This window comes from Sphingobacterium sp. N143 (assembly GCF_030325625.1).
Classification (GTDB): Bacteria; Bacteroidota; Bacteroidia; order Sphingobacteriales; family Sphingobacteriaceae; genus Sphingobacterium.
This window is the reverse complement of record NZ_JACAIS010000001.1, coordinates 173,015-230,685: the sequence shown is the minus strand read 5'-3', so window position 1 is coordinate 230,685 and position 57,671 is coordinate 173,015. Positions and strand designations below refer to the sequence as shown.

The following is a 57,671-nucleotide window of genomic DNA, read 5'->3' as shown; positions in this document are numbered from 1 at the left end:
TATTGGAAAAGGCCAACATGGCTTGTTCTGCAAGCAACAGTTTTTCAGAAAATTCGGCCCGCTCGGCAAACAGTTCATCAAACACCGCATCCTTATCCGGATAAATCCCAATGGAACCCAAAAAGAGTTGTTTTGTCCACTTCAACCTTTCCAGAAACAGACTAATATTCGAAAAACGGTTTTCAAGCACAGAAACACTATTTTTCTGTGTCGCTGATATACTATTCAAGATAAAGTCGAATTGATCCGGTATCTTCATGTTTGGAAAATTTTCCCGATCAAAATCAATAATAAATGAAAAAATACCATCAGCTTTAAGCCGATGGTATTTTTCATATTGTGTCGTACTTGCCCAGACCTCATGTCCCTGACCTGTCATGGCTACTGCAAAAGATTCTGCCAGCCAGCCACATCCCAAAATGAGTATCCGCATAAACAAATCGATTAATAAGCTTTTGCAAACAATACCCGTTTATTGGAAGGCTTTCCGGTAAAGATACATACGCCGGCTTCCTCCTTCGCATCCAAAGGAATACAACGAATCGTTGCCTTTGTCTCCTCTTTCACACGTTTTTCCGTCTCTACTGTGCCATCCCAATGGCAGGAGATAAAACCACCCTTACCTTCCAAAACTTCCTTAAATTCATCATAGGAATTTACTTCAGTGATATGTGAAGCCCGGTAGTCCAGAGCTTTTTGGTAAATATTGTCCTGAATGCTGTCTAACAATTGTGCGATATGGTCAGCCAGTCCTTCCTGTGCAATGGTTTCCTTCGTTTGTGTATCCCGACGGGCCAACTCAACTGTTCCATTCTGCATATCTCTTGCCCCGACTGCTACACGCAAAGGGACTCCTTTCAGTTCCCACTCGGCAAATTTAAAGCCGGGACGTTGGGTATCACGGTCATCATATTTGACCGAAATATCTTTTACCTTCAATTCGTCCGTTAATTGGTTCACAAAACTGTCAATGTGCATTTTCTCATCTTCAGTTTTGAAAATTGGAACAATTACGACCTGAATAGGTGCCAATTTCGGTGGTAATACCAGTCCCTGATCGTCCGAATGGGCCATGATCAATGCGCCCATCAGACGGGTTGAAACGCCCCATGAGGTCGCCCAGACATGCTCCTGTTTACCTTCTTTCGAGGTGAACTTCACATCGAATGCCTTGGCAAAGTTCTGCCCCAAGAAATGGGAAGTTCCGGCCTGTAAAGCTTTGCCATCTTGCATCAATGCTTCAATACAATAGGTATCCAATGCGCCTGCAAAACGTTCGTTTTCTGTTTTCCGGCCCCTTATCACGGGTACGGCCAAGATTTTTTCCGCAAATGTCGCATACACTTCTAGCATACGTTCGGTTTCTTCAATAGCTTCCTCTTGCGTGGCATGCGCGGTATGCCCCTCCTGCCATAAAAACTCCGCCGTCCGCAGAAAAAGACGGGTACGCATTTCCCAGCGTACCACATTGGCCCATTGGTTGACCAGAATTGGCAAATCACGGTACGATTCGATCCAGCCGCGATAGGTATTCCATATAATGGTTTCGGAGGTAGGACGCACAATCAGTTCTTCTTCCAACTTAGCATCCTCATCCACGACAATCTTACCTGTGCCATCATTTTTCAATCTATAATGTGTGACAACCGCACATTCCGTTGCGAAGCCTTCTACGTGTGCAGCCTCTTTTGAAAAGAACGATTTGGGGATGAATAACGGAAAATAAGCATTGCTATGACCTGTCTCCTTAAATCTTTTGTCCAAGATTGCCTGCATTCTTTCCCAGATCGCGTATCCGTATGGTTTGATCACCATACATCCCCGTACAGCAGAATATTCAGCAAGATCGGCTTTGATCACCAGATCATTATACCATTGCGAATAATCGTCTGCACGGCTTGTAATTCCTTTACTCATATGAAATTGATAAATTATTGTAACATTATTACATTAAATTTCGTCTGTATTTGGTGTACGAAAAGCGTTCAATAAAAAATATTTGTATTTTTGATTACTTCGATTAAACCCCGCCACGAAATTTGCGTCTAAGATACTAAATAAGGCTGTATAATCGAAAATAACGATTTAGGATATTATGAAAAAAAATAGATTATTTATCGGAGCACTTGCCATTACAGGAGCATTTATGTTAGGTTCCTGCGGAACGAGCAGGCAAATCTATGGCGACGATGTCTATGGCAATAATGGGCAGGCTAGACAAAAAGTCTACCAAAGCCCAGATTACTATTATACTGATGTGGACCAGGTTCAACCCAATGAACAAGCACAGGGGGGATATTATGATGATGAATATTCTGATCAGGAATACAATGAGGATTCCTACCAAGACCTAGAATATGCCAATCGTATCAACCGCTTCTATTATGCTACTCCTGGGATGACCTATTTTGACCCATTCTTTGATCCATGGTATGGCTATGGTTTTGGAGGTTGGTACGGTTATGGTCCATCCTTCGGCATGGGCTGGGGCTGGGGTTCCGGATGGGGATCTTCCTGGTCCATTGGTCTAGGTTGGGGCTGGGGATCTGGCTGGGGCTGGGGTTCACCTTGGTATGGCTATAGACCATGGGGCGGCTATTGGGGTGCTGGTTGGTATGGTCCTGGTTACTGGGGTGGTGGCTATTGGGGCGGCGGCTATTGGGGAAATACAAGACCTCGCTATGCTTCTGCACGTTCATCCTATAGAGACAACTACAATGTACGTACTTCGTCGGCACGGACAAGAACCTCTGGCGGCTACGACCGCACAGGTGTAGCCCGTGATTCCAGAGGACGTATTACTTCTGTTGCCAGTGGAAGAACAAGAACATCCGACAGGTCCGTTACCCGCGGTGGCAGCAGCTACGACCGGTCCGGTAGAACAAGATCTTCAGGCACCATTTCAAATCGTGCTTCCAACGGTTCTAGAACCAGATCTGGAAACGCTTACCCAAGCTCACGAAGCTCTAGCGGTTACTATAATGGCAGCAGTTCCAGAACCCGGACAAATCCTGGTGTGTCACGTCCTATGGGGCGTTCGATGGAAACAAGAACACGCTCGAGCAATCCAGGTTCTACTTCAAGACCATATAGCCCACCTACACGGAACTATAATAGTGGATCGTCTCGCTCTTCTGGAAGCAGCATGAGTGGCGGTGGTTTCTCAAGAGGTAGCTCTGGCGGTGGTTTCTCCGGAGGAGGAAGTGCACGATCAAGTGGAGGACGTACACGATAGTTAAAAAGAGTATAAAGTCATAGCATGCATAAAACTGCATGCTATGTCATGATATATAGACGACACTTAACAATATGACAATCAAAAAATTACTTTTTGGAACTGCATTTTTATTTGGTGCAACAGGGATAGCACAAGCGCAATACTCAAAAGATGTCCTATTATTTTCTCAAGGGGATAATGGTGGAACGGCTCGTTTCAAGGCCATGGGAAATGCCTCTACCGCATTAGGGGGAGACATTAGCTCCATTACAAGCAACCCTGCCGGTCTGGGATATTTTAATCAATCGGATATATCCGTGACAGGAAGATACCTCAACAATAAGAACAAAACGGATTACTTTGGACAAAATTCAAATAGCAGTAAAAACAATTTCAATTTAGATAATGCAGGAATCGTTTTTCACTTGCCAACCTACCGCAATGGCGGGAATCTAGAAAAGGGCTGGTTAAATTTTAATGTCGGTATTGCATACAACCGAAATTACGTCTATAATAATCTATTAGAATACCGAGGTGTCAACAATACGAGTTCGATTACCGATGCCTATTCTGATCAGATCTCTAGTCCTAATGGCATGAATGGCTGGGGGCAGGAAATTTACAATAATTCATTGCTTTTTGATGTAGACCCGAAAAATGCGGGCGCCTATATCCCCATCACAGGCAGAAAAGATGGTTTTGATCAGGTGAATTCCATTCTAGAAAAAGGAAGCAAATCAGAATCAGTGCTGTCATTTGGAGCCAACTATAGCAACAAATTATACCTAGGGGCCTCTTTAGGCTTTACAGCATTCACCTATGATAATTCGAGCTGGTATACTGAATACGGTAGGACCATGAACGCCAACGAATTGAAACAAGTCAATCCAGAATCTGAATTTTTGAATCCGAAAAATGTCAAAAAACATGAAATGTTGGATAAGGACTATGAGCTCTTCGACGATTATGTTCAAGCGACAGATGGTACCGGGGTAGATTTCAAATTGGGTATGATCTACAAGTTTACGCCAACCTTCAGTATGGGTTTTACCGCCAAATCGCCCACTTTTATGAGTATCCGCGACGAGTCTTACAGTAATGCAGAGTTTCGTTATTTTAGACCTGACGAGGACAAGTCTTTTAAAGAATACCGTACGAGCGATGACGCAGGACATAGTTACCTGGAGTATAATATGAATACTCCCTATAGATTATCTCTTGGTGCCAGTCAAGTATTCTCCAAAGGCTTGATCACAGCCGACGTTGAATGGGTGGATTACGGAGCCATGCGCTTTAAGGATGTAGGCAATTATAGCAAAACGTTGGAGCAGAACATGAATCAGAATATCAAAGATACCTACCAAGGAGCTTTCAATGCCCGGATCGGTGGAGAGCTGTTGTTCGACAATGTTTTCAGTGGAAGAGCTGGTTTTAACTACAGTGGTAATCCATATAAAAATGCTGATTATACAAACTATACGGCTTCTTTGGGTGTAGGTGCAAAACTTAGTCGCGGCCTATATATAGATCTGACCGGCGCTTATAATGCAATCAATTATAAGGAAAGCCCCTATGTTATTGACGAGCAATATTGGAACACCGCAAGTCCGGTAGCTGATATAAAAAATCAACGTACCAGTGTTATGCTGACCATTGGTTCAAAATTCTAAAGTAATTTTTACATGAGCTTCAAAAAACGTCCAGAGAACCTGGACGTTTTTTTATGTTTGCCCTGCCCCCTATCTTTACCTGTATTTTTTCTGAAAGTGTTTGTTTTCAAAGGCCAGAAAGAACCTGCAGTCCGCTTTCATTACTGTTGGCGACCTGTGAAATCATGAAGGTTTTTTTAACCTGTCTGACAGTCTTTTCAGCTGGAAAAATCTTTCATCAAAGAGAAATAGACAACAAACTCTTTTGGATACCTCAACTTCGATTTGTATATAAAAGCAAGTTTATCTAAGTTTGTCATCTGGGTGGAAAATCACATGGCAAATCAAACAATCTCAAAAGCATTCGGTATTCTTTTTACTTATCCCATTTGGCGCATAGAAGTCGATGCCGAAAACAGTTTGATCGCCATAGAAACCAGAAATCCCGATGACACCTTTCCCTATTTCAATGTCATCACCTTTGGTGGTGATTTTATCGTCCAGGATTTTAAGGGAATTTCCAAAGAATGGATACTGGCCGGGATACAGTGCCAAAAATTAATTTTAAAAAAAATTTCAGACAGCTCCCCTATTGATGCCGGTGTTCATGTGATCGACTGTTATGATCCGGAAAAACAGGAAACCTGGTTCAATTACCTCTTTCTCAACCTAGTAGACAAAGGCCTGCTCCTGCGGCCCAAGATGATCGAACAGGGGCTAGAATTGTTTTTGAACCTCAGTACGATGACAATGGGGGACAAAAAAACCGCAGCTATTAAACCTTACGAAAGCAAGATAGTCTATCCAGTAATCTACAAGGGTGAAATACCCCATTTTTTGACAGACTTCATCATACATGATGACCTTTGGATAAATGCTTTGAATGACTATTTTATTTGGGCTTTCTATGAAAAAAATAAAGATAATCACTATCAAATCCGGATAGTTCGATCAACAAAAGACACCATGCTTGACTCCTTAGTTGCGGTTTCCCAATTGCAATTAAAGTTTTTCAACATCCATTTCCTCGTGAACAAACAAATATTTCTTTTGACAGATAATAAACGGGAGTTTGTTTCGTATTTAGTATAATTGCAAAATATATGAAAGTTTTATTCGAATTAAATACATATAAAAAGATAGCTCTTTTATCGATCGCGATGCTATCTATTCAACAGGTTGAAGCTAAAATTTCGGTTTCATATCCCCTGTATGCTGTTCCAGATTCTGTGGGAACGGAAATGATCAATGGAGAAGAATACGTTCTTTTTAAAATTGAAAAAGGAGATAATTATTATCAATTAAGTAAAAAATACAAAACCACGGTAGGACAATTGACCAAAATAAATGGCAATGGTACCTTAAGTCTTGGCCGGATCGTCAAGGTACCGACAGGCCGCAAAGCCAAGCCGGTCAACAACAATATCTCAAGTAACAACGGTCCGCAAAATCCCCGCAATCCACAACAGGGTTATACAGCCTATATTGTGGGAGAGAAAGAAACACTCTACGCCATATCCAAGCGATTCAGTATCTCAGTAGAAGACATCAAAAGGGCCAATAATCTCAGCAATAACAACATTAGCGGTGGTATGAAATTAATGATTCCAAACAAACCTTTACCACCGGAAAGGCCTAAATTAGTCGAACCAACGGGAATAGAAGTCATTACTGATTCGACTCAAGATGATGATAAAGAAGCCCATCAAATTTCTACCAATCGCTATGGTATACGTGAAAAATCGGAACGTGGTATCGGTGTTTGGATGGATGGATTGTCTTCACAAGGAACAAGCAATCTGGCTCTTCATAAAAGTGCGCCAGTGGGTACCATCCTTAAGATCACCAATCCAATGACCAAAAGTGTCACTTATGCAAAAGTAGTCGGTAAGTTCAATGACAATGCAGAAAACCAAAACGCCATTGTCGTGTTATCAAAGTCTGCAGCAGCGAGTATTGGAGCGCTGGACAAACGCTTTCAGGTAGAAATTGCCTACGGACTGCCTTTAGAAAATTAATCGAAATAAAATAGCGCTTACCGCATAAGATAAGAATGAACAACAAACCATATGTTATAGGGATTGCCGGAAGTAGTGGTTCTGGGAAAACATTTTTTTTAAATAGTTTTCTGAAACATTTTAAAAAAGAAGAGGTTACTTTAATTTCCCAAGATGATTATTATATTCCTGCCAATACAAAAACACAGGAAGAAAACAGGCTTTATAATTTTGATATCCCAACATCCATAGACCGGGCGGCTTTTTATAAGGATATTAAAGCCCTTTTTAATGGAGAAACCATATTTAAAGAGGAATATACGTTCAACAACCCCGCTTTAACGCCAAAAATATTAGAAATAAAGCCAGCTCCTATATTGATTATTGAAGGCTTATTCATTTTTTATTATACAGAGGTCAATGATCTCATCGACCACAAAATATTTTTAAGTGCCAATCAGGACATTGCTTTAAGACGGAGGCTACATCGCGATTTAGTAGAACGGGGTTATTTTGAAGACGATGTCATGTATAAATGGGAAAATCATGTTCTTCCATCTTATAAAGAATATTTATTACCTTTCCAGGACTCCTGCGATCAGGTCATCTTTAACAATACAGACGAACCCGAACCTATTTGGGACATTACCAATCAGATTTCTGAAGAGCTAAAAGCAAAGCTCAATTTATCCTAGGGCTAGCGCTGCTATAAAAGTTAAACAGGGGGCAAGGTCCCCCTCACTTGCTTAACTTTCATCATCTGTATCACTTATTTATTGACATCTAGACTTTAAATCCTTATCTTTGCGCCACGAAACAAATCCATCATAATGAACCATCCTGTAAAGATCAAAAATGCATTGGTTTCAGTCTATTATAAAGACGGCCTGGCTCCTTTAGTTCAATTATTAAACAAGTACGGTGTCACGTTCTATTCTACGGGTGGAACAGAAACATTTATCAAAGATTTAGGTATAGATGTAGTTCCCGTTGAAGACCTGACAAGCTATCCTTCGATTTTGGGGGGGCGTGTGAAAACGCTACATCCGAAAGTATTCGGAGGGATTTTGGCCCGTCGTCCACTGGAATCAGATCAACAGCAACTTGCTCAATATGAAATACCTGAAATTGATTTGGTTATTGTGGATTTGTATCCATTTGAGGAAACAGTTGCTTCAGGAGCCGCTGAACAAGATATTATTGAGAAGATTGATATCGGTGGAATTTCATTAATACGTGCTGCCGCCAAAAATTTCAACGATGTGGTCATTATCTCCTCTAAAAATGACTATCAAGAACTGGAAGAAATTTTGGCAAGCCAAGAAGGTAATACTTCTTTGGAGCAGCGTAAAGAGTTTGCTAAACGTGCGTTCAATACTTCATCCCATTACGATACTGCAATTTTCAATTATTTTAATCAAGAAAATCCAATTGAAGTATTCAAACAGTCAGAACAAAAAGCTCAAGTTTTGCGATATGGAGAAAATCCACACCAAAAAGGTGTTTTCTTCGGCGATTTGGACAATATGTTTGACAAGTTAAATGGCAAGGAATTATCATACAATAATCTGGTCGATGTGGATGCTGCCGTCGCCTTGATCGATGAATTTGCAGAACCTACATTCGCAATTTTAAAACATACCAATGCCTGTGGTGTTGCGTCGAGATCAACGATCAAACAAGCTTGGATCGATGCTTTGGCCTGTGATCCTGTATCTGCATTTGGTGGTGTTTTGATTACGAATGGTGAAGTTGATGCAGCAACAGCTACGGAGATCAATAAATTATTTTTCGAGGTATTGATCGCGCCTTCTTATACGCAAGAAGCTATCGACATCCTTACTGCAAAGAAAAATAGAATCATCCTGGTTCGCAAGGACGTAAAATTACCCGCTCAACAGTTCAAGACTTTGTTGAATGGAGTCATTCTCCAAGACAAGGACAATACGGTTGAAGGTCCTGAACAAATGGTTGCCGTGACAGCAGTAACGCCTACAGCGGAGCAACTGGAAGACTTATATTTTGCCAATAAAATTGTAAAACACACCAAGTCCAACACAATCGTATTTGCTAAAAATGGCACATTATTAGCATCAGGTGTGGGACAGACCTCTCGTGTTGATGCCTTAAAACAAGCGATTGAAAAAGCCGTATCTTTTGGCTTTGATCTTCAAGGATGCGCTATGGCATCGGATGCTTTCTTCCCTTTCCCTGATTGTGTTGAAATCGCTTCCGAAGCTGGTATCGCTGCTGTATTACAGCCTGGTGGTTCAATTAAAGATCAGCTATCCATTGATATGGCCAATGAAAAAGGTATTGCCATGGTGACCACTGGAGTCAGACATTTCAAACATTAAAATAATTTGACCTCTTCATAAAAAAAGCTACTTGAAAGTAGCTTTTTTTATATCCAACGGGGCAACATCTATTTTTAGTCCCTAGTTTCGTAGTTTAATTTTTCAACCTTGTACCTTTCTATTTCTTCAGCAAGTTTCCGGATGGCATATGCAACGACAGCAACATCATCTATCCAGCCGCTAACGATAATAAAATCCGGAATAGCATCTACCGGGGAAACCACATAGATAATTGTTGCGATGATGATGGAAAGATTCCAGCTGTTCATCTTGTATTTTCCAGTGATGGCATCCCGGCACATCGCGATCAGTAATTTAAAGTCCCCGACATAGCCACCTAGATTCTTTGCTTTAGACTCCGCCTGGACGAGCTCAGCTTCAGTAATCTTACGATGCCTAAATTGTTCAAACATCCCCTTGACAATCTTTTTAATTCTACTGTTCATAGCTCAAAATTATGATTATTTTTCTATTAACAAAGCCTATGCCCTTTTTACAGGATAGCGCTAAACGCGACGCAAAATCCCCAATAAACCCCGGCTCAACTCCGGACCTGGCTCAAAGAATTGCCGAAAAAATAGCAAAGTAAGTAAAAGGCAGCCTGCCAAATCCCTGACCTTATCAATTAACGCGTTGAAAAATATTCAGAAGATCGGTACTATGAATAAGAGTAAACCACAATTTTATTATTTTTATGCTTACTTGTAGCAAAGTGTGTGTCATCTCCGTATAATAGACAACACAAGCGCAATATGTGTCACACAGAAAATAGATTTTAATATTACACGGTTATGAAAAACTATAGATTATTTAATTTTATTGCTATTATCGCAACAACATTCTTTCTATCCAGTTGTCTAAAAGATAATGACGACCAACGAATTCCTGGAGCATTATTTACAATGGTCAACGGATATAATGATGCGAATGCGGTAGTTTATTACGCCGATGGGGGGGCTTTGCAAAACCCGTATTACCCCTTGGAATTTAAAAGTTATGCACAAGTTGGCTTATTCACCGGGGCACGAAAAATAGCCATCTCTGCAGAATACAACGAAGTTTTGCTAGACACCACAGTTACCGTCAAGGATAGTACCATTTATACCTCTTTTGTATATGGTACAAAAACCAAACCGGTACAAGTCATCACGACCGACCGGATCAATAAAGACATCAAGGAAAGCGAATCAGGTTTACGTTTCTTTAACTTTGCTGAGGGCACTGATCAGGTAACCCTGAAAATAGCTGATCAGCCTTCACCTGAGGAATGGAAAGACAGGGCACAGGAAACTCAAAATTCGGCAACAGCACACGAAGGATTTATCGCCCAGAAGAGTGGAACCTACACCGTCACAGCGAAAGACAAAGCAGGGAAAACGATTGCCAGCCGTAGTGGCATCAAATTGGCCGAAGGTTATTACTATTCGCTGATCTTGATCGGCAAACCCAATGATGAGAAAAGACCTCTTTATCTTGGCCTGGTAGCACAAGCTGCTAATTAAAATATCCCATATTTCTATATACAATACAAGAACGGCCGTCATGTCAATATGATGGCCGTTCTGTTGTATGAATCCGGGGATTCCTGCAAATATTATTCATCAGCATCTATAATCTATGGATTCTCTTTAGGAGCTACCTTGGAGATGACATAGATATCCTCATTCTCTTTCTTCATTTTATATTTTTCTCTTGCGATACGTTGTACCTCTTGAGGATTTGATCTGATGTCATTGATTGTTTTTATAATGGCTGCATTCTCCTTCAAATAAAAAGAACGCTCACTTTCCAAATTAGCTTTCTGCTTCTGATAACTATATTGTGTGGCAAAGTCATTTCTATCAAAAAATAACATCCATACCAAGAAAGCCAAGGTGGCTAACAAATACTTATTTCTTACTAAAGACCATAATCGTTGCATAGGACAAAAATATTAATTAGCTGTTGTATTCAGGCTATTTCTTCCAAAGTTAAACATCTTCGATAAAGATATGGAATAATGCGTTCAAATTCATCATATCCCTAGAATAATCTTATCTTTAACAGTTCAAAAAATTATTTCATGAAATACTATCTTATTGCTGGTGAAACTTCAGGAGATTTACATGGTGCAAATTTAATCAAAGCTTTAAAAAGAGAGGATCCCGATGCGACATTCAACATTGTGGGTGGCGACCAGATGGAGGCAGAAGCTGGGGCTAAAGCACTGATACATACTTCAGAGATGGCTTTTATGGGTTTTGTTGAGGTTGTGAAAAACCTGGGCAAAATCTCCAGAAATCTTAAGATTGTAAAAAATGACCTTTTGAAAGAGCGGCCAGATACCGTTATCTTAATTGATTTCCCTGGTTTCAATTTAAAAATAGCCGATTTTGCAAAAAAAAATGGGATCAAAACCTGCTATTATATTTCGCCTAAAGTGTGGGCCTGGAACCAAAGCCGGGTCAAAAAAATCAAACGGGTTGTTGACCATATGTTCTGTATATTGCCCTTTGAAGTAGATTTTTACAAAAAATGGCGGATGCCGGTCGATTATGTGGGCAACCCCTTGCTGGATGCTATTTCAGCTTATAAATTCAACCCACAGTTCAGGGAAGAAAATGGTTTTACAGACAAACCCCTGATTGCATTGTTACCGGGCAGCAGGGAAATGGAGATTTCGAGACTTCTCCCTATCATGGCGGAGCTACCTTATTTTTTCCCTGTTCATCAGTTTGTTATCGCCGGTGCCCCAAATTTTGACGAATCCTATTACAAACAATTCTTCAAAGGCATTGACATTCCGGTCCTCTTCAATCAAACATACGATATCCTTAACAATGCTGAGGCTGCCGTAGTGACCAGTGGCACAGCAACACTGGAGACCGGTATTTTAAAGGTCCCCCAGGTCGTCGTATACAAAGCAAATGCATTATCGATATGGATAGCTAAGCTGGTTATCAAAGTCAAGTTTATCTCCTTGGTCAATCTGATCAACAACTTTTTATCCGTTCGGGAACTCATTCAGGAAGACTGTACAGCCTATGATGTATCCTATGAAGTCGGTGAGCTGATCAATAACAAGTCACATCGTGCAAGTGTTATGGAAAATTATGATATACTGGCCGAGAAATTAGGAACACCAGGAGCTTCAGAAAAAACAGCAAAATTAATTGTAAAATATCTTGCTAAAAATTAAACTCTTTTGTTTCTTATTTGTCAAACTACTAGTTAGTTACAGTTAATTGTTTTTTTTATGAAAGCGAAATTCATATTAAGTCTTTTTCTCAGCTTTGCTCTCGCCATTGCAGGAAAAGCTCAGGAAACACAACATATCTCCAAACTTGAGATTGGAAAAAAGGCGAAGAAAAATATTGACAGTAAAGATTCTACTGTTGTCATTCACATTGATACTTTAATCATGAAGGATAAATCCACTTTATCTTTCTATGGTAAAAAAAATGTGAAGCTTACAATTGGCTATGCTGAAATTGGCAATAAAGCAACTTTCTACGGCACAGATGGCAAAAATAACGGTGCGAATTTTGACATCAACGCCAACTTTCAGGCCTTAGGCTCGCTCTATATTATTGCCAAAGGTGATGATGCCTTTAATGGTACGAAAACTTTTCCAAATGGAAATGGAGGGAAAGTGAAAGTTACATTAGCTACAGGGAGTATAAAGCCTCAGGTTACGGACAAAAAGGCGACAAATTATATCTATGGTGATGTTGCCGCAGGCGGTAAAGCTGTCAATGCGAACACAGACCTAAGAAATATTTATGACCGCATCAAAACTGCTCCAACAGGGCTCCGGGGTTTGCCTCAAGGGCAGATTTATTCAGGAAGTCCCGGCAACGAAGGTACATTTGAATTGATATCCACCTTATAACGATAAAGGCAATGCTGAGCAAAAGCAGCTGCATAACCTGATTGCTGCTGCTTTTTTGCATGGTATTTACTTAATTGCAGCCTCTCTTTTTAAGCTCATAGGCCAACACCAGGCGTGTCATCCGGTCGTATCTGGCCATCCCCTCTTTCTGATTATTATGGGTCAAATATTGATTATAGAACAAGCCCATCAGCTCATTGATCCAGCCCGTATAACGGCTCCAGTATAAGCGTTCTTCACTGATATCTGCCCGAACCAGCGCACTCAGTCGTGTGTGATAACTTTTTGCCAGGTCGGGATACATCCCTTGCAGTTCATGAAGCATATAAAGCGTGGTCTGCAAATAAGCTGAATAACGATAAAAAGCTTGCGGATGATACTGTAAGCGTACAAAAGCAACAAAATTGGCTTCGTCTTCAAATCCCAGCCCTTGTTGATGTGCCAGCTCATGGACATAAGTAAATGGGAAAGAAAAAACGGGCATAGCGCTGTTAACCTGTGCTTCATGGGTAAAGGGATTAAAATATCCGGACACTCCAAAATAGGAAACCATGGTACTGCTTAATGGTGATTTTGCCCTCACCTGGCTATTGGACAGAAATGAAGAAAATGTACTGTCCTTCAGAACCCATTTCGCCAGATCCTTTTGAATGATATCTTTCTTTTGGTTCCATTGTGCAGGGTCTACCTGTCCGCGCAATAGATTCGTGGTATCCAGATACTCTTCCAACACCATCAAGTAATCTGCCAAACGCAGGCTATCGACCTTTAAAGATGCATTCTCACTGATCGGTTTTCGGTAATAATTAAGTCCCCAGGAAATATAAAAGAAGATGTATAGTCCAAGCAACAGATTGATCGCAAACAAAAAAGTAGAGAAAGCTTTGCCCCAGTTCTTACGCCATAAGGTCAGTAACACCTGCCCTCCTAAGTAAAACAGGAAAATGACAACAGAAACATAAAATATATCACCAAAACTAAATGGGATATACCCCAAAATATAACTGGGGATATAGCCATAAAATCTGTAAAAATGTCGTGCATACCTCTCTTCTACCCATAAACTATTGTCTTCTATAGAGGATAATAGCAATAGGAGTCCCAGGAGCAATACTAAAATAAAAACCGCTATTTTACTGCGTTTTGCCATGACTGATCAGCTTTCATTTTCGAAATAGACCTTATAATAATTCATGCCTTTTTCCTCATCAAATCCTTTTTCCAGATACTCGCGCTTTCCATGGACATAGATATGAAAATTCTTATCCAGTTTCAGTACCGATTTGTAAGAGGATTCCATCTTTTTCACGGCTTTATCCGCAATTTCAAAGCTCGCCTGAAAAGGGGAATCAAATTCATCTTCAAAGCCAGCCCTAAAATCCTGGAACAGGGCAATCGCCTGCGGATTACCCAGCACTTCCTCTTCGAATTCCTCTTGTACGAAGGTCTCTTTTTCTTTAAAATAATTCATGCTCTTGTTCATGAGGTCGATCTTATCTGCCTTTTCCAACTCGAAGGTCTCTTCCAGTTTCTCTTGAACAAAATTTTTATAAACTTTTAAATAGTTTCCTGTCTGATTAAAATGATCATTTCGTACACGTACCTGCAGAAACTCATCCTTCCAGTATACGGCCTCCTGCTGCCGGTTGGTCTGATCCAGTACAAGAACCTTATATCCTTCCTCTTCCTCCACATTGACAATAATACAGCCTTTGTCCAGCTTGTTAATATTGATCGCTTCCTGTTCATATTCCAGCATAAAAGCCCCCTGCTCGGGGTACACTTTCAGATAAGTCTCTTTATTCTCGGACTTAAATATTCCGATGGCATCGTGCTCCTCCCCTTCAATCTGCACATTTTTCAGCGCAACAACATACACTTCCCCTGCTTTGATCTTCGGGTGGTTGGATACCTCATAAAGATGTTTGGAAATCTGCTGGGAGAAATCATGAAACGGAAGTTGTTCCTTGAAATATTGACGGACAAAATAAAACACCTCGTTCAAGTCCAGTTCTTCATTCGGGTGATACAGACGATATACTTCGTTGACTTTCGCAAAAGGGCTCATAAAATATTGCATCAAAAGTCCTGGAAGGACTTCATCCCCTTCAAGAGGTACAGGGGCATCCGACAATATATAAAATTCATCCTGTGCTTTGTTTCCGACTCGGTGGATGGATAATGCTTCAAATGTTGCGTCTTGGTGAAAAAACATATTCTTATTTTATAAATTATATAAATCTATTGCTATTTTAAATGTCTGGCAATGGGCATTGACAATATCTTTGATCTGCGGTGAATATCCTCCTCCCATACTAACCTGAACTGGAACATGGTAATGACGACAGGTGCTGAACACCAATTCGTCCCGAATGCCACAGGTTCTGGGGCTCAGGTTCAGTTTTCCTAATTTATCCGTGGCCAAGATATCTACACCAGCCTGATAGAACACAAAATCAGGTCTGATATGACTGAACAAAACCACCAGGTTCTCTTCCAAGATCCTTAGGTAATCCACATCTGCAATGTGATCAGCAAGACCAATATCCAGGTAGGAGCGCTGCTTGATAAAAGGATAATTTTTCTCCCCATGCATAGAAAATGTAAATACCTGTGGATGTCCTTTAAAGATATGTGCCGTGCCGTTCCCCTGGTGTACATCTAGATCGATGATCAAAATACGCTGAGCCAACTTCTGCTCCAACAAATAGCCCGCAGCAGTAGCCTGGTCATTCATCAGACAAAATCCTTCACCAAAGTCATAACCCGCATGATGTGTTCCTCCGGCAATCGTAAATGCCACCCCATATTGCTGTGCATATCTCGCTGCTTGGATCGTTCCATCCAAAATATAGCGTTCTCGGTCAACGAGGCTCTTGCTCAATGGAAAACCTATTCTCCGTACCATTTTGGCATCTAAAGTCAGATCGAAAAGCTGTTCTATATAATGTGGATCATGTACCAGGCAACAGGTCTCAAAACTTGCCAGTTCTGGACTAAAAAAATTACGATCATTGGCTATCCCTTCATGTTTCAGCTGTAAAGGGATCAACTCATATTTCAGCATCGGAAAACGATGCCCTTCTTTGACCGGATGAATAAATTCTGGGCGAAAAGCTATTTTGAGCACCTTGATATCTTATTTTAATTCATGCGAAGATAAGAAAAAGATATTTTGGAGTTGTATCGGAAAAAGGGCATCTTTGAATAACAGACCTGCAGGTCCCTGTTAACGGAAACATGGCATCAAGCCGATATTCAATCATAGATTTATATTCTTGAACAATCAAATGGAAACTATTAATTTGCCTCAACTGTCTGCCATGGAACAACGTGTCCTTGGATCACTTATCGAAAAATCAAAGGTAACGCCAGAATATTACCCCATGACAATCAACAGTTTGCAGGCCGCGTGTAACCAAAAAACTTCCCGGAAGCCGGTTGTTCAATATACCGATGAGGACATTGTGAATACCTTGGACATACTAAAGAAAAAGGGACTCATTTCAACTGTTGTCGGTGGTGGCTCCCGTGTGACAAAATATAAGCACAATGTTGCGATACAATTTCCACTCGTCCCATCAGAACTGACAATTATCTGCCTATTGCTCCTCCGTGGCCCCATGACTGCGGGTGAGATCAATTCAAACTCCGGACGGCTTTATGAATTTGAATCATTGCAGGATATCAATGATCAATTGGAAAAACTAGTGCAGGAAGGTTATCTGGCTGTGCTCCCAAAACAAGCAGGACATAAAGAGGTACGTTATATTCATTTACTTGGCGAAGTCAATCTGGAAACGTTTGAAAACACCGCTACGGCCCAGCCATCAGCCAACGATCAGGCGCTTCTGGAACGCATTGGACAATTAGAGCATGAAGTTGCGGAATTAAAACAAAAACTGCAAGAATTGTGGGACGAACTACATTAATTATATGATTCAAACAACAGGTTCAGAAAACAGATTATCCAATGCCACATTGTGGCTCATGACCATCGCAACGGGCTTGGTCGTCGCCAATAATTATTACAACCAACCCCTGCTTGGCCTAATTGCCAAAGATCTCGATGTAGATGAAGCTACCGTCAGCAATTCAGCCATGCTGACCCAAATCGGATATGCCTGTGGATTGCTGCTGATCGTTCCTTTGGGCGACATGTTTAGCAGGAAGAGTATGATTCTGATCGATTTCGTATTCATTATTCTTTCTTTGGCAGGAATGGCTTTGTCTACTTCCATTACGGCTATCCTGATCTTCAGTTTTTTGATTGGGTTCACCTCTGTTATTCCCCAGATTTTCGTGCCCATGGCTGCTGAGCTGGCCTCAAAAGAAAAACAAGGATCAGCCATCGGCATGGTGATGTCAGGACTGTTGATAGGAATATTACTTTCCAGGGTAGTCAGTGGATTTGTGGGCTCTTACTTGGGTTGGCGTGAGATGTATTGGATCGCAACAGCAATTATGCTTGTCACAGCAATTGCCATTGCAGTGAAACTCCCGGAAGTCCTACCTAACTTTAAAGGTACCTACCAACAGCTCATGCGATCTGTATGGAACTTTGCTAAAAGCCAGCCCGTACTTCAACTGGCCTCATTTCGTGGCGCCATGGGATTTGGAGCTTTTTCAGCATTTTTCACGACGCTGGTATTTCACCTTGAAGGTCCTCCTTTTTTCGCTGGTGCAGCCACAGCCGGGGCATTTGGCCTTGTCGGTGCCTGCGGCGCTTTGGCAGCAGCTTTCGTCAATAGAATGACCGTTTACATAAACAAAGCAAAAATCATCTTATACGCCATCTTATTGATACTGCTGAGCTGGTTCCTGTTCGCCATTTTCGGCAATTATTATTGGGGACTGATTCTGGGCGTCATCCTGATTGACCTGGGGCTGCAGTCCATGCATATCTTGAACCAAAGTGATTTTTACGCTTTAAATCTGGGTGCCAACAATCGCTTAAACACGGTATATATGGTCAGTTATTTTATTGGGGGCTCAACAGGCACTTTTTTTGCGGCTCAAGCGTGGCAGCATTTCCAATGGCCTGGTGTGATCGCCGTAGGTACCGGCTATACACTATTGGCTTTGTTGTCACATCTGTTATTTGATCATAAATTAAGAAAGAAATGATATGAAATTTGGCCAAGTAGACCATCCCGAAGAAATTGACTTTACCCTTCCCCCCACAGCAGCTGAAACATTAGGGTTACTACAACATTTCAAAAATAATCAGCCCTTCGAAGTATATGTGGGCTGTGCTAAGTGGAATAAACAGGATTTAAAAGGCTTCTATCCCAGGGGGACGAAAGATGAGCTGGTATACTATTCCACTCAATTCAACAGCATCGAACTGAATGCAACCTTCTACAATTCCCCGAGCTTGGAACAAGTAGAAACCTGGAAGAAAAAGACTCCGGATGATTTCAAGTTTTTCCCAAAAGTCCCACAGTCGATCAGCCATTTCAGCAGGTTGCTCAACACGGCAGATAAGGTAAAATTATTTACGGATGCCATCCGCCGATTTGACGAAAAACTAGGCATGGTTTTTCTGCAGATGCACGACAACTACAGTCCCAAGGATATGGCCCGCTTGAAATTATTTTTGCATGACTGGCCAAAAGAGGTCCCACTAGCCTTGGAGGTAAGAAACCGCGACTGGTTTTCGAAACCGGAGGTAACGAAAGAGCTCTATGCGTTGCTGGAAGAAACCCAAGTTACCAATGTACTGGTTGACACGGCCGGCAGAAGGGATATGCTCCACATGCGTTTGACCAGCCCCATCGCTTTTGTTCGTTATGTGGGAGCCAACCATCCTTCGGATTATGAGCGCCTGGATCAGTGGATCGACCTGTTAAAGCTTTGGCGTGACAATGGGCTACAGAAATTATATTTCTTTATCCATCAAAATATCGAGGTTGAATCACCTTTACTTGCGGCTCATTTTATCAAAAAAATGAACGCTACGTTTGGCCTGAATTTAAAGTATCCCAATAAAAATGGAAGCCAAAACAGCTTATTTTAATACTGGGAATCATCTGGATATATTGACAACATAAAAAAGGTCGAAGTATAAACTTCGACCTTTTTCATTTGCTGTAATCCGCAGCTTATTTTTTTGCGTATTTAAAATCTTTACCGATAAAACGGGCATTGCCACCCAATTCTTCTTCGATGCGCAACAATTGATTGTATTTAGCCATACGGTCAGAACGAGATGCAGAACCTGTTTTGATCTGGCCACAATTCAATGCAACAGCCAAATCAGCGATTGTAGCATCTTCAGTTTCACCGGAACGGTGCGACATCACTGAAGTATATCCAGAATTCTGAGCTAAAGTCACTGCATTGATTGTTTCTGTCAACGAACCAATTTGGTTTACTTTTACCAAAATAGAGTTTGCTGTATCTGTATCGATTCCCTGTTGAAGGCGTTTCGTATTTGTTACAAAAAGATCGTCCCCCACAAGTTGTACATGGTCACCGATTTTCTCAGTCAATGTTTTCCAGCCAGCCCAATCATCTTCAGCCATACCATCTTCGATCGAGATAATTGGGTATTTAGCCGTTAACTCTGCTAAATAGCCTGCTTGTTCTTCGCTTGTACGTACAGCACCCTTATCACCTTCAAACTTCGTGTAATCATATTTACCATCTTTGTAGAACTCAGATGACGCACAATCCAAGGCCAAACAGATATCCTGTCCTGGTTTGTAACCTGCAGTTTCAATTGCTTTCAATACAGTTTCGATCGCATCTTCTGTACCTTCAAAAGTCGGTGCAAACCCACCTTCATCACCTACAGCAGTAGAAAGATTTCTATCGTGCAAGATTTTCTTCAAGGTATGGAAAACCTCAGCTCCCCAGCGCAGTGCTTCTGAGAAAGAAGGGGCACCTACTGGCATAATCATGAATTCCTGGAATGCGATAGGCGCATCAGAGTGAGATCCACCGTTGATGATATTCATCATTGGAATAGGCAGGGTATTGGCGTTCACACCACCGATGTAACGATACAAAGGTTGACGAGACTCTTGAGCAGCTGCTTTTGCCACCGCCAAAGAAACGCCTAAAATAGCATTTGCACCTAAATTCCCTTTATTTTCACTACCGTCTAAATCAATCATGATCTTATCAATGGCATTTTGTTCGAAAACATCCACACCTTCCAAAGCTTTCGCAATTTTGGTATTCACATTTTCAACTGCTTTCAAGACACCCTTACCCAAGTAGGTTGACTTGTCGCCATCGCGCAATTCTACTGCTTCGTGAACACCTGTTGAAGCACCTGAAGGAACAGCTGCACGACCAACAAAACCATTTTGTGTAGTAACATCTACTTCGATCGTAGGGTTACCGCGCGAATCCAAAATTTGACGCGCATGAACATCGATAATTAAACTCATCTCTTTATTAGACTATAATTTATTTTCATTACTTAGTGTAAATAAGACACACTCTTATCTACAGCCATATTTCACAATCAAATATAACAAAAAATGTATTTATATCGTCATTTATTATGAATAAAATATACCCGATATAAATAATTGTTACTATACCTACGATAAAAAAACCTCCATTGAGTGGAGGTTTTTTTATCGTTATGACTGTACTTAGTTTTTAATCATGGCAATAAAATCATCAAACAGGTAACGGGAATCATGTGGACCAGGTGAAGACTCTGGGTGATATTGTACCGAGAACGCTTTCTTTCCTTTGATACGGATTCCCTCGATCGATTGATCGTTCAGATTGACGTGGGTTACTTCCACATTTTCTGAATTTCGGATATCGTCTGCAACAACTCCAAAACCATGATTTTGGGAGGTAATTTCACATCGGTTGGCAATGATGTTCTTAACGGGGTGATTGATACCACGGTGCCCATTATGCATCTTACTGGTACGAATACCATTTGCCAAAGCTAAGATCTGATGTCCCAGACATATACCAAACATTGGCTTTTGTGCATTCAAAATAGATTTTACGGTTTCAACAGCATAGTCCATTGGCGCAGGATCACCAGGGCCATTCGAAATAAAGTAACCGTCTGGATTCCATTTTTCCATTTCCTCAAATGTAGTCTTTGCCGGGAACACTTTTGTATAGACATCGCGTGCTTCAAAATTACGCAGGATGTTTTTCTTGATCCCCAGATCCAATACCGCAACACGTAATGAAGCATTTTCATTACCAAAGAAATAGGGTTCTGACGTCGTTACTTTCGAAGACAGTTCAAGACCGTCCATTGAAGGGACTTTTGCCAGTTGATTTTTTAACTCCTCCACATCAAGTGTTTCTGAAGAAATTATAGCATTCATCGCTCCTTTATCACGAATATGTCTCACTAAAGAACGCGTATCCACATCTGAAATACCGACTAAGTTTCCTGCTTCAAAATAGTTCTGAATAGATTCATCTGCCATTTTACGGCTATAGTTGATGTTGTAGTTTTTACAAACCAATCCTGCGATCTGAATTTGATTCGACTCGGTATCATCCTCATCAATACCATAGTTACCAATATGTGCATTGGTGGTTACCATGATTTGTCCAAAATAAGATGGATCTGTAAAAATCTCTTGATAACCGGTTGTACCTGTATTGAAACAGATCTCACCAGTAGTCGTACCAATTTTACCAGCGGCTTTACCGTGATAAACTGTACCATCTTCTAAAACTAAAATTGCAGGCAATTTGCTGTAGTTGGTCATTATCGATGTAATATTATAAAATGTGTATCTTTTTTGATCTGCTGAATCCTAAAGCCTTCTTCATTGGATATAAAAAAAGCCCTCAAATGGGCTAAAATATCAATTAACAATGCATCATTCACGATTGACAAACCGTTTCCTAAGGCACCTACCAATAAAGACTCTACTTTAATTTTCACGGGAGACAAAGTTACAAGATATCCCTGAAAAGTGAAAAACATTTTTTAATTATTTTATTGATGGATCATCTGAGCGGCTCTAAACCGTCCAAAATCCCTTAAAATCAATAAAATAATAGCAGGCACAAGAATATAAATCAATGGATTTGCGGCCCAGGCCCTTTGCCAGTCCAACTGCAATAAGGCCATAAAAGCCGTGGTCAGGCCACAACCCGGACATTCGTATCCGCTTATGCTTTTCCAAAGGCAAGGCACCAAGATATGTATATCCAAAAACAGATAGAGCAAAATAGAAATACCAAAATACCCCAATATCATGGAATAAATCCAATGTACACGAAGGTATTTTAGTATATGGGAAGTCATTAATTATTGTTTATCGGACTTTTAATATACTGTCCATCCGCATCCTTATACTTACCAACAATAATCATAATCAGGTCGATCAGGCACCATATCCCACAGCCACCTAAAGTCACCAATTGGATAATTGCAGTACCGATCTGCCCCAAATAGAATCGGTGTGCCCCAAATGGGCCAAGGAAAAAACAAAATAATAAAGCGGGCAACCATCGATCATCCTGAGTTTTACCAGCCTGTTGTTGAAAAGGCTGATTGGCATAGAATACAGGTTGTCTGACCCCACAAAATGGGCAAACCTCAGCCTTGACATTAATCACCTGGCCACATTCTACACAATATTTTTCGTCTTCTGTTTTCATTTAGATTTAATTTGGCGTGTAACTAAAAACCACTCGTCTATCAGTGCGTAAATAATAGATTGAAATTAATAAAAAAAACTTAAAAACATACTTTTTTTTGGACACTATGCGACGCCTTAGCTCATCTTATTTCCAAAATGCACTCTTGCCGTATAACAGCAATCTTTTTGTTACGTTAGCGTAGCTCCATCCTTTTTTCTTTTAATTTTTAGTTGCAGCAAATTAGGATCAACCAGTGGTCAAATTAGGCTTTTTGACAATGCTTGTTCAGTGATTGTTCAGTGCTTGTTCAGTAATCACTCAGTGTGAACTGAATAAATAATGACTAATTATTGTCTAAAAAGTGATTAAAAATTGGCATTAGGCTTAAGATGATACCTACATAAACAAAGAAAGGCACCTCTTCCGAAGCGCCTTTCCTGTTTATTTTGTCAACTGTTAGGAGTTTATTGCTTTCCAGATCATATCCTTCAATGGCAATATATTCTTGCCTGTCACTGAAGAAATGAAAATATAAGGTACAGCTTCTGGTAGTTCTTGCTCCATTTCTTTTTCCAACTCTTCGTCTAGCATATCAGACTTCGTAATAGCCAACAATTTGGGTTTATCCGCCAGTTCAGGATTATAAGCCGTCAATTCATTTAATAAAATGGCATATTCTTCACGGATTGTCCGGTCCGTATCAGCAGGCACCATAAACAATAACACAGAATTCCGTTCAATATGTCTTAAGAAACGATAGCCTAATCCTTTCCCTTCAGAAGCACCTTCAATTATCCCCGGGATATCTGCCATGACAAAAGACCGGTTATCACGGTAGCTGACCATACCAAGGTTAGGGACCAATGTTGTAAAAGGGTAATTGGCGATCTCGGGTTTTGCGGCTGAGACAACGGATAACAAGGTCGATTTACCAGCATTTGGAAAACCTACTAGACCAACATCCGCCAGCACCTTCAGTTCGAGAACCATCCATTGCTCTTTACCTGGCATTCCAGGCTGTGAAAATCGGGGTGTTTGCTGGGTGGGTGACTTGAAATGCCAATTACCTAAACCACCTTTTCCGCCGGGAACCAAGATTTTTGTTTCGCCGTCTTCTGTGATATCAAATAGCACCTCCCCGGTCTCGGCATCTTTTGCGATAGTGCCCAAAGGCACCTCCAGTATCTCATCACGACCGGTAGCACCAGTTCGCAAAGAACTACCACCGGACTCACCATTGGAAGCGATGATATGTTTACGATATTTCAGATGGAGCAAAGTCCAAAGATTAGAGGTCCCTTTTAGAATGATGTGACCACCGCGGCCACCATCACCACCATCCGGACCACCCGTAGCGGTATGCTTGTCACGGTGCAAATGAGCCGAACCTGCCCCACCATGTCCCGAACGACAACACACTTTCACATAATCAACAAAATTCGATCCTTGCGCCATTACAATATATTACAGTCTAAAAAAGTCGCTATTCAATTAATAATTATCAATAATATCGGTCAGGTTTTTGAAGATTGAATCGATCTCACCGATACCATCAACCTTAGACAACTTACCTTGTGCTTCGTAATAAGGCAACACATGCACTGTCTTTGTAAAGTATTCATCAATACGTTTCACCAATTTATCCGCATCATCATCCGAACGGCCAGAGATTTCTTTACGTTTAGCGATACGTTCTTTCAATTCGTCCTCATTCACATCCAGTGCGATTACAACAGAGATGGAGGTATTAATACCTTTTAAGAACGCATCCAATGCCTCAGCTTGAGCAACGGTACGAGGAAATCCATCAAAAATAAATCCTTTCGCATCGGGATTCTTTTTCACTTCCTCTTCCAGCATGGCAATTGTAATCGAATCTGGCACTAAATTTCCCTCAGCAATAATCTGGCTTACTTGTTGACCAAGTGGCGTTTGACCTTTAATATGTGCTCTAAAAATATCACCTGTTGAAATATGAACCAATTGATATTTTTCAATAAGCTTTGCAGATTGGGTTCCCTTACCTGCGCCCGGAGGGCCAAATATTACAAGGTTTAGCATAGTTTTATTTAAGAAATTAAAACGAGTTAAAAAATAAAAGCCTAATCACAGATGATGACTAGGCTTTTCAGTCGTGCGCTCCAAGGGAGTCGAACCCCTAACCTTCTGATCCGTAGTCAGATGCTCTATCCAATTGAGCTAGGAGCGCAGTAAACCATTACGTTTAGAACTCTGTCCCATTTGTTTTGGTGACGCAAATATAGTCAGAATTCGTTTTTTTACAAATTTTTTTTCAAAAAGACCTTCTCCCTACCGCAGCAAACTGGGCAATCTTCTTGTAAAAAAAGCCAATCAAAATGACTGGCTTTCTTGTGCACTCCAAGGGAGTCGAACCCCTAACCTTCTGATCCGTAGTCAGATGCTCTATCCAATTGAGCTAGGAGTGCTTTAAACACTCAAATAGAATTTGATATTGTGCGCTCAAAGGGAGTCGAACCCCTAACCTCCTGATCCGTAGTCAGGTGCTCTATCCAATTAAGCTATGAGCGCTGGGCAGCCAAAACCAAGCCATGTGCCTTTCTGTTTTGGTGACGCAAATATCGGTATATTTATCAATTTAACAAACATTTTTTCTGTTTTTTAAACTTTATAAAACAAGATTTTATTTATCTCGTTGATAATATTATATTTAAAACATCAACTTTTTTTTTCAGACACTGACAAATGTTATTATTCATGAGCAAAAGAGATTTAAAACTCAGCAAAATCCGCATTGGAGATATCAGTATCTCCTATTATATCCGCCCCAGCAAATCATATCCTGCATCTAAAACCATCCTATTTATCCACGGATTTCCATTCAATAAGAACACCTGGAAACAACAGCTTTTGGAACTTAATGAAGATTATACCGGTATTGCCATCGACGTTCGGGGGCATGGCCTGACCACCAATGGACATGGTTTTTTCTCTGTTGATGTATTTGCAAAAGATCTTGTTGAGTTTATTCGTAAACTGGACTTAAACCATGTCGTTTTATGTGGAATTTCAATGGGGGGATATATCGCACTACGCACTTATGAATTGATCGGTCAACAACTTCTGGGGCTCGTTTTATGTGATACAAACTCGCTTGCTGACGACAATACAGGCAAGCAAAAGCGGTTTGATTCCATACAGGCCCTACTTAAATATGGACGAAGACCATTCGCAATCGGTTTTACGCAAAATGTATTTTATGAAAAAACGATCCAGGAAAATCCAGAAGCCGTTGAACTTATCAAGAGCTGTATTCGCAGAAATGAACTTTCCAGCATATGTGCCACACAGCTGGCGCTGGCTTCCCGTACAGATACGACCCATTCTTTAAAGACGATTATTATCCCAACACTGGTCATTAAAGGGAAACACGACAAACTGATGAGCGAGGAGCAAACCAATGTGCTGATCGAAAATATTCCCGATGTAAGGTTCATGGAATTTGAGGAGTCCGGACATTTACCCAATCTTGAAGAACCGGACAAGTTCAATGCTGTCTTGAATGATTTTTTGACTAGTTTATAAGGCCGCTACAGTTCCTTCAGACTAGGAAATAGACTACATAAAAAAAGCCACTGATGTGGCTTTATTTCTTTTTTTCATTGATATTTCATTCCATTTAGCATTAGAACGAAAAATCGTCTTTTGAACGACTGCTAGCTTCCTCAGCATAAGCATCGTCAAAATTAGGCTCATAACGCTTTTCGATTACTTCTTGATTGGACTTAATGTAATTAACCACATCTGTCAAACCCTCAGCAAACTTCTCAAAATCTTCTTTGTATAAGAAAATCTTATGCTTAATAAACTGGCCATCCTCAAAGCGCTTCTTGCTTTCTGTGATAGTAATGTAGTAATCGTTCGATCGAGTTGCTTTTACATCAAAAAAATAAGTACGCTTGCCTGCTCTCACCTTTTTTGAAAAAACTTCTTCACGCTCTTTGTTTTCAAAATCTCCCATTGGTTGTTATTTAAGTTTAAAGTAATCTTAATCTTTGATAAATATATAATAATTCATTTTAATACACCAAATAATATTAAAAAAAAAGACAATAATCCGTAAAATTGATAGATTCATCCTATTCGAAAGGGGGATAAAAATTCAACTTCCAGATTTTTTACCGACGAAATCATTACATTTACCGAAAATATAAGTTGTATTACCTAAAGCTAATGTACAGTATTTATTGGTGTCTCTATCTTTGAGTCATAAATATTAAAAACATTATGGAAAAAGAACCTATCATACCAAACAGCAATAATAGCCGCAATATTGTGGGGGCGATTGTTATCATTGTGGGCTTGTTCTTACTATTGAATAACCTGAACCTGGGGAGTTGGTTTCCAGATTGGTTATTCGGCTGGCCAACAATATTGATCATCATCGGTCTTGTCATTGGGGTAAACTCTCAGTTTCAAAAGAAATCAGCCATTATCCTATTGATCATAGGTGGTGCTAGTCTCATTTCGAGAATGATGCGTTCAGATTTTGGTTCGGTGACTGTGCCTATCATCATCATCTCTCTCGGGATTTACTTTATCATGAGCAAAAGAAAACCACCGATGGTGCCTCCTTCCGACCCCATACCACCTCATACCCCCTATGATTGGGACAAACGGGTCAATATTCCAACCGAGAATTCGACGGATGTACCAACCAGTGATCCAGCGTCAAAGCCTTTTAATGAGCATTATAGTTCTAGCCAACAAGCCTCGCCTGACCCGCAGGCTTTTGGCGACAAGGAGCATCGCTCATTTCATCAATCGTTTGAGGATAGCCTCAACCTGAATTCCATCTTTGCCAGCCAAAAGAAGGTAATCTATTCTAAGCATTTTCGGGGCGGCAATTTAACAAATGTGTTTGGGAGTATTGAACTTGACCTAACAAAAGCGGATATTCAGCAGGCCATTGTCATCGATACCTTTCAGCTGTTTGGCAGCGCACGTATTATTATTCCGCCGCACTGGACAGTCTATAGTAATGTTGCCTCGATATTGGGGTCTGTCGACGACCGGAGATTTCAGACCATCTATAATCCGGATGCCGATAAAAAGATCTACATCACGGGAACATGTATCTTGGGTAATTTAACGATAAAAAATGCTTAATCAATGAAGAACAGGCTGTTTCACAGTGTAAAAAGTAGATTAATAAGTATAATCTGCATATCCGTATTTTTCGGATATTTTGCGTTACAGTACTTATTGATGCTTCGTTCGGGTTTTGATCAGCAGCTTGCATTAAAGGACTCATCCATCAATAGCCTTGTGATGATGTTTTGTTGTTACGGGATGTCCACTGCACTGAATTTCTACACACCTCAACCCAGGGAAATCTGGAAGGTGCTTATTATTGGCTTGATCATGGCTGGCATAAGTACCGTATTGAGCCGCTTTTTAATGAGTTACTTTATCCAGCCCAGTTTCATTGATTTGTTGGACCTGACCCTACCGTATCGCGGTATTGTCAACTTTCTTATCCTGACCTCTGTTGCAATCATCAATATTGTCTGGAACATTCAAGAGGATAATATCAATAATATCAAACGGAAACAGGAATCCGAGAACTTGCTGCGTGAGGCTGAGCTCTATAACTTAAGACAACAATTGCAGCCTCATTTTTTGTTCAACAGCTTAAATTCGATCATCGCATTGATTGGCACCAATCCCGATGAAGCCCGCAATATGACCTTCCAGCTGTCTGACTTTTTACGCGGCACACTCCGAAAAGAGAACAATCAGATTATCACGCTTGAGGAAGAGCTGGATCATCTTCAACTTTATCTGGACATTGAAAAAGTTCGTTTTGGTCATCGCTTGAATACGTCTATTTCCGCCGCTGAAGAAATATTCAACACCAAGTTACCTGCAATGATTATTCAGCCTTTGGTTGAAAATGCCATTAAGCATGGACTTTACAATGTAACAGACCAAGTAGAAATACGAATTAAATGTACCGTTGCTGAAGGTCAACTGCTGATTCAGATCACCAATCCATTTGATACTGAGGAACAGTCAAAACCAAAAAAAGGCACAGGTTTTGGGCTTTCCAGCATTCAGCGTAGGTTATACCTTTTATATGGAAGAAATGATTTGCTTGAAACCCAAATTATAGATAATATATTTATAAGCACCTTAAAAATACCTCAATATGATTAAAGTCGTTATCATTGATGATGAGCCATTGGCACGCTCCATTATTGCGGGCTATCTAAAGAATGAAGCAGATATCTCCGTCATGGCCGAATGTGGAGACGGTTTTGAAGGCGTCAAAGCTATTCAAACCCATGAGCCGGACTTGGTCTTTTTGGATGTACAAATGCCCAAGCTAACCGGATTTGAGATGTTAGAATTGATCGATCACCCACCCGCTATTATTTTCACCACGGCCTTTGATGAATACGCATTAAAAGCATTTGAAAAAAATGCCCTGGATTACCTACTCAAACCTGTTTCCCCTGCCCGATTCAAAAAAGCACTGGAAAAATTCAGAGCCAGCTTTTCAGCACCGGAGAAAAAGCCACAGCCCAACTATGAGGTCCTCACCGCTCAGGACGAAACAAAAATTGACCGCATCGTCGTAAAAACTGGAACCCAGATAAAAATCATACCAATAGATACGGTCAAATACCTGGAATCCTACGATGACTATGTTAAGATCCATACAAAGGATGGTATGTATCTTAAGAACAAAACCATGGCATTTTTCGAAAAATCATTGGATCAAAACCAGTTTGTCCGCATCCACCGCTCTTACATTATCAAGGTGGATCAGTTGGCCAAATTGGAACCCTACGAAAAGGACTCTTATATTGCTGCATTGCTGTCTGGAGAGAAGCTCAACATCAGTAAATCAGGCTATGCCCGATTAAAACAATTGATTGGGATTTAAACATTCCGTAGCTTTGTGGTTATCAACAGATATGAAACATTTAATTACAACAATATTGTTGGGCATCACATCATACACCTTTGCCCAAACAAAACCCCAGGAACAGATCAACAGAGCAGTTTATAACAGATTGGAGTTTTTTATTAATTCTCAATTAACAGACTCTGCGTATAATTTAGCGAGTGATTCTTTCAAAACGCAGTATAATCTTCCCAGATTCACCCAAATGCTCGAAGAGATCTATCCCCTTGGAAGGGTGAAGAGTTCGGATATCCTCTCTTTCGAAAAAGGCTTGGCAACCTATAGAATGGATTTTGACAATCAGTCCTATGAAGTAAAATTTGCAGCGGACTCGACCCTAAAATTCAGCACACTGCACTTTAGTCCGATGGACACAGCTGTTGCGGAGCAGCCCCTTATAGCGGAAAAAACTGAAGCTCCTGTTACATCAAGAGCGATGGACAAAGATGACTTTTTGATCGATTCGATTGCCAATTCTTATTTGAAACAGGCAAATACACAATCCCTTGCAATTGGTGTCGTTAAAAATGGTCAGGTCAAAACGTATTTTTATGGAGAGACTGCCCAAGGTAACCAAACCACACCGACCAATACCTCCATCTATGAAGTTGGTTCCCTGAGTAAAGTTTTCACAGCAATTTTATTGTCAAATCTGGTCGAACAAGGCACCATAACATTGGATCAACCAATCGCATTGTTTCTGCCGGATACACTCAAAAAGAATGAAGATTTATCAAAAATAACCTTCAAGATGCTGGCCAACCATACTTCAGGATTCCCTGGACTCCCTGATAATCTGGAGAAAACTAACGCGTACAACCCGAATGATCCTTATAAAAGCTATGATAAAAAGATGCTATACAACTATTTATCTGGCTTTAAAAACAAAAAAGTACCTGGGGAAGAATATGAATACAGTGATCTGGGCTATGCCATCCTAGGGGATATTATCAGTGACATTTATAAGAAGCCTTACGATCAGGCGGTTCGTGAAATCATCTGTAAACCGCTTGACATGAACAATACCTTTGAGGTATTAGACCCCAAGAAAAAAGATACCTTAAAGGTATACAACAAAGATGGGCAGGAAGTAACACCTTTGTCTTATCATATTTTCAGCAGCGCTAGCGGACTCAAATCAACCTTGGAGGACCTATTAAAGTTTACCAGTGCGCAGTTTAAAATGCCACAGACGGCATTGGAAAATGCCATGGCCAATACCCGATTATTCACCTTTTTCCTCCCCCCCGACACGGATATCGGACTTGCGTGGCATATGAACCTGTTGGATGACCTTACCATTTATTGGCACAATGGCCGTACCGCTGGAAGCAGCTCATACCTAGCTTTATCTCCTGATAAAAAAAGTGCGGTTGTTGTACTTTCCAATTCGGCACTTCCAGTAGACGAAAAAGGTAAAATGATATTGGACCACTTACTCCATGCGAAATAAAAAATATGAACAGCTAGTTGACCGCAAAAAAAGCTATATCCAAACAAGGGTATAGCTTTTTTTGTTATTATTGGCATGAGCAACGATTAATTTGCACGAAAACATCGGAATCCGTTTTATCAGTTGATCCTGCTACACGACAAATACATGCACATGAAAATTTTTATTACAAGAAGAATTCCACAGAAAGGTATTGATCTATTAACATCTGCCGGCCATGATATCCGCATCCACGATTCGGATATGCCCTTAACGGCGATTGAACTTATCCAAGCCTCCCAGCAGGTGGACTATGTTTTAAATGGTGGCATGCAAAAATTTGATGCACATTTTTTCCAGCATTGTCCCAACCTCAAGGCTTTATCATTAATGAGTGTAGGTTATGATAACGTCGATATCCCCGCAGCCACCCGCTATGGGATCCCTGTTAGCAATACACCTGGCATACTATCTGGCGCAACAGCGGACGTTGCTTTTCTGCTCATGCTGGCCGTATCCAGAAAAGCATTCTTTAACCACAAACGTATTCTGCATGGCGAATGGAAAGGTTTTGATCCTACAGCACATTTAGGGATAGAACTCAACAATAAAACCCTTGGCATCTATGGGTTGGGAAGAATTGGTTTTGAATTTGCCCGCAAAGCCAGAGCAGCTTACAATATGGAGATCATTTATTACAACAGGAGCCGCAATGAGGAGGCTGAGCGGGTTTTGGGAGCCCGGTATGTCAATTTTGATGATCTTCTCACGCAGAGTGATGTTCTTTCTATTCACGCTGCACTAACCGCAGCGACAGCCGGCAGATTCAACCGGGATACCTTTACCCGCATGAAAAATTCTGCTATCTTAATCAATACTGCCCGTGGAAGATTAATCAACGAGAGCGATTTAACCCAAGCCCTTCAGAACGGACAGTTATGGGGCGCGGGACTAGATGTGACAGATCCAGAACCGATGGATCCAAACAATCCTTTGTTAAATCTTGAAAACGTCTGTGTTCTACCTCACATCGGATCTGCGACAACAGAAACCAGGGATAATATGGCGATCATGGCCGCCAGTAATTTAATCGCTGCCAGCCGAGGAGAACAAATGCCACAAACGATCAATAAAGAAATATATACATGAAAAGACAGTTTTTTCAGTTTTTAAACAGGTTAAATAAGGCCGTATTGCCGAAATACGGAAAAAAGGACCCCACGAAATTAAAAAAGTACCAACAGGCCATTATAGCCTATCGGTACTTTATTCTTATCCATGCCTTAGCAGATGATTAAACCTATACTTTGGACTGCCCTTGATCATTTGCATTGGAAACGATGCTAATCTGTGTCGGATTGGAGGACAGGCTAAGATCATTTCGTTCCAATTCTAGCATAATTTTTTCCTGCATGGAGTTGCGTGTCGGCCAATAGTGCTCCCGCTTGGTCCATGCCCGTACAGTCAATATCATGGAATTATCGCCCAATTCTTTGACAAATACTGTCGGTTCAGGACTTGTCAGCACATGTTCATTGGAACGCAGCACCCGTAGGATAATATCCTTTGCATCTTTTACATTTTTGTCATAAGTCATACTGATGGTATATTCAAACATCCGTTGGACAATTTTTGTGTAGTTCTTGATAACAGAATTGGCCAAAGGTCCATTGGGACTGAAAATACGCACACCATCATCGCCAATCAATGTGGAATATAAAATATCAATCCGCTCCACGGTTCCAGAAGTTCCATTTGCACTGGAAATGTAATCCCCCACTTCAAATGGTCTGAACATCAGAATCAATACACCACCCGCAAAATTACTTAAACTCCCCTGAAGTGCCATACCGACCGCCAAACCAAAAGCTGATAATGCCGCAATAAATGAGGTGGTCTGAATACCGATCTGACTCGCCACTGTCAATATTAACATGACCCACATGACAATTTTTGCTATACTGGAGATAAAAGCACGAATGGAGGGATCGACATTTCTTTTTTCAAAGCGTTTGTGCAACAACTTATTGACCAAATTGATCACATATTTGCCAATAACCAATAAGATAATGCCCCCGATGATTCCCGGTACGGCATCAATCACGATATCGATCAATCTTCCAAATCTGATTTCCAAACTATTCAAATTACTTTCCATTTTCATTAAATATATATCGCCTTTTTCGATCAAGGATTGTTCCAATATCGGATTTTTCCTTCAAAACACCAAAATCGTTGAAAAATACCATAAAACAACAAATTAACACCATCATAAGAACAATAATTAGTTTAAATTTGCATAATGAGTAGCAAAAATACCATTCCAATCATTGATAGTTGTAGTCTTGACCTCAACAATAAAACAACTATTCATATTGATGATCTGAAAGATTATGTTATCAAACATCATGATATGGTATTTCCGCATAAGCACAATTTTTTTCATTTTGTATTATTCACCAAAGGATCAGGTTCACACATCATTGATTTCAACAATTATGAAATCATTCCCTACCAGATCTACTTCATGGCTCCTGGACAGGTACATACCTGGAACTTCGCCGGAGATGAGGAAGGCTATGTTGTCAACTTTTCGGCAGATTATTTTCAGTCCTTCCTCTTACGTACGGATTATCTAGATCGCTTTAGTTATTTACAGGGAAAAATTGAACACTTAATCTTCCAGCTGGCCGAACAGGCCCGAAATCAGGCAACAAGTATTCTAGATCAGATCTTATCCGCCAAAGCAGGCAAGCTTTCTGAAGATTATATTCGCGCATTGCTCTTACAATTTTTATTGTATATTGAAATCTGGTCCGAAAAAGAACAACAAGAAGGCAGCAATCCTTATAATCATAAAATATTCAATAGTTTCCAACAATTGGTGGAACAACAATTTAAATCCACCAGGTTACCGAGTGTCTATGCGGACCAGCTCTTCATTACCCCCAATCATCTTAATGCAATTTGCAAATCTTATATTGGGCAGTCTGCCGGTGAAATTATCCGCAACCGTATTATACTGGAAGCTAAAAGATTATTGATCAACAAGAATTTAAACATTACTGAAATTGCAAATGAGCTGCAATTTAAGGACAATTCCTATTTTACTAAATTTTTTAAAAAATCCACTGGTCTCACACCAGAAGAGTTCAGAAAACAGCTATAACTATGGAAGAAGTTAAACACGAATTATCCGAGTTCAAAGCCGCATGGCATGCAAAATGTCCAAGATGCAGAATTGGTCACGTCTATAAAGGTCCAGCATATGGTCTGAAGGTTCAAAAAATGAACAGTCACTGCGAATATTGTGGGCTTCGTTATGAGCGTGAGCCCGGTTATTTTTATGGTGCGATGTATGTAACCTATGCATTTGCCATCGCCGAAATGGTGGCCTCGTGCATGGCTACTTATTTCCTTACCGGAAATGATTCTTCTTTTGTGCTTTATGCCACAGTCGCGATACTGAGTGTGGTATTGATGTCTCCTTTTAACTACCGTTATTCGCGAATTATCTTGATGTATTGGTTAACACCAGGATTGAGATTCGATCCCAATGTCAAGAAAAAGGAAGTTGATATGAAGGCTTCGGCATAAACTTCATAATGCTTATCTTTATCCAAATGAAGAATATGATTTATCTGGATAACAATGCAACCACTCGAATTTTGGATGAAGTGTGGGAGGAAATGACCCCTTACTTCATCCAGAATTATGCAAATGCTTCCAGTATGTACCATTCCATGGGACGAGAAGCTAATGCTGCGATTCAGCGGGCCCGGGCTCAGGTGGCAGCAGCCTTACAGTGCTCACCTAAAGAGATCTTCTTCAATTCTGGAGCCACAGAATCTATCAATACAGTCCTTCAAGGAGCCTTTAGCCGGTATCGTTCCAAGGGAAATCATATCATCACCGCTATGACCGAGCATAAAGCTGTGTTAAGCTGTTGTGAACAGCTCGAAAAACAGGGTGCCCGGATCACTTATCTTCCCGTTGATAACCAAGGAAATATCACGATTACGGATCTGGAGAATGCCATTGCTCCAGATACCATAATGGTTTGTCTCATGGCGGCCAACAATGAAACAGGTGTACTCATGGCAACGGAGCAAATCGCAGACCTCTGCCACGAAAGAGACATTCTATTTTTCTGCGATGCCACACAGGCAATCGGCAAAATCACACTTGACCTCCAGCAAGTTAAGATTGACATTTTATGCTTGAGTGCACATAAAATCCATGGTCCCAAGGGTATTGGCGCACTCTATATCAGGCGACGATCAAAACCTATCCAGCTTAGCCCATTAATCCTAGGGGGCGGACAGGAAAATGGATTTCGAGGCGGGACATATAATGTTCCGGCTATTGTGGGGCTTGGAAAAGCCATATCCATTGTAGATCCCCAAAATTATCAGCTTGTCCAGCAACACCGCGATTTGCTGGAGGCTGAATTGGCCGATATCCCAGAAATTATGGTCCATGGGCAGGGTACTTCCCGACTACCAAACACCAGTTATATCAGTTTTAAACATGTGCTTGCCAGTGAAATTATGACGGCATGCCCTACACTCGCCCTATCCTCAGGTTCGGCCTGCGTGACGGGATCCAGAGAACCTTCGCATGTACTGCTGGCCATGGGCGTACCGAAGGAACATGCGCTCTCCGCCATTCGATTCAGCTTGAGCCTACTAACAAGCCGTGAAGATATTCTCCAATGCGCAGGGATCATTAAAGAAACGGTCAATAAAATCAGAAGCCAATCTCCCCTATGGCAGCTGCACTGTTCGGGCCTGCTCGATTAATTTATGACATTCTAAAAACTTTACAACGGTAACATTATATCAGGATTCTGTGTATCTTTGTGCTAGACAAAGTATATAACTATGATTACAGTTACTGACAAAGCAAAGACTCGTATCGAGGAAATCATGAAAAATGAGCAATATGACGGCAATTACTTTGTACGCGTTGCTGTAGAAAGTGGTGGTTGCTCAGGCTTAAGCTATAAATTGAATTTCGATAATGAAGAAAAAAAGGGCGATCAGTTTTTTGAAGATAAAGGAGTAAAGATCTGCCTGGATATTAAATCTTTTCTATATTTAGCGGGTACTGAACTCGATTATTCTGACGGATTGAATGGAAAAGGATTTGAATTCCATAATCCAAATGCAAGCCGTACATGTGCATGTGGGGAGAGTTTTTCCGTATAAACCTGGCGATCAAAGATATTAAAAAGAGCCCTGAAATAATTTCAGGGCTCTTTTTGTAGGTACTCTATTTTTATGATCATGGCCGGAAATTGATAGTTTTACAAATAAATCTTAGCCCAATCGCTTTTTGTTGAGATATTCATATTTTTTCAACATTTTAATATATAAATATCAAAAATAACAACTAAACACGTTAACTAATGATATTTTCATATTTTTGTATGAAATAACTGAAAATAAAAAATGAAGCTATGTACTCTGATCCATACATGGCTTTTCAATTAACTCATATGGAGGGAAGAAAACTTTTAAATACCGAAGTTGCTATCAGCTTTGTTAAAGATACATTTGTCCAAGAATTAAAAAAAACCTTAAATCTGATTCCAATTTCATCACCTTTGGTGGTATTGGACGGCACAGGGTTAAATGATGATTTAAATGGAATCGAACGTCCGGTTTCATTTCCGATCAAGTCCTTGAATGAGAAAAGAGCTGTCGTGGTGCATTCTTTAGCCAAATGGAAAAGAGTACGCTTAAAAGAACTTGAAATGCTGCCTGGCGAAGGTATTGTGACAGATATGAAAGCTTTACGTCCAGATGAGGACTATACACCTATACATTCGATCTATGTTGATCAATGGGATTGGGAAAAAGTAATCGGGAAAGACCAACGTAATTTGACTGTCCTAAAAAATACGGTATTAAAAATATATGATGCTCTTCGCTTTACCGAATTACAGGTTGCGGACAAATATCCTCAGCTAAAAGCAATCCTTCCGGAGACAATTGCATTTATCTCCTCAGAGGAACTTTTACAAAAATACCCTGACTTAAGTGCCAAAGAGCGTGAAAATGCGATCACAAAAGAATATGGTGCTGTATTTTTGTACGGAATTGGTGCTGCGCTCAGCAACGGCGTAGCTCATGATGGCCGTGCTGCGGATTACGATGACTGGAGTACAGAAAATGAAGCTGGTTTTCAAGGCTTAAATGGAGATATCCTTGTCTGGAACCCCATCTTAAATTCCGCTTTCGAGCTTTCATCCATGGGTATCCGTGTAGACAAAACGGCATTGGCGCATCAAATGGCAATCCGTAATTGTTCAGAAAAATCTAAATTGACCTTCCATAGTATGCTTCTTAATGATGAACTACCTGAATCAATGGGTGGGGGTATTGGCCAATCTCGTGTCTGTATGTTTATGCTCAAAAAACAGCATATTGGAGAAGTACAGGTGAGTATCTGGGAAGAGGACAAAAAAGAGCTATTAAGACAAGAAGGTATCGATATATTATAGATCGATACCTTCTAAGAATTATTTTTTTATAATTTACAACACTTCATATCCCGTATTTCGGGACATAAATAAACAGCAGGTAATTCACCTTTGTACAGGTGGATTACCTTTTGTTTTTAATTAGTACTTTTGTCCCATGCAGCTAGAAGCTATTTTAAACAAATTAGGCATCTCCTCCCTGAATGAGATGCAACAAAAAGTACTTGATTCTTATCAAAAGGACAGCGACTTCATCTTACTTTCACCTACAGGATCGGGAAAAACATTAGCGTTTTCATTAGTTTTATTGCAACAGTTAAGAGATCGTTCTCCTGAGGTCCAGGCGCTTATTTTAGTCCCGACACGCGAATTGGCCTTACAGATTGAACAAGTGCTTCGAAAACTAGCAACAGGCCATAAAGTGACTTGTGCCTATGGTGGTCATCGTACACGTATAGAGAAAAATGCATTCAGAGACGCGCCGTCCATCCTCATCGGAACTCCGGGCAGAATAAAACAACACCTGGAAGAAGGAAATTTTGACCCGACACATATCCATACCTTGATACTTGATGAATTTGATAAATCGCTGGAACTGGGCTTTCACCATCAGATGGATTTTATTATCCGTCATATGCCCCAACTTGGATCCCGCATACTGACATCAGCCACCATGATGGAAACGCTGCCTCCATTTACCCAGATCCAGGCTCCTATAGTGGTAGACTTCTTGAAAGATTCGCACAACAGGCCCCGGATTACAATAAGAAAGGTTATCGCTCCCAGCTCAAAAAAATTAGAGGCGTTATTAAAACTGATCTGCAAGATCGGCACAAAAAAGATAATTATCTTTTGCAACCATCGGGATGCCGTGGACCATATCAGTGAATTATTGGACAACCGAAATATCATTCATGATACTTTCCATGGAGGCTTGGAACAACAGGACCGTGAGCTTGCACTTTTAAAATTCCGAAATCACTCCACCTCTATTTTGATAACAACGGATCTTGCTGCCCGGGGATTGGATATCCCCGAGGTGGATGCCATTATACATTACCAGCTTCCTCATAAAGAGGATGCCTTTATTCATCGCAACGGACGTACAGCACGCATGCAAGCCACTGGGGATGTGTATGTGATCCTCAAACCTGAGGAAACTTATCCTTATATCCCCCCGGCCATCGCTGAAGAAGAATTCCCAGCTTTCTATGAGCTGCCTGAAAATTCGCCGTTTGCCACACTTTATATCAATGCAGGAAGAAAGGACAAGGTCAACAAAATCGATATTGTGGGTTTTCTGCTCCATTTGGAGGGTATTGAGAAGAATGACATTGGCCTAATTGAAGTAAAGGATAAAACTGCCTATGTGGCCGTAAAGCGCAAGCTGGCTCCACAAATCATCAATGCCGCAAATGGACAAAAAATAAAAGGAAGAAAAATTAAAATCGGAAGGACATAAAAAAAGAGGTTTTTCAACCTCTTTTTTTATCCAATGATTCACTACCTTCAATTACAGTCATCAGGTCAATGCATTATTTGTTGCCTTCTTTCAAACAGCATTATCCATATTTTTCAAGATAAATCCTTAGTCCAATTCTTTTAAATAATCAAGATATAATCTGACGGCTTCACGTTTCCGATCTGTCAGATGAAAATCGAGATGTTGGGTTAGATAGCGTGTGTAATCAAAACCCTCAAATTGGGGAAGCCCCGCAATAACATCTGTTGCGTGCTCGACTCCATAGGCTAATGCCGTATTGAATTGTTCGATAAAAGATTCCGGTAATTTCTTATTGCTTACCCAAAGCGCAAATGCAAAAGGTAATCCTGTGAAATTAAACCATTCTTTACCTAAGTCATAACTATACGGAACTGACTGCTTTTTACCAAAGGTGCGATCTCCAATAAGGACATAGGCATCTGGTTCGATGCTTTCGTCCGTTACTAACTTAACTTCTTTCTTCCAGTAATTCTTAATCAGTACCCGTGCCAGGCCATTGGAGGTTCGGGATTGTTTGTCCAATCTTAAAGTCCGCACTTCTTCAATGGGCTTATTGGCAAAAATAAAGACCGAATCGACAGCTCCTTCGGTGCCAATACAATAATCGGTATTGATATAGTATTCAGGAAGACTCAACAAGGCAGCGGTGGGTATTATTCCGATATCGGCTTCGTCATCAATCACTTTTTGTGCACATGCACTCGGATTATCAACACTCAGATCAATCTGATCTATCACTTTTGATTTACGTATTCCATTCAAGAACGGATAGGTATTGGTATACGATACGGCTGAAACTCTAATTTTATTCATTTATCAATGCTTCTAAGTGTGCGGTATTGTAATGGTCCACAATTTCAAATCGACCATTGTCATACAGCAATTTATATAAAGCAGTATTGGTATGTGGAAAGTCGTCCATATAACGGGCATCGATACCGGTCATCAGGCAGAGCATAACACGCAATGCGCGACCATGCATACAGACAAGGATATTCTTTTCGTCGGGCCGGGCCAGCATATGGTCCAAAGCTTCTTGCTGACGCGCCATCAATGCGTTGGGAGATTCTCCATTTTCAATACTGACATCCAGTTCTCCATTGCGCCAGGCTGCAACTAATTTTTCAAAACCAGCCAATAACTCTGTTGTTTGTTCTTTTCCTTCATATATCCCCCAACTGATCTCATCGAGGCCCACAAGCTGTTCCCAAGGCAAGTTCATATCAATAAACCCTTGTACTGTCTGGTGAGTTCGTCGTAATGTTGAGGTATATATTTTATCAAAGGGCACTGTATTGTACCGTTCAAAGAAAGCCTGAGCTTGGGCTATTCCAGTTTTATTAAGTGGAGAATTGACTCCTCTTCCCTGCACAATGCCCTTCAGATTTAGATCAGTCTGTCCGTGTCGTATAAAATAAAATGTCTTTTTCAAAATAAAGGATTATTAGTTTAGGGATTTACAACAGGTAAAGCGTAATAATTTTTCTTTTGGGAATCGGGTTCAAAGACAACGTCATTATAATCGGTCACGACATGATAAAGCGTATCCCGCTCAATCGGGTGACGTCCCACATTTTTAATCAATTCCACCACTTCTTGCGTAGTCATACCCGGTTTTTGCTCTTCAGCACCGGCCATACTATATATTTTCGTGGTATCATCTAATGTCCCATCGATATCATCTACCCCAAAAGCCAGTGCCAGCTGCGCAGTATCTCTGGATATCATTGCCCAATATGCTTTTATATGATCAAAATTATCCATATAGATACGTGCAATGGCGTAATTTCTCAAATCTTCAATAACGGAAACCTCTGGGATATGGGACATCTGGTTCTCCTTATTTCTGAATTTCAAAGGGATAAAGGTCTGAAAGCCTCCGGTTTTATCCTGAAGCTGTCTAAGACGTTCCATGTGATCCACCCGATGCCAAAACTTTTCGATATGACCATACAACATCGTTGCATTGGTATGCATACCAAGCTTATGCGCCTGTTCGTGAATGTCCAGCCACTGTTCGGCAGTACATTTATCATGAGCAATCTGCTCCCTTACTTCAGGATGAAAAATCTCCGCCCCTCCCCCTGGCATAGAATCCAGACCACAGGACTGCAAATATTTAAGCCCTTCATAGTGGCTCAGTTTAGCTTTCTTGAAAATGTAATAATATTCTACCGGGGTAAGTCCCTTGATATGTAATTCAGGACGGTGGGCCTTACATCTTCTAAAGAAGTCGGCGTAGAACTCGAGATTTTGCTTAGGGACAACTCCACCAGTAATATGCACTTCGGTAACAGCTTCATTATCATACTTTTTCACAATATCCATCATGCCATCTACTTCCATCTCCCAGCCATCGGCACGTTCCTTGATCATTCTGGAGTACGAACAAAACTTACAGTCATATACACAAACATTGGTTGGTTCGATATGAAAGTTCCGGTTAAAAAAGGTGTGATCACCATGGCGCTTTTCACGGATATAATTTGCTAAAGCTCCTAAATATCCCAACTCGCCTTTTTCATATAAAAGAACTCCTTCATCAAAAGTGATACGCTCCTCTCGCAAAACTTTTTCCGCTATATCTCTTAATTCAACGGCTAAATTTTTATCGTTGATCAAGAAATTCAATTTATCAATTGCGTTCATTAAATGTATCTCCTATCTAAAACAAATGTACCGAAAAGGCAACAAAAGTTATAATAAAAAATCTGTTAACAACTCCACTGAGCGAGCAAACAACGTCAGAGTTTAATCTGTAAACTGTTGCATTTCGATCAATTTCTTATAGAGGCCATCTTGTTGCAAGAGCTCGCTGTGACTTCCCGCCTCGACAATCTTACCGGCCTCAACCACGACAATCTTATCAGCATTTTGAATCGTGCTCAACCTATGTGCAATAACCACTGTAGTCCGGTTGTCCATTAATTTATAAAGCGAGTCCTGTACTAATTTTTCAGATTCTGTATCCAAGGCAGAGGTTGCTTCATCAAGCAGCATAATCGGTGGATTTTTCAGTACCGCACGCGCGATACAGATACGCTGCCGTTGCCCTCCGGACAGCTTGCCGCCCCGATCACCGATATTCGTTTGATACCCTTGATCTGTTTTTAAAATAAACTCATGGGCATTGGCTATTTTGGCTGCTGCTTCGACTTCTTCTTGGCTTGCATCAAGATTGGCAAAAGCAATATTGTTAAAAATGGTATCGTTAAATAAAATAGATTCCTGATTAACGACACCGATCATATTCCGTAAAGAATCCTGGTTAAGCTCCCGCAGATCCACCCCATCAAATAGAATCTGTCCATCCGTGACATCCATAAACCGCGGAATTAGATCCACCAAAGTGGACTTTCCACCTCCAGAGGGGCCAACCAATGCAACAATTTTTCCTTTTTCAATCGTCAGATCAATGCCCTGTAAAATCTTCCTGTCGGGTGTATAAGCAAAGTCCACTTGCTTAAATGTAATTTCCTTTTCAAAACCGTTCACAACTTGCGCATTCGGTTTGTCCTGTACATTACTTCTCTCATCAACCAGTTCCAGCACACGTTCACCTGCTGCTAAGCCATTATGGATCCCGCTAAACGCATCTGTCAATGCTTTTGCCGGACGCATAACCTGGGAAAAAATGGCAATATAAGCGATAAATTCAGGCGCAGTCAGGCTTTTATCACCAGAAAGCACCAAATGACCACCATACAATAAGATGACGGCAACCATCATGACACCCAATAGTTCGGAAACTGGGGAACTCAGTTGCTGCCTTTTGGCCATCGCACGACCAATATTGGCATAGCGCTCATTCTCGTTATGAAACCTGTTTTTAATAAATGAGACAGCATTAAAAGCCTTGATGATCTTGATCCCGGATAGCGCTTCATCAAGATAGGAAATCATATTGCCATAAGATTCCTGTGCAGACCGTGCTTGGCTTTTGAGATTTTTCACAATCCGAGCGATAAAAAACGCTGAAATAGGGATAACCAACAAAGAAAAGAAGGTCAGCTTTGCAGAAATATTAAACAGCATGACTATATAGGCAATCAATTGCAAAGGTTCTTTGAATACAACTTGCAGGGTTCCGGTAACTGAGTATTGTACGACCTGAACATCTGAGGCGACCTTGGATACGATATCGCCCTTCCGCTGCCCTGTAAAATATCCAACATGCAGATCCATGACATTATCAAATACAGCTCTACGAAGTTTTAATAACGTATGAATACGGAAATTTTCCATAATCCGCTGACAGAAATAGCGAAAAAGATTGCTGATAAAAACGGAAATAACAATAACAATACAAACATATTTCAAGGCACCATAGGCACCAAACTGATCATTTGCGAGGGTAGCATAATAATTAAACCATGCAAGGATGTCGGTGTATGTATCGGGTTTCACTGCTTCGACAGCTTCTTTGCCTGTATTAAACAGCGTGTGAAGCAATGGTGCAAGTAATGCTAAATTTAATGTGCTAAAAACAACCGTAATTAAGGTGAAAATTACATATGGGATTGCAAATTTCTCTATGGGTTTAGCAAATGATAAGAGCCTAAAATATGTTTTCATTTATTTTGAATTGAACAAAAATAACAAATTAATCAAGAAAAGCAGGCATCCCCCTTGATACAATAAAATTGTTGCAAGGTAATGATAAACCATAGTCCTTGCTACCCCTTGAAAAATCCACAAAAAAATCTCGTTTTTATAGATAATTCCCTAATTTAGCTTTATTCAAACACCAAATTTATTAAAATTAAGATGCAAATAGACGTTGCCAAAAGATTGCAGCACACAGAGGAATACTATTTTTCGAAAAAACTGAGGGAAATAGACGAATTGAATAAGCAAGGTGCGCGTGTCATCAATTTAGGGATTGGAAGTCCTGATTTGCCTCCACACCCGGAGGTGATAGCGACATTGAACACAAATGCCCAACTTCCAAATGTACATGGCTATCAAAATTATAAAGGGGCTCCGGTTCTCAGACAAGCCATTGCAGATTGGTATCAACGCTATTATAATGCAACTTTTAATCCCGATACAGAGATCTTACCTTTAATCGGTTCAAAAGAAGGTATTGTACATATCTGCATGACCTATCTTCAAGAAGGAGATAAGGCTTTGATTCCGAACCCTGGTTACCCCGCCTATGCAGCAGCCGTAAGGTTAAGCGGTGCAGAGGCAATAACCTATAACCTCAGCGAGGAAAATAACTGGCTGATTGATCTCGATGAACTACGGAAGCAAGATCTAACGCAGGTGAAATTGATGTGGATCAACTATCCGCATATGCCTACTGGGGCATCGGCATCGGATACATTTTATGCAGAATTGATCCAGTTTGCCAAGGAATACAATATCCTCATCTGCCACGATAATCCTTACAGTTTTATCCTGACCGATGCGCCACGCAGCATCATGCGTGTGCCGGGAGCAAAAGAAGTGGCTATTGAACTGAATTCACTCAGCAAGTCCTCCAACATGGCGGGTTGGCGGGTCGGGGTTCTGGTTGCTGCTGATGAACGCATCAATCAAGTTCTTCGCTTTAAAAGCAATATGGATTCGGGTATGTTCCTACCTGTTCAATTGGCTGCTGCAAAAGCACTTCAACTGGATGCAAGCTGGTATAAAGACTTAAATAAAATATACAGTGAAAGACGCCATAAGGTCTATGAGCTCATGGATTTATTAGGCTGTTCGTACCAAAAAGACCAAGTCGGTCTATTCGTATGGGCCAAGACTCCGGATGCTTACAAAGATGGTTATGCTCTGAGTGATACTGTTTTGGATAAATCACGTGTATTTATCACTCCTGGAGGTATCTTTGGGGACGGCGGGAATCAGTATATCCGTATTAGCCTTTGTGCCCAAGTTGATATACTTGAAGAATCTATCCAACGGATTAAGAATAGCTTTTAATCTTTCTAAAAAACAAATCAAGTGTCACGAGCTCATGCATATCCATGAAAATCAACACGTTTAAATAATTGTTCACATATGAATATAGCCATCGTAGGCGTAGGCTTAATTGGCGGTTCTGTCGCCATTCGCCTAAAGGAAACCAAATTCTGCAGTAAGATCATCGGTGTAGATAAAAGCGAGAAAAACCTTGATAAAGCCAAACAGATCGGTTTTATCGATGAGACAGCAACATTGGAAGAGGCAATCAATAGCTGTAAAGTATTGATCTTAACGATTCCTGTCGATGCAATTTTACAGGTTGTTCCACAGATCCTGGATCTGGTAACAGATCAAGTGATTATAGATATGGGATCGACCAAAACAAATATACTCAACAAAATCAAGGACCATCCCAACAGAGGCCGATATATTGCCGCCCATCCAATGGCCGGTACAGAGTATTCTGGTCCCGAAGCTGCTATAGCAGGACTATATAAAGGAAAGATGATGGTATATGTGGAGGCGTTCAGAACCGATGAAGATGCGTTTGAGATCGCCGATGCCATCACCGACCAACTGGAAATGCGCACCTGTTTTATGAATGCTGATGAACATGATGTACATACAGCTTATGTTTCACATATCTCCCACCTTACTTCCTTTGCGCTGGCTTTAACGGTATTGGAAAAAGAAAAGTCACAGGGACGTATCTTTGAATTGGCGGGATCGGGTTTTGAATCCACCGTACGTCTGGCCAAAAGCTCGCCGGACATGTGGACCCCTATCTTTAAACAGAACCGGGAGAATGTTCTCGAGGTTTTAGAAGAACATATCAAACAGTTACAATCACTCCATGATTCTATAGCCACAGAGGATTACGATAAATTACATAAACTTATTAAACGATCCAATAAGATAAAACGGATCATTAAATAATCTATCGAACAGAACAAGAACAAACAGATTGCTCAAACTAGGATCATAACGTGATTACCTAACCTGAATAAAAGAAAGCAAGGGTTCCTCAATAGGAACCCTTGCTTTCTCTTATTCATCTTCCAGCTCGTTAAACTTATCCAAGTCTATTTTTGCTCCTAAAGGATCTCCCAGTTTCTCTTTGACGGCGGCCCGATACGAGTACAAATCCGAATAATATGGGTTCAGCTGGATCGCCATGGAATAATCCCCGAGTGCACCTTCCAGATCAGCAAGTTTCTCTTTCAAGTCTGCGCGCAGGGAATACACATAAAAGTCTTCAGGATTTAATTCTACCAAGCGGTTAAAGTCCTCCAATGCTGCTGGCAAGCGATCTAATCGTTCAAGTAAGGAAGCCCTCTCCTCATATACGATAGACAGATCACTATTCAATCTTTCTGCTTGTGCATAATCTGCCAATGCCTTTTCTGGATAGCGATAGGACTCAAACACCTTCGCCCGAAAGATATAGGCTGCAGCTTGGTTTTTGTCTTGCTCAATTGCCTGACCAAAATCTGCTAATGCCCGTTCAAAACAGGTCAGTTTTAGATAGAGGCTCCCCCTAAAAACAAAAAGATTACTTTCGGGCTGAGGTGACTTTTCGATCGCTTTCGTATAGAGTTCAATCGCCTTTAGATAATCATAACAATGGACATACTCCAAGCCTAAAGAATTCAGTTCCTCGCTACTTAACTCGCTTTGTTTTGACTCAAGCTCTTGGATTACCAGATTTTCAGCTTCAAAATAAGCTAATTCAGCTTGATTTTCTTGCCATTCCAGGACGCTATGATAATTGAAATCCAGTCCTTTGGCGATCTGATAATCATAGAAGGCTCCCTCATCTTCACCAATAAGGCGATAGATCAAGCATCGGCTCGCATAGAAAAAAGGTTCGTCTTTGTAAGATGCAATGGCTTTGGTATAGACTTCTATAGCTTCCCGATAGGCTTTAATCTTAAAATAATAGAGTCCCAAGTAACTGTATGCCAACACATGGTTTGTGGTGGCTATGACCTCTTCGAACAGTACAATAGGGTCTCCATGAGCTATGATTCCGACGAGAAAACCTTTAAATAATTTTGCAATATCTTTTTGCTGCATATCCTCCAGCCATTCAGCATTGAAAGAGATGGTATTATCCGGAAAGAAAGACGGGATTGGCAAAAAGGAAAATTTAGCAAGCAATACTGGTGGCGGAAGTGTAAAATCCGTTTCTACAAAAGCTTGGTTTTGAAAGATAACAGATAGATTTGAAATCATATGCTTCATACCCAAAACTAAGTTAAATTTCAATACAAAAGAAATCTAATTCACACACAGTTTCAGCACACTTCTTTAGCTCATTTCACCTGTCAAATAGAGATATTTATAACGAACGATATCGCGTGAATTGGTAAATCGCACCAATTTTTCACGTTTGAAGACATAATTTGACACCTTATCTTCCATCAAGCGCAAGAATTCGACAAACTCGGCAAAAAAACTTTGGCGTTCACCAGCCGAGAACTGACTGTTTTTTACAATCCAGAAAAACTGATCTTCATTCACATGAAATGAAACTTCATTCTTTTTTTCTTTTCGAAAGATAAAGATTGGATCTTCTTCTTGGTTAATAAATAAGGCAAAACCGGTATTTCCACCATCAAGATTTACTACAAAAGCAGAAAAATGAACAGTACCTATCTGTAAATTTTCCAGACAAATTAATTTATACAACATCAGGTTGACAGTTAGATCACCTAAAAGTATTAAGTTTTTATTAAAAAACAAAAAAAGACCTACAATAATTTGTAGGTCTTTTTATCCATGAGTATGCTGAATTTAGAATGTAAATTTCACGGATGCATTCCAAGTTCTGCCCTGACCGATCAGCACAAAGTTAGAGGTATCAATTCCATTCCATGTATTGTTCACATCAGTGGTGACATTGCTGGATGTTGCTTCCGAAATATAAAATTTATTCAGTACGTTATTCATGTTCACACGAAAACTCATGCTGTTCTTATCATTCAAGCGAACTTGATACGACATCCCTGCATCCAACAGATTAAATGAAGGCAACTCCATCACCCGACCAACCTTTTTATCATCGATCACTTCGGTTCTATGTCGTGAGGAGTATAAATGATCGTATGACCTATAGTTACCATCAACAGAGAATCCCTTGAAAACAACATATTTTGCACCGATACCATAGGTTGTCTGAGCGGCATTACCAACATGCTCACCAGTCAGGTCAACTTCTTCCCTACCTAATTCTACACGGTTATCATTACGTTCAACAGCAGTTACTTTTCCATCATATTTCCAATCACCGATAGAAGCAAAACCTGTCAAGGTCAACCCTTGGAATGGACGCGCCGCTACATCTAGTTCGGCTCCCTTATGATCCTGTTTCACACCATAATTTGTCGTATAAATATATTGTCCGGCAAGGAGAATAGCAGGATCATTTGTCGGGTTATATTTAGCAACATCTTTGTCTGTTGCCAATCTTGAGCTACCTGTCACCCGGTTTTCCCAAGTCGTACGATAAACGTTTACATTGACATCCAAATAAGTCGATGCGAATTTATAGCCAGCTTCCAGGCCAAGGATTTTTTCATTGACCGCATTTTCATTGATATCATTCGCATAGTTCATGAAGATATTATTCTGATAAGGCTGACGTGAATAATAGCCTGCATTACCGAAAATAGTATGCTGTCCAATCGTATAACTTACACCTCCTTTGGTATTATAACCTAAATTATTGACACTTTTTGATTTTTCATTGCCCGGTGTATACTGGAAATAATCTTTCCTTATATTTTGCTGCTCTGAAAGAGATCCTTGAAAGAATGCTGTAAAACCATTCTTTGCATATTCAAGCTGTCCAAAAAGGCCTGCGTAACGGATATATTGATTGTAATCCCATGACAACCTATTTTCCCTTGCATCAGGTTTACTTGCAAAAGCTTTCCATGGATTGGTAGAATACGTTTCAGTTACCAATGGTAATTCCGGGAAATTGATATTCCCTCCCAAAACAACACCATCTTGATTACTCAATGGGTCAACAAGTTTACGGTAATGTGTTCCTTTATAATCTCTGGCATCAAAACCAATGTTAAAATTCAGGTTTTCACTCAATTTATTGTTATAGTTTGAGACAACACCAAACCACTGGTGGTTATTGACATCGGCAGCCAAGTATCCACCTTTATTAAATTTATCTGACCTCAGGCCTTGACCACCACCAGCAGCTAATGAAGCGTATACAACCGTAGATAATGACGATCTATCGTTGATGGTCCAATCCCAGTTCAAATTGGCGACAGGCTTATGATAGAAGTTCTTCTGAGGGTTCATCATGACACCATTGACATCTTTATAGTTATCATTATAGCGTTTTCCATATTGCAGGTAATTTGACAGCTTTGAAGTGTATCCCTGATTATGCCATTGTGGTGCACCAGTGACCATGAAATTAAAGTTATGTTTTTCATTAGCCTTATACCCTACGGAAAGGAAATAGCTTTGTCCAGCTCCTTCCGTATGATCCATATAACCATTACCTGACCATTGTGTAAACATCGCTGAAACAGCAAAACCACTTTTCATCAACCCGGTGTTATATCCTAAAGTAGCTTTCATGAACATATCATTACCGACGGTAGTCCGTATAAAACCACCCTCTTTCATGGCGGTGGATTGCGTCACATAATTGACTGTTCCCCCTACAGATGAGATCGCCAATTTGGAAGCTCCTAGACCACGCTGAATCTGTACCAAAGAGGCAATGTCAGTAAGTCCCGACCAATTGGACCAATAAACACTACCATTGTCCATCCCATTAATAGGCTGACCATTCAGTAAAAATGCAGTATTGGATTGGTCAAAGCCGCGTGTTGTCATCGATGATTCTCCAAATCCTTTTGCCTGGCCCGTAATATAAACTGATGGTGTATTCGCTAATGCAGAAGTAATATCCTGCGCACCGACTTTTTCTTCTAAATCCTGTTTATGGATTGTTGAGACTGCAATTGGTGTCTTTCTTCCTACAGCAATATCAATGACTCCATGACCAACAACAACAACCTCATCTAGATTAGTCGAAGAATTTTCTGCAAAAATTGGGTTTAGATTAAAGGGTTCGCCAGCCTTCAAGGTAATATTATCAAAGATAACTGGTGCTTCACCGATGTAAGTCACCTCTACTTTGTAGGGTCCTCCCGCCTGAAGATTTAAAATTTGAAATTTTCCTTCGGCATCAGCTGAACCACGAACGACTTGTCCACTTGGGATGTGGGTAATTTTAATGGTTGCTCCTTTAACTGTTTGTCCAGTAGCTTCTTTAACAACTCCTGAAACCGAACTAGAATTTGCTGTCTGGCCATTGACGATACCATAACTAGCAAAAACAAGTGCAAAAAAAAGTAAAGACTTTTTCATTGTTAGATGTGATTGTTTTGTTTTTGTGCCGCAAAATTAGGAATTGATTGTCTTTTTAACTAATTTTAACATTCATCATGTTACAAACCTCTCCTTTACGGCCAGTTTAGATTTTAATCATCAATAGGTAAATCAGGAGATCACAAGCATAAACAAAATAAATCTCCCTTAAAAATCAAAAAAAAGCAATAAATCCACCTGTTTTATCAAAATAAACGAAAAGTATTCAAAATAAAATTTTGTCCGTTCTGAATAACAACATATTTCTATTTTTTGGTGATTTTATATAGTTTATACATCATTTTGCTGTATGATCCTTATTTCGTTTATCAATTGCACTTGTTCTTCCGATACTATTGGATTAGAATGAAAATAATTAACTTTAGGCAATCGTGAAAAATATGTTATCTATTGAACAAGTTTACAGGGGTGTACTTGAACCCGATTTGATCAAGGAAATAGAACAGTCAGCCCATATCAGGACCTTTCAAGGGGGCGAACTGATCATTGATACGAATCAATACATCAAATCCATGCCTTTGTTGCTCGAGGGAGCCATAAAAATTGTCCGCGAAGACGAAATCCAGGGGGAATTGCTACTTTATTATCTCGAACAAGGGCAAACCTGCACCATGTCCATTGCCTGCTGCTTGGGAAATAAGAAAAGTGAAATCCGTGCCCTGGCCGAAAAAAACACGACCGTGGCTATGATCCCCAATGAACAGGTCAATCTTTGGATGGGAAAATATCCCTCCTGGCGGAACTTTATTATAGCAAGTTATGCCAGCCGCATGGACGAAATGCTCCAAGCTGTGGATAGTTTGGCCTTTTCCAATATGGAAGAGCGAATAATGAGCTACCTGCAAGCCAAAGTAAAACTCAACGAAGACAGAATCCTTACCCTTACCCATCAAGATATTGCCTCCGATCTAAATACTTCCCGGGTCGTGGTCTCCCGTATTTTAAAAAAACTAGAACATGAGGATAAAATTGTTTTATTACGAAACGAAATCAGGGTATTAATTTGACAATCCCACTGTTTCATGATCAAGCAATTCCGCAGGGCAAGACAGCTTTTCTATGCAAGCAATTCAGATCCAGCTACATCCTGTTTTGTTTAGATTCTCCAACATTCGTATCTTTAGTATAAATATTTTCCGATTGGCTCACCGGATTTTTAATAAAAACAGATCATATGAAGACAGAAAATGTAGGATTTATAGGATTGGGAAATATGGGATTTCCAATGGCAAAGAATTTAGAGAAGGCCGGATTCAGGCTCTCTGTATATAACAGAAATATCACAAAGACGGAAGGCTTTAGTACTGGGACCGCTGTTCAAAAAGATCTTGCAGATCTGGTGGAGACGAATGCCGTTATATTCACGATGCTGACCAATGATACTGCTGTATCTGAGGTCTACGCTAAAATCGTTGAACTCCCCATTCAAGGTAAATTGTTTGTCGATATGAGTACCATTTCACAGGAACTCAGCATCAGCTTGGCGAACCAGCTCCTGGGAAAGGGAGCTGCCTTATTGGATGCTCCGGTCGCGGGGAGTACCAAACCTGCGGCAGAAGGTACGCTTATCATTATGGTTGGCGGAAATGAAAGCGACCTTCAACGTGCTAGGCCATATCTGGAAAAGATGGGAAAATCCGTTAAACATCTTGGTAAGAATGGAAATGGTATCGCTGCAAAACTTGCCATTAATTATTTTTTGTCCATTATTTATCAGGGCCTGGCTGAAACGGTCTTGTTTGCTGATCAACTGGGGATTGCCCGACATGAGATGCTTGAAATTATCAACGATAGTGCAAGCGGTAGTGGTGCTACTAAGGTAAAAACCCCATTGCTTGTCGAGGAGAACTATACTGCCGCATTCGCTTTGGACCTGATGCTCAAAGACATCCGTTTAGCGCAACAAGCTGGAGCAAACTATCCGTTGCTTGACACTTTATTAAAGACCTATCAACAGGCACATGATAAGGGGCTGGGGCAGCAGGATGTCATCGGGATTATTGAGTCCATAAGGAGTTAGGATAAACCACATGTTAAAAACATTTATATTATGAAAACAATACTCACAGTATGCATACTTACAATGGCCACTATGACTACAAAGGCACAACAGTTAACACAAGTATCTTATAAAGACGGCACACAAAATCTCCAGGGATTAATTACGGGCAATGCCGATAAAAAGGGCGGCCCTGGGGTCTTAATCCTACCAGCTTGGAAAGGTATTGACAACGAGGCTAAACAAGCTGCCTTGCAGCTTGAAAAAGAAGGCTACATAGCCTTTATTGCAGACATTTACGGCGAAGGGAACATCCCTGCCGACAATACTGCAGCCTCCAAAATAGCTGGTCATTATAAAACGGATTATAAGGCCTATCAACAACGTATCGCTCTTGCTTTAGAACAGCTGAAGCAAGCTGGGGCAGATCCAAAAAGACTTGCGGTCATTGGCTACTGTTTTGGTGGCAGCGGAGCCCTGGAAACTGCACGTGCGGGACTCCCTGTGGTGGCCGTAGTCAGTATCCATGGTGGGCTTTCAAAATCAAGTGACAGACCCAATGGTCCTATCGCGCCGAAAGTCCTTATTGAGCATCCGGCCGACGACAAAAGTGTTTCAAAAGCAGATTATGATGGCCTGGTCAACGAATTAAACGAAGGTAAAGCCGATTGGCAGATTATTACTTATGCCAATTCAGGACATACGTTTACCAATCCCGAATCTCCAGAATATAATCCCACAATGGCAAAACGAGCCTGGGACCATACATTAATGTTCTTACAAGAAGTGTTAAAGTAAGCCTATCAGCCGACAGCAATACCACATAACCAGAGCGTTCAGCCAACATTGTCAGTTCTTTTTCCTGTGCTGGTATTGCTGTTGCTTTCTTATTAGCATAACAGAAAAGCAAAGCTGCTCCCCCCTCCCATTTATATGACCATAAGAATCGGCAGCAAAAAATAGCATGCCCCTTTTCAGCGACCAGCTTATCCTTGCTTTCATGCCGGCCCTGCTTTCCATTCCAGGATGGACAACCACCTGAAGAGGGCACAATGATGGCTCAGGTACATCAATATTAAAAAGTCCTTTTTTTTGTTTAAGTTTGGTGTGGCTTTGGGGGTATTCTGTATAGAATTGAGATAGTCCCTTTGAACCTGATTCGGTTAATACCGGCGTAGGGAAAAGCATATGCTTATGGTATAGCAAAATATACTGCTGAACAGCCCCAACCGTCTCATTTCTTCCCCCTCGGAGCCACACAAATCGCTTAATACAAAAACGAATGGAAGATTCAATTATTAAACTGTTAAAACAAGTCAGACAGCAGAAACCATTGGTACATAACATTACCAATATGGTGGTCATGAACAATACGGCCAATGCTTTACTGGCTCTTGGTGCCTCTCCGGTCATGGTCCACAGCCCTTCGGAGGTTCGAGAAGTTGTGGATCTTGCCCAAGCACTCGTGCTGAATATTGGCACGTTGAGCGAACTAACGGCAGAATCCATGCTGATCGCTGCGGAACATGCGAATAATATTGGTCGTTCTTGGGTATTGGATCCTGTTGGAGCAGGAATATCTGCGTTTCGGAATGACTTATTAGTGAATCTCCTTACACTCAGGCCAACGGTGATACGGGGCAATGCTTCCGAGATCATGACCCTATATAATTTCAATCAAGTCAATACGAAAGGTGTGGATAGTACGACAGATAGCCGTGATGCCCTCGCATTTGGAAAAGCCTTGCAAGAACAGACAGGGGCTATTGTCTGCATATCCGGGGAAATCGATTATATTCTTTCAGAGCAGCATACGGTCGAAGTCCATAATGGTCATCCGTTGATGACACAAGTCACAGGGCTAGGATGTAGTGCAACAGCACTTATCGGTGCATTTTTAGGTGTCACCGACCGGGTATTTGAAGCCTCTATCGCCGGAGTTTCTATCTTGAGTTTGGCGGGAGAACTGGCACAACAACGATCTTCAGGACCTGGGTCATTGCAGGTAAACCTCTACGACGCTCTTTATCAAATGGATGATGAGATCATCAGAACACATCTCAAAATCAAGCATTATGCCCATTAATCCGCAATTCCCATATCCTTTATATTTAGTCATTTCCGAACAGGATTGCTATCCCTGGCCATGGCTCCAGGTTGCTGAGGAAGCCATCATTGGCGGTGTGGATATTATCCAGTTACGGGAAAAGAACGAAACTCCAGAAAGATTTTTAGCCAAAGCCAAGAAGCTAAAGCAAATCACCGACCATTACGGTATTCCTTTGGTCATCAATGATGCTGTGGACATTGCCATTGAAGTTGAGGCTTGGGGGGTACATGTCGGACAGCAGGACTGTCAACCTATAGATATACGAAAAAAATATGGACACAACATGCACATAGGTTGGTCTCTGGAAAATATTGTCCAACTTGAAAGCGAGCAAATGGCTGCAGCAGACCATCTTGGTGTAAGTCCAATTTATTCTACAAAAACAAAACCTGACACCTTGACTGAATGGGGGATCAACGGTTTACGGCAATTGCGTGAATTGACGGAGAAACCACTTATTGCAATTGGAAACATGAATATAGACACCCTTACAGCTGCTTGGCAGGCTGGGGCAAATTCCATTGCCGTTGTTTCGGCAATCTGTCAAAGTAAAGATCCCCGGCAAAGCAGTGCCCAATTAAAAGAACTGTTGACATGATGACAACTAAAAAATATACTGTCCCCACCGTACTGAGCATTGCTGGCTTTGATGGCAGTGGTGGCGCAGGGATTCAGGCAGACACCAAAACAATATCAGCCCTGGGCTGTTATGCCATGAATGTCCTTACGGCATTACCTGTACAAAATACACAAGGTGTCCGACATATTTACGAAATTCCCACACAGGCAGTTCGAGACCAGCTGGATGCTATTTTTGACGACATCTATCCCGATGCGATTAAAATTGGTATGGTACATAGTTTGGAACTTGTCGAATTGATCAGCTCTTTTCTGAAGGATTACACCGGTGAAATTGTCTTTGACCCGGTCATGGTTTCAACCAGTGGCCATAAATTAATCCATGATGATACAATACAGGCCTGTATAGATCTACTCTTTCCTCGCGTAAGCCTTATTACGCCCAACCTGGATGAAGTCAGTGTGCTTGCAAAAAGACCAATAGACACGATCCAAGAAATGGAAAAAGCGGGTTTTGATCTATTGAACCAAGACTGTCAGGCCGTGCTAATTAAAGGTGGTCATCTCCAAAGTAAAGAGCTCACCTCACTGCTCTTCCAACAGAAGCAGGGGGTAGTCGCATTTACATCACCTAAAATTGACACAAAGAACACCCATGGATCTGGTTGTTCTCTTTCATCAGCAATAGCGAGTCAGCTGGCTCAGCAATATCCGCTTGACCAGGCCGTAGCGGTAGCGTTAGATTATGTACATGAAGCGATAAAAGGCAGTAAAGATCTAATTATCGGCAAAGGAAATGGGCCGCTCAATCATTTTCATCACCCCTATAAACTTATTCAACATGAAATGGACCAATAGCGCTTGGGACGCCATCAAAACGATTTATACCGAGATAAGGACCATGCCATTCATCACGGAACTTAGCCAGGGCAGTTTGCCCTTAACCAAATTTCAATTCTACATGCAACAGGATGCTTTCTATCTAGAAGAATTTGGGCGGGTATTGGCCTATATCGGTGCCAAAAGCACCGACAACCAACAGGCTCTGGATTACTTTGAATTTGGACGCAATGCGCTTATTGTTGAGAAAGCATTACATGAAAATTATTTTAAGGAATTTGGACTAAATCCCCAAGCTACCACAAACAAAATTGAACCTGTTTGCCATCATTATGTTCATTTCCTTAAAAGTGTTGCCGCATTCGAACCCATAGAAGTTGCCATGGCAGCGACCTTGCCATGTTTTTGGATTTATAAAGAAGTCGGAGATCACATTGTCTCAACATCCAATGGAGATCATAATCCCTACTCCAAATGGATTGATACCTATAGCAGTGCGGAGTTTGAACAAGGCGTAATCAAAGCAAAAAACCATGTAGACAAAATTGCTGAACAAACTACTGCAACAAATCAGGAAAAGATGCGACAGGTGTTTATCACGGCTTCCCGTTTGGAATATCATTTCTGGCAAGCAGCTTATGAGAAAAAAATGTGGTAAGGGGAAAACAGAACACAAGCTGTCCGATAGCGAACAGCAATTGTTCAAAAGCGGGCAATGTAGCAAAACAGATAAATATATAAAATTTTAAATATCAACATATTACAGCAAAAATATAGTTTGGCATTACTATTATATTATTTCAGCTGAAATGGAATGATCGATCAGGATCAAAGTTCCATTCCAGCTGAAACATATCAAGAACAATCAACAGGAAAAGGATACATGGTATAAAACAGCATGTAATCAGGCTAAAATTATAGAAAAGACAACAATAAATTATTTACCAATAAAAACAATGAAAAGAATCTTAACCATCGCCTTTATTTCATTTTTGTATGTAGCTCAGGCTCAACAACGTGAAACACGTAAGATCACAGCCCTGGACGGTATCTCCGCAGCAACATCTTTACGCGTGGAATATGTACACGCCAACCGTAATGAGGTTGTTATCGAGACAGACCATGCAGCACATTTGCCTCTCATTGAGACCAACGTTAAAAATGGGGTGCTCTATGTTCAATATAAAAGAAATTCACAGATCAAGAATGGCAGAAACAACCGAGTAATTGTTTATTCAAGTAAAATTCCGACAAATTTCACGGCATCTTCCAGTGGTTCGATCTACAGTAGCGAAAGCATACAGGCTAATAAAATTACTGTTAGTGTATCTTCCTCGGCTAAGATAGAACTCAAGAAATTAATCGCCAATGACATTGCGCTCTCGACAAGTTCATCCAGCAGATTAATAACAGCAGTAAGCGCAAAAAACCTGGAGATCAATTCAACCAGTTCTTCAAAACAGACCATCGCAGGAAGCGCGACCAATTTGCGTTTGAACGCCAGCTCTTCAACCGCCGTTGACATGGCTTCGTTTACAGTGACTAACGCACAAATCAATGCCAGTTCATCAGCAGCAATTACCCTAAGTGTTAAAGATAATTTACAGGGTAAGGTGTCTACTTCTGCCAAGATTTCCTTGAAAAATAGGCCCAGAAATATTCAGGTAGATAAATCTACAAGTGGCCAAGTACTTCTATAATTTTTTCGGGAATATCTTACAAAGGCATTCCCGAAAAGATACT

General features: G+C 40.7%; 56 protein-coding genes, 3 tRNA genes, 1 pseudogene and 1 riboswitch (1 of these 61 cut by a window edge). Of the genes and pseudogenes, 35 read left to right on the top strand and 25 right to left on the bottom strand.

Features of this window, described 5'->3' with window-relative positions; translation table 11 throughout:
• Together HX021_RS00890 and proS are read right to left on the bottom strand one after the other, a co-directional pair.
• On the bottom strand, positions 1–433 hold the 5' portion of the coding sequence (locus tag HX021_RS00890; protein ID WP_286587583.1) for a Rossmann-fold NAD(P)-binding domain-containing protein. Its footprint begins 353 nt before the window's first position; 433 of the gene's 786 nt are visible here — the first part of the coding sequence; the start codon lies at positions 431–433; its stop codon lies beyond the left edge, outside the window.
• 11 nt (positions 434–444) lie between these two features.
• Positions 445–1,917, bottom strand: coding sequence for a proline--tRNA ligase (proS, locus tag HX021_RS00885; protein WP_286587582.1), 1,473 nt, complete (start codon positions 1,915–1,917; stop codon positions 445–447).
• 178 nt (positions 1,918–2,095) lie between these two features.
• On the opposite strand from proS, the gene HX021_RS00880 reads away from it, so the two are divergent.
• The 6 genes from HX021_RS00880 (at position 2,096) to purH (ending at position 9,220) form a co-directional block, all read left to right on the top strand.
• Positions 2,096–3,235: a hypothetical protein gene (locus HX021_RS00880; RefSeq protein WP_286587581.1), complete on the top strand. Its 1,140-nt coding sequence runs from the start codon at positions 2,096–2,098 to the stop codon at positions 3,233–3,235.
• 74 nt (positions 3,236–3,309) lie between these two features.
• A complete protein-coding gene (locus HX021_RS00875) occupies positions 3,310–4,887 on the top strand; it encodes an OmpP1/FadL family transporter (RefSeq protein ID WP_286587579.1) in 1,578 nt (525 codons plus the stop codon).
• A 315-nt stretch (positions 4,888–5,202) separates the two neighbouring features.
• On the top strand, positions 5,203–5,958 hold the full coding sequence (locus HX021_RS00870; RefSeq protein ID WP_286587578.1) for a hypothetical protein: 756 nt from the start codon (positions 5,203–5,205) through the stop codon (positions 5,956–5,958).
• Positions 5,959–5,969: 11 nt separating this feature from the next.
• Entirely contained in the window at positions 5,970–6,884 is a 915-nt protein-coding gene (locus HX021_RS00865) for a LysM peptidoglycan-binding domain-containing protein (protein ID WP_286587577.1), read from the top strand.
• A 35-nt stretch (positions 6,885–6,919) separates the two neighbouring features.
• On the top strand, positions 6,920–7,558 hold the full coding sequence (locus HX021_RS00860; RefSeq protein WP_286587575.1) for a uridine kinase family protein: 639 nt from the start codon (positions 6,920–6,922) through the stop codon (positions 7,556–7,558).
• Positions 7,559–7,693: 135 nt separating this feature from the next.
• Positions 7,694–9,220, top strand: a complete 1,527-nt coding sequence (gene purH, locus HX021_RS00855; protein ID WP_286587573.1) for a bifunctional phosphoribosylaminoimidazolecarboxamide formyltransferase/IMP cyclohydrolase — start codon at positions 7,694–7,696, stop codon at positions 9,218–9,220.
• 74 nt (positions 9,221–9,294) lie between these two features.
• Here the strand turns inward: purH and HX021_RS00850 are convergent, their stop codons facing one another.
• A complete protein-coding gene (locus HX021_RS00850) occupies positions 9,295–9,666 on the bottom strand; it encodes a YkvA family protein (protein ID WP_286587572.1) in 372 nt (123 codons plus the stop codon).
• Positions 9,667–10,011: 345 nt separating this feature from the next.
• On the opposite strand from HX021_RS00850, the gene HX021_RS00845 reads away from it, so the two are divergent.
• Positions 10,012–10,722, top strand: coding sequence for a DUF4397 domain-containing protein (locus HX021_RS00845; RefSeq protein ID WP_286587570.1), 711 nt, complete (start codon positions 10,012–10,014; stop codon positions 10,720–10,722).
• Positions 10,723–10,835: 113 nt separating this feature from the next.
• Here HX021_RS00845 and HX021_RS00840 read toward each other — a convergent pair whose 3' ends face one another.
• The gene (locus tag HX021_RS00840) at positions 10,836–11,141 is read right to left on the bottom strand and encodes an FtsB family cell division protein (RefSeq protein ID WP_286587569.1); all 306 of its coding nucleotides are present in this window, start codon (positions 11,139–11,141) and stop codon (positions 10,836–10,838) included.
• Positions 11,142–11,282: 141 nt separating this feature from the next.
• Between HX021_RS00840 and lpxB the strand changes: the two genes are divergently transcribed.
• Together lpxB and HX021_RS00830 are read left to right on the top strand one after the other, a co-directional pair.
• Positions 11,283–12,398 carry a lipid-A-disaccharide synthase gene (lpxB, locus tag HX021_RS00835; RefSeq protein WP_286587568.1) on the top strand — a complete coding sequence of 372 codons (1,116 nt, stop codon included), beginning with the start codon at positions 11,283–11,285 and terminating at the stop codon, positions 12,396–12,398.
• 57 nt (positions 12,399–12,455) lie between these two features.
• Positions 12,456–13,091, top strand: a complete 636-nt coding sequence (locus HX021_RS00830; protein ID WP_286587566.1) for a hypothetical protein — start codon at positions 12,456–12,458, stop codon at positions 13,089–13,091.
• Positions 13,092–13,161: 70 nt separating this feature from the next.
• Here HX021_RS00830 and HX021_RS00825 read toward each other — a convergent pair whose 3' ends face one another.
• From HX021_RS00825 to HX021_RS00815, 3 genes are read right to left on the bottom strand one after another with little or no spacing between them, the layout of a single operon-like run.
• Positions 13,162–14,241 carry a DUF3810 domain-containing protein gene (locus HX021_RS00825; protein ID WP_286587565.1) on the bottom strand — a complete coding sequence of 360 codons (1,080 nt, stop codon included), beginning with the start codon at positions 14,239–14,241 and terminating at the stop codon, positions 13,162–13,164.
• 6 nt (positions 14,242–14,247) lie between these two features.
• Positions 14,248–15,306 carry a nucleoid-associated protein gene (locus HX021_RS00820; protein ID WP_286587563.1) on the bottom strand — a complete coding sequence of 353 codons (1,059 nt, stop codon included), beginning with the start codon at positions 15,304–15,306 and terminating at the stop codon, positions 14,248–14,250.
• Positions 15,307–15,315: 9 nt separating this feature from the next.
• Positions 15,316–16,221 carry a histone deacetylase family protein gene (locus tag HX021_RS00815; RefSeq protein ID WP_286587561.1) on the bottom strand — a complete coding sequence of 302 codons (906 nt, stop codon included), beginning with the start codon at positions 16,219–16,221 and terminating at the stop codon, positions 15,316–15,318.
• Positions 16,222–16,381: 160 nt separating this feature from the next.
• Here HX021_RS00815 and HX021_RS00810 point away from each other — a divergent pair, with 160 nt between their 5' ends.
• Genes HX021_RS00810 through HX021_RS00800 form a run of 3 tightly spaced genes read left to right on the top strand, consistent with a single transcriptional unit; the run spans position 16,382 to position 19,110 of the window.
• Positions 16,382–17,023 (top strand): YceH family protein, encoded by a 642-nt coding sequence (locus HX021_RS00810; protein WP_286587560.1) that lies wholly within the window; start codon positions 16,382–16,384, stop codon positions 17,021–17,023.
• Between the two features lie 4 nt (positions 17,024–17,027).
• The gene (locus tag HX021_RS00805; protein ID WP_286587559.1) at positions 17,028–18,218 is read left to right on the top strand and encodes an MFS transporter; all 1,191 of its coding nucleotides are present in this window, start codon (positions 17,028–17,030) and stop codon (positions 18,216–18,218) included.
• Between the two features lies 1 nt (position 18,219).
• Positions 18,220–19,110: a DUF72 domain-containing protein gene (locus HX021_RS00800; RefSeq protein WP_286587558.1), complete on the top strand. Its 891-nt coding sequence runs from the start codon at positions 18,220–18,222 to the stop codon at positions 19,108–19,110.
• An 85-nt stretch (positions 19,111–19,195) separates the two neighbouring features.
• On the opposite strand, the gene eno is transcribed toward HX021_RS00800, so the two are convergent.
• From eno to HX021_RS00755, 9 genes are all read right to left on the bottom strand, one after another.
• Entirely contained in the window at positions 19,196–20,491 is a 1,296-nt protein-coding gene (eno, locus tag HX021_RS00795; protein WP_286587556.1) for a phosphopyruvate hydratase, read from the bottom strand.
• Between the two features lie 210 nt (positions 20,492–20,701).
• Entirely contained in the window at positions 20,702–21,802 is a 1,101-nt protein-coding gene (carA, locus tag HX021_RS00790; protein WP_286587554.1) for a glutamine-hydrolyzing carbamoyl-phosphate synthase small subunit, read from the bottom strand.
• A 233-nt stretch (positions 21,803–22,035) separates the two neighbouring features.
• Positions 22,036–22,347 carry a DUF2752 domain-containing protein gene (locus HX021_RS00785; RefSeq protein ID WP_286587552.1) on the bottom strand — a complete coding sequence of 104 codons (312 nt, stop codon included), beginning with the start codon at positions 22,345–22,347 and terminating at the stop codon, positions 22,036–22,038.
• Positions 22,347–22,703: a TM2 domain-containing protein gene (locus HX021_RS00780; RefSeq protein WP_286587550.1), complete on the bottom strand. Its 357-nt coding sequence runs from the start codon at positions 22,701–22,703 to the stop codon at positions 22,347–22,349. Before HX021_RS00780 ends, HX021_RS00785 begins: the two co-directional genes overlap by 1 nt.
• A 438-nt stretch (positions 22,704–23,141) precedes the next feature.
• Positions 23,142–24,140, bottom strand: coding sequence for a GTPase ObgE (gene obgE / locus HX021_RS00775; protein WP_286587548.1), 999 nt, complete (start codon positions 24,138–24,140; stop codon positions 23,142–23,144).
• A gap of 36 nt (positions 24,141–24,176) precedes the next feature.
• Complete coding sequence (locus HX021_RS00770; RefSeq protein WP_286587547.1) at positions 24,177–24,746, bottom strand: adenylate kinase; 570 nt, start codon at positions 24,744–24,746, stop codon at positions 24,177–24,179.
• 74 nt (positions 24,747–24,820) lie between these two features.
• A tRNA-Arg gene (locus HX021_RS00765) sits at positions 24,821–24,894 on the bottom strand.
• A gap of 164 nt (positions 24,895–25,058) precedes the next feature.
• Positions 25,059–25,132, bottom strand: a tRNA-Arg gene (locus HX021_RS00760).
• Positions 25,133–25,161: 29 nt separating this feature from the next.
• Positions 25,162–25,235: transfer RNA gene (locus HX021_RS00755), tRNA-Arg, on the bottom strand.
• Between the two features lie 186 nt (positions 25,236–25,421).
• Here HX021_RS00755 and HX021_RS00750 point away from each other — a divergent pair.
• Positions 25,422–26,249 carry an alpha/beta fold hydrolase gene (locus HX021_RS00750; RefSeq protein WP_286587545.1) on the top strand — a complete coding sequence of 276 codons (828 nt, stop codon included), beginning with the start codon at positions 25,422–25,424 and terminating at the stop codon, positions 26,247–26,249.
• A gap of 100 nt (positions 26,250–26,349) precedes the next feature.
• Here the strand turns inward: HX021_RS00750 and HX021_RS00745 are convergent, their stop codons facing one another.
• On the bottom strand, positions 26,350–26,685 hold the full coding sequence (locus tag HX021_RS00745; protein WP_286587543.1) for a DUF3276 family protein: 336 nt from the start codon (positions 26,683–26,685) through the stop codon (positions 26,350–26,352).
• A gap of 266 nt (positions 26,686–26,951) precedes the next feature.
• Between HX021_RS00745 and HX021_RS00740 the strand changes: the two genes are divergently transcribed.
• The 6 genes from HX021_RS00740 (at position 26,952) to HX021_RS00715 (ending at position 32,367) form a co-directional block, all read left to right on the top strand.
• On the top strand, positions 26,952–27,833 hold the full coding sequence (locus HX021_RS00740; protein ID WP_286587542.1) for a LiaF transmembrane domain-containing protein: 882 nt from the start codon (positions 26,952–26,954) through the stop codon (positions 27,831–27,833).
• A gap of 3 nt (positions 27,834–27,836) precedes the next feature.
• Positions 27,837–28,883 carry a sensor histidine kinase gene (locus HX021_RS00735; RefSeq protein WP_286587541.1) on the top strand — a complete coding sequence of 349 codons (1,047 nt, stop codon included), beginning with the start codon at positions 27,837–27,839 and terminating at the stop codon, positions 28,881–28,883.
• Entirely contained in the window at positions 28,876–29,616 is a 741-nt protein-coding gene (locus tag HX021_RS00730; protein WP_286587539.1) for a LytR/AlgR family response regulator transcription factor, read from the top strand. Before HX021_RS00735 ends, HX021_RS00730 begins: the two co-directional genes overlap by 8 nt.
• 31 nt (positions 29,617–29,647) lie before the next feature.
• Positions 29,648–31,090: a serine hydrolase domain-containing protein gene (locus HX021_RS00725; RefSeq protein ID WP_286587538.1), complete on the top strand. Its 1,443-nt coding sequence runs from the start codon at positions 29,648–29,650 to the stop codon at positions 31,088–31,090.
• Between the two features lie 153 nt (positions 31,091–31,243).
• Positions 31,244–32,218 (top strand): 2-hydroxyacid dehydrogenase, encoded by a 975-nt coding sequence (locus HX021_RS00720; RefSeq protein ID WP_286587536.1) that lies wholly within the window; start codon positions 31,244–31,246, stop codon positions 32,216–32,218.
• The gene (locus tag HX021_RS00715; protein ID WP_286587535.1) at positions 32,215–32,367 is read left to right on the top strand and encodes a hypothetical protein; all 153 of its coding nucleotides are present in this window, start codon (positions 32,215–32,217) and stop codon (positions 32,365–32,367) included. The genes HX021_RS00720 and HX021_RS00715 overlap by 4 nt, the downstream gene beginning before the upstream one ends.
• Before the next feature lie 2 nt (positions 32,368–32,369).
• Here HX021_RS00715 and HX021_RS00710 read toward each other — a convergent pair whose 3' ends face one another.
• On the bottom strand, positions 32,370–33,227 hold the full coding sequence (locus HX021_RS00710; protein WP_286587533.1) for a mechanosensitive ion channel family protein: 858 nt from the start codon (positions 33,225–33,227) through the stop codon (positions 32,370–32,372).
• A 144-nt stretch (positions 33,228–33,371) separates the two neighbouring features.
• On the opposite strand from HX021_RS00710, the gene HX021_RS00705 reads away from it, so the two are divergent.
• From HX021_RS00705 to HX021_RS00680, 6 genes are all read left to right on the top strand, one after another.
• On the top strand, positions 33,372–34,238 hold the full coding sequence (locus tag HX021_RS00705) for an AraC family transcriptional regulator (RefSeq protein WP_286587531.1): 867 nt from the start codon (positions 33,372–33,374) through the stop codon (positions 34,236–34,238).
• 119 nt (positions 34,239–34,357) lie between these two features.
• Entirely contained in the window at positions 34,358–34,666 is a 309-nt protein-coding gene (locus HX021_RS00700; RefSeq protein WP_286587529.1) for a DUF983 domain-containing protein, read from the top strand.
• 26 nt (positions 34,667–34,692) lie between these two features.
• Positions 34,693–35,871 (top strand): cysteine desulfurase family protein, encoded by a 1,179-nt coding sequence (locus HX021_RS00695; RefSeq protein ID WP_286587526.1) that lies wholly within the window; start codon positions 34,693–34,695, stop codon positions 35,869–35,871.
• A gap of 81 nt (positions 35,872–35,952) precedes the next feature.
• Positions 35,953–36,279 carry a HesB/IscA family protein gene (locus tag HX021_RS00690; RefSeq protein ID WP_286587525.1) on the top strand — a complete coding sequence of 109 codons (327 nt, stop codon included), beginning with the start codon at positions 35,953–35,955 and terminating at the stop codon, positions 36,277–36,279.
• 290 nt (positions 36,280–36,569) lie between these two features.
• On the top strand, positions 36,570–37,577 hold the full coding sequence (asnA, locus tag HX021_RS00685) for an aspartate--ammonia ligase (RefSeq protein WP_286587524.1): 1,008 nt from the start codon (positions 36,570–36,572) through the stop codon (positions 37,575–37,577).
• 136 nt (positions 37,578–37,713) lie between these two features.
• Positions 37,714–39,018: a DEAD/DEAH box helicase gene (locus HX021_RS00680; RefSeq protein WP_286587522.1), complete on the top strand. Its 1,305-nt coding sequence runs from the start codon at positions 37,714–37,716 to the stop codon at positions 39,016–39,018.
• A gap of 126 nt (positions 39,019–39,144) precedes the next feature.
• Here the strand turns inward: HX021_RS00680 and HX021_RS00675 are convergent, their stop codons facing one another.
• The 4 genes from HX021_RS00675 to HX021_RS00660 form a co-directional block, all read right to left on the bottom strand.
• Positions 39,145–39,873 (bottom strand): menaquinone biosynthetic enzyme MqnA/MqnD family protein, encoded by a 729-nt coding sequence (locus HX021_RS00675; protein WP_286587520.1) that lies wholly within the window; start codon positions 39,871–39,873, stop codon positions 39,145–39,147.
• The gene (locus tag HX021_RS00670) at positions 39,866–40,492 is read right to left on the bottom strand and encodes a histidine phosphatase family protein (protein ID WP_286587519.1); all 627 of its coding nucleotides are present in this window, start codon (positions 40,490–40,492) and stop codon (positions 39,866–39,868) included. Before HX021_RS00670 ends, HX021_RS00675 begins: the two co-directional genes overlap by 8 nt.
• Before the next feature lie 17 nt (positions 40,493–40,509).
• Positions 40,510–41,709, bottom strand: coding sequence for an aminofutalosine synthase MqnE (mqnE, locus tag HX021_RS00665; RefSeq protein ID WP_286587518.1), 1,200 nt, complete (start codon positions 41,707–41,709; stop codon positions 40,510–40,512).
• 102 nt (positions 41,710–41,811) lie between these two features.
• Positions 41,812–43,635: an ABC transporter ATP-binding protein gene (locus HX021_RS00660; protein WP_286587515.1), complete on the bottom strand. Its 1,824-nt coding sequence runs from the start codon at positions 43,633–43,635 to the stop codon at positions 41,812–41,814.
• A gap of 192 nt (positions 43,636–43,827) precedes the next feature.
• On the opposite strand from HX021_RS00660, the gene HX021_RS00655 reads away from it, so the two are divergent.
• Positions 43,828–44,988, top strand: a complete 1,161-nt coding sequence (locus tag HX021_RS00655; protein ID WP_286587514.1) for a pyridoxal phosphate-dependent aminotransferase — start codon at positions 43,828–43,830, stop codon at positions 44,986–44,988.
• A 72-nt stretch (positions 44,989–45,060) separates the two neighbouring features.
• Positions 45,061–45,906, top strand: a pseudogene (locus HX021_RS00650) (prephenate dehydrogenase); the annotation flags it as partial.
• Positions 45,907–46,017: 111 nt separating this feature from the next.
• On the opposite strand, the gene HX021_RS00645 reads toward HX021_RS00650, so the two are convergent.
• From HX021_RS00645 to HX021_RS00635, 3 genes are all read right to left on the bottom strand, one after another.
• Positions 46,018–47,214, bottom strand: coding sequence for a tetratricopeptide repeat protein (locus HX021_RS00645; RefSeq protein ID WP_286587512.1), 1,197 nt, complete (start codon positions 47,212–47,214; stop codon positions 46,018–46,020).
• 66 nt (positions 47,215–47,280) lie between these two features.
• The gene (locus HX021_RS00640; RefSeq protein ID WP_286587511.1) at positions 47,281–47,664 is read right to left on the bottom strand and encodes a hypothetical protein; all 384 of its coding nucleotides are present in this window, start codon (positions 47,662–47,664) and stop codon (positions 47,281–47,283) included.
• Between the two features lie 102 nt (positions 47,665–47,766).
• Positions 47,767–50,379 (bottom strand): TonB-dependent receptor, encoded by a 2,613-nt coding sequence (locus HX021_RS00635; protein ID WP_286587509.1) that lies wholly within the window; start codon positions 50,377–50,379, stop codon positions 47,767–47,769.
• A gap of 401 nt (positions 50,380–50,780) precedes the next feature.
• On the opposite strand from HX021_RS00635, the gene HX021_RS00630 reads away from it, so the two are divergent.
• The 8 genes from HX021_RS00630 (at position 50,781) to HX021_RS00595 (ending at position 57,628) form a co-directional block, all read left to right on the top strand.
• Positions 50,781–51,407 (top strand): Crp/Fnr family transcriptional regulator, encoded by a 627-nt coding sequence (locus HX021_RS00630; protein ID WP_286588501.1) that lies wholly within the window; start codon positions 50,781–50,783, stop codon positions 51,405–51,407.
• A gap of 167 nt (positions 51,408–51,574) precedes the next feature.
• Positions 51,575–52,420, top strand: a complete 846-nt coding sequence (locus tag HX021_RS00625) for an NAD(P)-dependent oxidoreductase (RefSeq protein ID WP_286587507.1) — start codon at positions 51,575–51,577, stop codon at positions 52,418–52,420.
• Between the two features lie 30 nt (positions 52,421–52,450).
• Positions 52,451–53,197, top strand: a complete 747-nt coding sequence (locus tag HX021_RS00620; RefSeq protein WP_286587505.1) for a dienelactone hydrolase family protein — start codon at positions 52,451–52,453, stop codon at positions 53,195–53,197.
• Positions 53,198–53,504: 307 nt separating this feature from the next.
• Positions 53,505–53,597, top strand: a riboswitch (TPP riboswitch).
• An 84-nt stretch (positions 53,598–53,681) separates the two neighbouring features.
• On the top strand, positions 53,682–54,485 hold the full coding sequence (gene thiM, locus HX021_RS00615) for a hydroxyethylthiazole kinase (protein WP_286587503.1): 804 nt from the start codon (positions 53,682–53,684) through the stop codon (positions 54,483–54,485).
• The gene (gene thiE / locus HX021_RS00610) at positions 54,475–55,107 is read left to right on the top strand and encodes a thiamine phosphate synthase (RefSeq protein WP_286587501.1); all 633 of its coding nucleotides are present in this window, start codon (positions 54,475–54,477) and stop codon (positions 55,105–55,107) included. The genes thiM and thiE overlap by 11 nt, the downstream gene beginning before the upstream one ends.
• Complete coding sequence (gene thiD, locus HX021_RS00605) at positions 55,104–55,946, top strand: bifunctional hydroxymethylpyrimidine kinase/phosphomethylpyrimidine kinase (RefSeq protein ID WP_286587499.1); 843 nt, start codon at positions 55,104–55,106, stop codon at positions 55,944–55,946. Before thiE ends, thiD begins: the two co-directional genes overlap by 4 nt.
• Positions 55,930–56,586, top strand: coding sequence for a thiaminase II (gene tenA, locus HX021_RS00600; RefSeq protein WP_286587497.1), 657 nt, complete (start codon positions 55,930–55,932; stop codon positions 56,584–56,586). Before thiD ends, tenA begins: the two co-directional genes overlap by 17 nt.
• A 298-nt stretch (positions 56,587–56,884) precedes the next feature.
• The gene (locus tag HX021_RS00595; protein WP_286587495.1) at positions 56,885–57,628 is read left to right on the top strand and encodes a GIN domain-containing protein; all 744 of its coding nucleotides are present in this window, start codon (positions 56,885–56,887) and stop codon (positions 57,626–57,628) included.
• The last annotated feature ends 43 nt before the right edge of the window (positions 57,629–57,671 follow it).

Bases quoted from the DNA above. Each gene is read 5' to 3' on its own strand.
- HX021_RS00805 (WP_286587559.1), top strand. From the start codon at position 17,028: ATGATTCAAACAACAGGTTCAGAAAACAGATTATCCAATGCCACATTG.
- HX021_RS00655 (WP_286587514.1), top strand. From the start codon at position 43,828: ATGCAAATAGACGTTGCCAAAAGATTGCAGCACACAGAGGAATACTAT.
- HX021_RS00870 (WP_286587578.1), top strand. From the start codon at position 5,203: ATGGCAAATCAAACAATCTCAAAAGCATTCGGTATTCTTTTTACTTAT.
- HX021_RS00785 (WP_286587552.1), bottom strand. From the start codon at position 22,347: ATGACTTCCCATATACTAAAATACCTTCGTGTACATTGGATTTATTCC.
- HX021_RS00865 (WP_286587577.1), top strand. From the start codon at position 5,970: ATGAAAGTTTTATTCGAATTAAATACATATAAAAAGATAGCTCTTTTA.
- HX021_RS00645 (WP_286587512.1), bottom strand. From the start codon at position 47,214: ATGAAGCATATGATTTCAAATCTATCTGTTATCTTTCAAAACCAAGCT.
- HX021_RS00740 (WP_286587542.1), top strand. From the start codon at position 26,952: ATGGAAAAAGAACCTATCATACCAAACAGCAATAATAGCCGCAATATT.
- HX021_RS00880 (WP_286587581.1), top strand. From the start codon at position 2,096: ATGAAAAAAAATAGATTATTTATCGGAGCACTTGCCATTACAGGAGCA.
- HX021_RS00750 (WP_286587545.1), top strand. From the start codon at position 25,422: ATGAGCAAAAGAGATTTAAAACTCAGCAAAATCCGCATTGGAGATATC.
- HX021_RS00845 (WP_286587570.1), top strand. From the start codon at position 10,012: ATGAAAAACTATAGATTATTTAATTTTATTGCTATTATCGCAACAACA.
- HX021_RS00620 (WP_286587505.1), top strand. From the start codon at position 52,451: ATGAAAACAATACTCACAGTATGCATACTTACAATGGCCACTATGACT.
- HX021_RS00630 (WP_286588501.1), top strand. From the start codon at position 50,781: ATGTTATCTATTGAACAAGTTTACAGGGGTGTACTTGAACCCGATTTG.
- HX021_RS00680 (WP_286587522.1), top strand. From the start codon at position 37,714: ATGCAGCTAGAAGCTATTTTAAACAAATTAGGCATCTCCTCCCTGAAT.
- HX021_RS00825 (WP_286587565.1), bottom strand. From the start codon at position 14,241: ATGGCAAAACGCAGTAAAATAGCGGTTTTTATTTTAGTATTGCTCCTG.
- carA (WP_286587554.1), bottom strand. From the start codon at position 21,802: ATGACCAACTACAGCAAATTGCCTGCAATTTTAGTTTTAGAAGATGGT.
- HX021_RS00820 (WP_286587563.1), bottom strand. From the start codon at position 15,306: ATGTTTTTTCACCAAGACGCAACATTTGAAGCATTATCCATCCACCGA.
- HX021_RS00660 (WP_286587515.1), bottom strand. From the start codon at position 43,635: ATGAAAACATATTTTAGGCTCTTATCATTTGCTAAACCCATAGAGAAA.
- HX021_RS00830 (WP_286587566.1), top strand. From the start codon at position 12,456: ATGAAAGCGAAATTCATATTAAGTCTTTTTCTCAGCTTTGCTCTCGCC.
- HX021_RS00695 (WP_286587526.1), top strand. From the start codon at position 34,693: ATGAAGAATATGATTTATCTGGATAACAATGCAACCACTCGAATTTTG.
- asnA (WP_286587524.1), top strand. From the start codon at position 36,570: ATGGAGGGAAGAAAACTTTTAAATACCGAAGTTGCTATCAGCTTTGTT.
- HX021_RS00635 (WP_286587509.1), bottom strand. From the start codon at position 50,379: ATGAAAAAGTCTTTACTTTTTTTTGCACTTGTTTTTGCTAGTTATGGT.
- HX021_RS00690 (WP_286587525.1), top strand. From the start codon at position 35,953: ATGATTACAGTTACTGACAAAGCAAAGACTCGTATCGAGGAAATCATG.
- lpxB (WP_286587568.1), top strand. From the start codon at position 11,283: ATGAAATACTATCTTATTGCTGGTGAAACTTCAGGAGATTTACATGGT.
- HX021_RS00725 (WP_286587538.1), top strand. From the start codon at position 29,648: ATGAAACATTTAATTACAACAATATTGTTGGGCATCACATCATACACC.
- proS (WP_286587582.1), bottom strand. From the start codon at position 1,917: ATGAGTAAAGGAATTACAAGCCGTGCAGACGATTATTCGCAATGGTAT.
- HX021_RS00810 (WP_286587560.1), top strand. From the start codon at position 16,382: ATGGAAACTATTAATTTGCCTCAACTGTCTGCCATGGAACAACGTGTC.
- HX021_RS00625 (WP_286587507.1), top strand. From the start codon at position 51,575: ATGAAGACAGAAAATGTAGGATTTATAGGATTGGGAAATATGGGATTT.
- thiM (WP_286587503.1), top strand. From the start codon at position 53,682: ATGGAAGATTCAATTATTAAACTGTTAAAACAAGTCAGACAGCAGAAA.
- HX021_RS00675 (WP_286587520.1), bottom strand. From the start codon at position 39,873: ATGAATAAAATTAGAGTTTCAGCCGTATCGTATACCAATACCTATCCG.
- HX021_RS00860 (WP_286587575.1), top strand. From the start codon at position 6,920: ATGAACAACAAACCATATGTTATAGGGATTGCCGGAAGTAGTGGTTCT.
- HX021_RS00840 (WP_286587569.1), bottom strand. From the start codon at position 11,141: ATGCAACGATTATGGTCTTTAGTAAGAAATAAGTATTTGTTAGCCACC.
- HX021_RS00715 (WP_286587535.1), top strand. From the start codon at position 32,215: ATGAAAAGACAGTTTTTTCAGTTTTTAAACAGGTTAAATAAGGCCGTA.
- eno (WP_286587556.1), bottom strand. From the start codon at position 20,491: ATGAGTTTAATTATCGATGTTCATGCGCGTCAAATTTTGGATTCGCGC.
- HX021_RS00850 (WP_286587572.1), bottom strand. From the start codon at position 9,666: ATGAACAGTAGAATTAAAAAGATTGTCAAGGGGATGTTTGAACAATTT.
- HX021_RS00800 (WP_286587558.1), top strand. From the start codon at position 18,220: ATGAAATTTGGCCAAGTAGACCATCCCGAAGAAATTGACTTTACCCTT.
- HX021_RS00705 (WP_286587531.1), top strand. From the start codon at position 33,372: ATGAGTAGCAAAAATACCATTCCAATCATTGATAGTTGTAGTCTTGAC.
- HX021_RS00875 (WP_286587579.1), top strand. From the start codon at position 3,310: ATGACAATCAAAAAATTACTTTTTGGAACTGCATTTTTATTTGGTGCA.
- purH (WP_286587573.1), top strand. From the start codon at position 7,694: ATGAACCATCCTGTAAAGATCAAAAATGCATTGGTTTCAGTCTATTAT.
- thiE (WP_286587501.1), top strand. From the start codon at position 54,475: ATGCCCATTAATCCGCAATTCCCATATCCTTTATATTTAGTCATTTCC.
- HX021_RS00780 (WP_286587550.1), bottom strand. From the start codon at position 22,703: ATGAAAACAGAAGACGAAAAATATTGTGTAGAATGTGGCCAGGTGATT.
- thiD (WP_286587499.1), top strand. From the start codon at position 55,104: ATGATGACAACTAAAAAATATACTGTCCCCACCGTACTGAGCATTGCT.
- HX021_RS00745 (WP_286587543.1), bottom strand. From the start codon at position 26,685: ATGGGAGATTTTGAAAACAAAGAGCGTGAAGAAGTTTTTTCAAAAAAG.
- HX021_RS00735 (WP_286587541.1), top strand. From the start codon at position 27,837: ATGAAGAACAGGCTGTTTCACAGTGTAAAAAGTAGATTAATAAGTATA.
- HX021_RS00730 (WP_286587539.1), top strand. From the start codon at position 28,876: ATGATTAAAGTCGTTATCATTGATGATGAGCCATTGGCACGCTCCATT.
- HX021_RS00710 (WP_286587533.1), bottom strand. From the start codon at position 33,227: ATGGAAAGTAATTTGAATAGTTTGGAAATCAGATTTGGAAGATTGATC.
- tenA (WP_286587497.1), top strand. From the start codon at position 55,930: ATGAAATGGACCAATAGCGCTTGGGACGCCATCAAAACGATTTATACC.
- HX021_RS00640 (WP_286587511.1), bottom strand. From the start codon at position 47,664: ATGTTGTATAAATTAATTTGTCTGGAAAATTTACAGATAGGTACTGTT.
- mqnE (WP_286587518.1), bottom strand. From the start codon at position 41,709: ATGAACGCAATTGATAAATTGAATTTCTTGATCAACGATAAAAATTTA.
- HX021_RS00720 (WP_286587536.1), top strand. From the start codon at position 31,244: ATGAAAATTTTTATTACAAGAAGAATTCCACAGAAAGGTATTGATCTA.
- HX021_RS00700 (WP_286587529.1), top strand. From the start codon at position 34,358: ATGAACAGTCACTGCGAATATTGTGGGCTTCGTTATGAGCGTGAGCCC.
- HX021_RS00770 (WP_286587547.1), bottom strand. From the start codon at position 24,746: ATGCTAAACCTTGTAATATTTGGCCCTCCGGGCGCAGGTAAGGGAACC.
- obgE (WP_286587548.1), bottom strand. From the start codon at position 24,140: ATGGCGCAAGGATCGAATTTTGTTGATTATGTGAAAGTGTGTTGTCGT.
- HX021_RS00595 (WP_286587495.1), top strand. From the start codon at position 56,885: ATGAAAAGAATCTTAACCATCGCCTTTATTTCATTTTTGTATGTAGCT.